This is a genomic window from Oryzifoliimicrobium ureilyticum (genome assembly GCF_037199735.1).
Lineage (GTDB): Bacteria > Pseudomonadota > Alphaproteobacteria > Rhizobiales > Rhizobiaceae > Rhizobium > Rhizobium ureilyticus.
The window spans coordinates 173,014-229,847 of sequence record NZ_JBBBVQ010000003.1 but is presented as its reverse complement, the minus strand read 5'-3'; the positions used below and the strand labels follow the sequence as shown (position 1 = coordinate 229,847).

General features: G+C 55.5%; 55 protein-coding genes (2 of these 55 only partly in view). 34 read left to right on the top strand and 21 right to left on the bottom strand.

The features are described 5' to 3' along the window. From VQ830_RS06775 to VQ830_RS06760, 4 genes are all read right to left on the bottom strand, one after another. On the bottom strand, positions 1-124 hold the start of the coding sequence (locus tag VQ830_RS06775; protein WP_337267322.1) for an SDR family oxidoreductase. 659 nt of this gene lie to the left of the window's left edge; the window shows 124 of its 783 coding nt (coding positions 1-124); its start codon is at positions 122-124; its stop codon lies beyond the left edge, outside the window. A gap of 191 nt (positions 125-315) precedes the next feature. Further along, positions 316-1,230: an ROK family protein gene (locus tag VQ830_RS06770; protein WP_337267321.1), complete on the bottom strand. Its 915-nt coding sequence runs from the start codon at positions 1,228-1,230 to the stop codon at positions 316-318. A gap of 93 nt (positions 1,231-1,323) precedes the next feature. Continuing rightward, the gene (locus VQ830_RS06765) at positions 1,324-2,655 is read right to left on the bottom strand and encodes a sensor histidine kinase (protein WP_337267320.1); all 1,332 of its coding nucleotides are present in this window, start codon (positions 2,653-2,655) and stop codon (positions 1,324-1,326) included. After that, positions 2,652-3,311 (bottom strand): response regulator, encoded by a 660-nt coding sequence (locus tag VQ830_RS06760; RefSeq protein WP_337267319.1) that lies wholly within the window; start codon positions 3,309-3,311, stop codon positions 2,652-2,654. Before VQ830_RS06760 ends, VQ830_RS06765 begins: the two co-directional genes overlap by 4 nt. A gap of 235 nt (positions 3,312-3,546) precedes the next feature. On the opposite strand from VQ830_RS06760, the gene VQ830_RS06755 reads away from it, so the two are divergent. The 8 genes from VQ830_RS06755 to VQ830_RS06720 all read left to right on the top strand — a co-directional run bounded on the left by VQ830_RS06755 (position 3,547) and on the right by VQ830_RS06720 (position 12,771). Further along, positions 3,547-4,503 (top strand): sugar-binding transcriptional regulator, encoded by a 957-nt coding sequence (locus VQ830_RS06755; protein WP_337267318.1) that lies wholly within the window; start codon positions 3,547-3,549, stop codon positions 4,501-4,503. Positions 4,504-4,634: 131 nt separating this feature from the next. Continuing rightward, positions 4,635-5,948, top strand: a complete 1,314-nt coding sequence (locus VQ830_RS06750) for an ABC transporter substrate-binding protein (protein ID WP_337267317.1) — start codon at positions 4,635-4,637, stop codon at positions 5,946-5,948. A 131-nt stretch (positions 5,949-6,079) separates the two neighbouring features. Beyond that, positions 6,080-6,952, top strand: coding sequence for a carbohydrate ABC transporter permease (locus tag VQ830_RS06745; RefSeq protein ID WP_337267316.1), 873 nt, complete (start codon positions 6,080-6,082; stop codon positions 6,950-6,952). Position 6,953: 1 nt separating this feature from the next. After that, positions 6,954-7,784, top strand: a complete 831-nt coding sequence (locus VQ830_RS06740; protein ID WP_337267315.1) for a carbohydrate ABC transporter permease — start codon at positions 6,954-6,956, stop codon at positions 7,782-7,784. 19 nt (positions 7,785-7,803) lie between these two features. Continuing rightward, complete coding sequence (locus VQ830_RS06735) at positions 7,804-8,802, top strand: ABC transporter ATP-binding protein (protein WP_337267314.1); 999 nt, start codon at positions 7,804-7,806, stop codon at positions 8,800-8,802. A 103-nt stretch (positions 8,803-8,905) separates the two neighbouring features. Next, positions 8,906-10,387, top strand: coding sequence for a mannitol dehydrogenase family protein (locus VQ830_RS06730; RefSeq protein WP_337267313.1), 1,482 nt, complete (start codon positions 8,906-8,908; stop codon positions 10,385-10,387). 52 nt (positions 10,388-10,439) lie between these two features. Continuing rightward, complete coding sequence (locus tag VQ830_RS06725; protein WP_337267312.1) at positions 10,440-11,102, top strand: HAD family hydrolase; 663 nt, start codon at positions 10,440-10,442, stop codon at positions 11,100-11,102. A gap of 76 nt (positions 11,103-11,178) precedes the next feature. Next, positions 11,179-12,771 carry an FGGY-family carbohydrate kinase gene (locus tag VQ830_RS06720; RefSeq protein ID WP_337267311.1) on the top strand — a complete coding sequence of 531 codons (1,593 nt, stop codon included), beginning with the start codon at positions 11,179-11,181 and terminating at the stop codon, positions 12,769-12,771. A 48-nt stretch (positions 12,772-12,819) separates the two neighbouring features. Here the strand turns inward: VQ830_RS06720 and VQ830_RS06715 are convergent, their stop codons facing one another. Next, positions 12,820-13,632 (bottom strand): MurR/RpiR family transcriptional regulator, encoded by an 813-nt coding sequence (locus VQ830_RS06715; protein WP_337267310.1) that lies wholly within the window; start codon positions 13,630-13,632, stop codon positions 12,820-12,822. A gap of 181 nt (positions 13,633-13,813) precedes the next feature. Here VQ830_RS06715 and VQ830_RS06710 point away from each other — a divergent pair, with 181 nt between their 5' ends. Then, complete coding sequence (locus VQ830_RS06710; RefSeq protein ID WP_337267309.1) at positions 13,814-14,551, top strand: sulfate transporter family protein; 738 nt, start codon at positions 13,814-13,816, stop codon at positions 14,549-14,551. Between the two features lie 107 nt (positions 14,552-14,658). Here VQ830_RS06710 and nth read toward each other — a convergent pair whose 3' ends face one another. Next, positions 14,659-15,435 carry an endonuclease III gene (gene nth / locus VQ830_RS06705; RefSeq protein WP_337267308.1) on the bottom strand — a complete coding sequence of 259 codons (777 nt, stop codon included), beginning with the start codon at positions 15,433-15,435 and terminating at the stop codon, positions 14,659-14,661. A gap of 22 nt (positions 15,436-15,457) precedes the next feature. Between nth and VQ830_RS06700 the strand changes: the two genes are divergently transcribed. Next, positions 15,458-15,955: a DUF2244 domain-containing protein gene (locus tag VQ830_RS06700; protein ID WP_337267307.1), complete on the top strand. Its 498-nt coding sequence runs from the start codon at positions 15,458-15,460 to the stop codon at positions 15,953-15,955. A gap of 150 nt (positions 15,956-16,105) precedes the next feature. After that, positions 16,106-16,978 (top strand): methylated-DNA--[protein]-cysteine S-methyltransferase, encoded by an 873-nt coding sequence (locus VQ830_RS06695; protein WP_337267306.1) that lies wholly within the window; start codon positions 16,106-16,108, stop codon positions 16,976-16,978. A gap of 56 nt (positions 16,979-17,034) precedes the next feature. Here the strand turns inward: VQ830_RS06695 and VQ830_RS06690 are convergent, their stop codons facing one another. Continuing rightward, positions 17,035-18,051, bottom strand: a complete 1,017-nt coding sequence (locus VQ830_RS06690; RefSeq protein ID WP_337267305.1) for a sugar-binding transcriptional regulator — start codon at positions 18,049-18,051, stop codon at positions 17,035-17,037. Between the two features lie 336 nt (positions 18,052-18,387). On the opposite strand from VQ830_RS06690, the gene tal reads away from it, so the two are divergent. Next, positions 18,388-19,347, top strand: a complete 960-nt coding sequence (gene tal / locus VQ830_RS06685; RefSeq protein WP_337267304.1) for a transaldolase — start codon at positions 18,388-18,390, stop codon at positions 19,345-19,347. A gap of 43 nt (positions 19,348-19,390) precedes the next feature. Here the strand turns inward: tal and VQ830_RS06680 are convergent, their stop codons facing one another. Then, a complete protein-coding gene (locus VQ830_RS06680) occupies positions 19,391-20,167 on the bottom strand; it encodes an IclR family transcriptional regulator (RefSeq protein WP_337267303.1) in 777 nt (258 codons plus the stop codon). A 95-nt stretch (positions 20,168-20,262) separates the two neighbouring features. On the opposite strand from VQ830_RS06680, the gene VQ830_RS06675 reads away from it, so the two are divergent. Both VQ830_RS06675 and VQ830_RS06670 read left to right on the top strand, forming a co-directional pair. Beyond that, positions 20,263-20,994: an SDR family oxidoreductase gene (locus VQ830_RS06675; protein WP_337267302.1), complete on the top strand. Its 732-nt coding sequence runs from the start codon at positions 20,263-20,265 to the stop codon at positions 20,992-20,994. Between the two features lie 73 nt (positions 20,995-21,067). Further along, a complete protein-coding gene (locus VQ830_RS06670) occupies positions 21,068-21,745 on the top strand; it encodes a DUF1345 domain-containing protein (protein ID WP_337267301.1) in 678 nt (225 codons plus the stop codon). 65 nt (positions 21,746-21,810) lie between these two features. Here VQ830_RS06670 and VQ830_RS06665 read toward each other — a convergent pair whose 3' ends face one another. Further along, positions 21,811-21,984, bottom strand: coding sequence for a DUF1328 domain-containing protein (locus VQ830_RS06665; RefSeq protein ID WP_337267300.1), 174 nt, complete (start codon positions 21,982-21,984; stop codon positions 21,811-21,813). A 182-nt stretch (positions 21,985-22,166) separates the two neighbouring features. Here VQ830_RS06665 and VQ830_RS06660 point away from each other — a divergent pair, with 182 nt between their 5' ends. Beyond that, the gene (locus VQ830_RS06660; RefSeq protein ID WP_337267299.1) at positions 22,167-22,943 is read left to right on the top strand and encodes a hypothetical protein; all 777 of its coding nucleotides are present in this window, start codon (positions 22,167-22,169) and stop codon (positions 22,941-22,943) included. Between the two features lie 196 nt (positions 22,944-23,139). Here the strand turns inward: VQ830_RS06660 and lysS are convergent, their stop codons facing one another. The 5 genes from lysS to VQ830_RS06635 all read right to left on the bottom strand — a co-directional run bounded on the left by lysS (position 23,140) and on the right by VQ830_RS06635 (position 29,842). Further along, positions 23,140-24,636 (bottom strand): lysine--tRNA ligase, encoded by a 1,497-nt coding sequence (gene lysS, locus VQ830_RS06655; protein WP_337267298.1) that lies wholly within the window; start codon positions 24,634-24,636, stop codon positions 23,140-23,142. Between the two features lie 48 nt (positions 24,637-24,684). Next, a complete protein-coding gene (gltX, locus tag VQ830_RS06650; RefSeq protein ID WP_337267297.1) occupies positions 24,685-26,139 on the bottom strand; it encodes a glutamate--tRNA ligase in 1,455 nt (484 codons plus the stop codon). A gap of 136 nt (positions 26,140-26,275) precedes the next feature. Beyond that, positions 26,276-28,045 carry an SLC13 family permease gene (locus tag VQ830_RS06645; RefSeq protein ID WP_337267296.1) on the bottom strand — a complete coding sequence of 590 codons (1,770 nt, stop codon included), beginning with the start codon at positions 28,043-28,045 and terminating at the stop codon, positions 26,276-26,278. Positions 28,046-28,314: 269 nt separating this feature from the next. Beyond that, complete coding sequence (locus VQ830_RS06640; RefSeq protein WP_337267295.1) at positions 28,315-29,067, bottom strand: TerC family protein; 753 nt, start codon at positions 29,065-29,067, stop codon at positions 28,315-28,317. A 103-nt stretch (positions 29,068-29,170) separates the two neighbouring features. Further along, entirely contained in the window at positions 29,171-29,842 is a 672-nt protein-coding gene (locus VQ830_RS06635) for a TetR/AcrR family transcriptional regulator (RefSeq protein ID WP_337267294.1), read from the bottom strand. 154 nt (positions 29,843-29,996) lie between these two features. Between VQ830_RS06635 and VQ830_RS06630 the strand changes: the two genes are divergently transcribed. The 10 genes from VQ830_RS06630 to VQ830_RS06585 all read left to right on the top strand — a co-directional run bounded on the left by VQ830_RS06630 (position 29,997) and on the right by VQ830_RS06585 (position 43,189). Beyond that, positions 29,997-31,214 carry an HlyD family secretion protein gene (locus VQ830_RS06630; RefSeq protein WP_337267293.1) on the top strand — a complete coding sequence of 406 codons (1,218 nt, stop codon included), beginning with the start codon at positions 29,997-29,999 and terminating at the stop codon, positions 31,212-31,214. 24 nt (positions 31,215-31,238) lie between these two features. After that, a complete protein-coding gene (locus VQ830_RS06625; RefSeq protein WP_337267292.1) occupies positions 31,239-32,828 on the top strand; it encodes a DHA2 family efflux MFS transporter permease subunit in 1,590 nt (529 codons plus the stop codon). A gap of 178 nt (positions 32,829-33,006) precedes the next feature. Continuing rightward, positions 33,007-34,044 carry a LacI family DNA-binding transcriptional regulator gene (locus VQ830_RS06620; RefSeq protein ID WP_337267291.1) on the top strand — a complete coding sequence of 346 codons (1,038 nt, stop codon included), beginning with the start codon at positions 33,007-33,009 and terminating at the stop codon, positions 34,042-34,044. Positions 34,045-34,065: 21 nt separating this feature from the next. Beyond that, the gene (xylB, locus tag VQ830_RS06615) at positions 34,066-35,520 is read left to right on the top strand and encodes a xylulokinase (protein WP_337267290.1); all 1,455 of its coding nucleotides are present in this window, start codon (positions 34,066-34,068) and stop codon (positions 35,518-35,520) included. Positions 35,521-35,592: 72 nt separating this feature from the next. Beyond that, positions 35,593-36,903, top strand: a complete 1,311-nt coding sequence (gene xylA, locus VQ830_RS06610; protein ID WP_337267289.1) for a xylose isomerase — start codon at positions 35,593-35,595, stop codon at positions 36,901-36,903. 247 nt (positions 36,904-37,150) lie between these two features. Further along, on the top strand, positions 37,151-38,698 hold the full coding sequence (locus VQ830_RS06605) for a sugar ABC transporter ATP-binding protein (protein WP_337267406.1): 1,548 nt from the start codon (positions 37,151-37,153) through the stop codon (positions 38,696-38,698). Beyond that, on the top strand, positions 38,695-39,699 hold the full coding sequence (locus tag VQ830_RS06600) for an ABC transporter permease (RefSeq protein WP_337267288.1): 1,005 nt from the start codon (positions 38,695-38,697) through the stop codon (positions 39,697-39,699). Before VQ830_RS06605 ends, VQ830_RS06600 begins: the two co-directional genes overlap by 4 nt. 68 nt (positions 39,700-39,767) lie before the next feature. Further along, a complete protein-coding gene (locus VQ830_RS06595; protein WP_337267287.1) occupies positions 39,768-40,724 on the top strand; it encodes a substrate-binding domain-containing protein in 957 nt (318 codons plus the stop codon). A 110-nt stretch (positions 40,725-40,834) separates the two neighbouring features. Further along, positions 40,835-41,890 (top strand): sugar phosphate isomerase/epimerase family protein, encoded by a 1,056-nt coding sequence (locus tag VQ830_RS06590; RefSeq protein WP_337267286.1) that lies wholly within the window; start codon positions 40,835-40,837, stop codon positions 41,888-41,890. Positions 41,891-42,001: 111 nt separating this feature from the next. Further along, complete coding sequence (locus VQ830_RS06585) at positions 42,002-43,189, top strand: Gfo/Idh/MocA family protein (RefSeq protein ID WP_337267285.1); 1,188 nt, start codon at positions 42,002-42,004, stop codon at positions 43,187-43,189. Positions 43,190-43,242: 53 nt separating this feature from the next. Here the strand turns inward: VQ830_RS06585 and VQ830_RS06580 are convergent, their stop codons facing one another. After that, positions 43,243-43,962: a class I SAM-dependent methyltransferase gene (locus tag VQ830_RS06580; protein ID WP_337267284.1), complete on the bottom strand. Its 720-nt coding sequence runs from the start codon at positions 43,960-43,962 to the stop codon at positions 43,243-43,245. Positions 43,963-44,112: 150 nt separating this feature from the next. On the opposite strand from VQ830_RS06580, the gene VQ830_RS06575 reads away from it, so the two are divergent. Beyond that, positions 44,113-45,498, top strand: a complete 1,386-nt coding sequence (locus VQ830_RS06575) for a GH1 family beta-glucosidase (protein WP_337267283.1) — start codon at positions 44,113-44,115, stop codon at positions 45,496-45,498. A 103-nt stretch (positions 45,499-45,601) separates the two neighbouring features. Here the strand turns inward: VQ830_RS06575 and trhO are convergent, their stop codons facing one another. The 4 genes from trhO to VQ830_RS06555 all read right to left on the bottom strand — a co-directional run bounded on the left by trhO (position 45,602) and on the right by VQ830_RS06555 (position 48,520). After that, entirely contained in the window at positions 45,602-46,531 is a 930-nt protein-coding gene (gene trhO / locus VQ830_RS06570; RefSeq protein WP_337267282.1) for an oxygen-dependent tRNA uridine(34) hydroxylase TrhO, read from the bottom strand. A gap of 111 nt (positions 46,532-46,642) precedes the next feature. Continuing rightward, positions 46,643-47,113: a VOC family protein gene (locus VQ830_RS06565; protein ID WP_337267281.1), complete on the bottom strand. Its 471-nt coding sequence runs from the start codon at positions 47,111-47,113 to the stop codon at positions 46,643-46,645. A 32-nt stretch (positions 47,114-47,145) separates the two neighbouring features. Beyond that, on the bottom strand, positions 47,146-48,054 hold the full coding sequence (locus VQ830_RS06560) for a CHAD domain-containing protein (RefSeq protein ID WP_337267280.1): 909 nt from the start codon (positions 48,052-48,054) through the stop codon (positions 47,146-47,148). Beyond that, positions 48,032-48,520, bottom strand: coding sequence for a CYTH domain-containing protein (locus VQ830_RS06555; protein WP_337267279.1), 489 nt, complete (start codon positions 48,518-48,520; stop codon positions 48,032-48,034). The genes VQ830_RS06560 and VQ830_RS06555 overlap by 23 nt, the downstream gene beginning before the upstream one ends. 147 nt (positions 48,521-48,667) lie before the next feature. Here VQ830_RS06555 and VQ830_RS06550 point away from each other — a divergent pair, with 147 nt between their 5' ends. From VQ830_RS06550 to VQ830_RS06535, 4 genes are all read left to right on the top strand, one after another. Continuing rightward, positions 48,668-49,303, top strand: a complete 636-nt coding sequence (locus VQ830_RS06550; protein ID WP_337267278.1) for a 2-dehydro-3-deoxy-phosphogluconate aldolase — start codon at positions 48,668-48,670, stop codon at positions 49,301-49,303. A gap of 93 nt (positions 49,304-49,396) precedes the next feature. Then, positions 49,397-50,119 carry a tellurite resistance TerB family protein gene (locus tag VQ830_RS06545; protein ID WP_337267277.1) on the top strand — a complete coding sequence of 241 codons (723 nt, stop codon included), beginning with the start codon at positions 49,397-49,399 and terminating at the stop codon, positions 50,117-50,119. A 60-nt stretch (positions 50,120-50,179) separates the two neighbouring features. Continuing rightward, the gene (locus VQ830_RS06540; RefSeq protein WP_337267276.1) at positions 50,180-50,869 is read left to right on the top strand and encodes a GNAT family N-acetyltransferase; all 690 of its coding nucleotides are present in this window, start codon (positions 50,180-50,182) and stop codon (positions 50,867-50,869) included. Next, positions 50,866-51,072 carry a hypothetical protein gene (locus tag VQ830_RS06535; protein ID WP_337267275.1) on the top strand — a complete coding sequence of 69 codons (207 nt, stop codon included), beginning with the start codon at positions 50,866-50,868 and terminating at the stop codon, positions 51,070-51,072. Before VQ830_RS06540 ends, VQ830_RS06535 begins: the two co-directional genes overlap by 4 nt. A 34-nt stretch (positions 51,073-51,106) precedes the next feature. Here the strand turns inward: VQ830_RS06535 and VQ830_RS06530 are convergent, their stop codons facing one another. Both VQ830_RS06530 and VQ830_RS06525 read right to left on the bottom strand, forming a co-directional pair. Beyond that, complete coding sequence (locus tag VQ830_RS06530; RefSeq protein WP_337267274.1) at positions 51,107-52,177, bottom strand: nickel/cobalt transporter; 1,071 nt, start codon at positions 52,175-52,177, stop codon at positions 51,107-51,109. Then, positions 52,171-52,812, bottom strand: coding sequence for a DUF1007 family protein (locus VQ830_RS06525; RefSeq protein ID WP_337267273.1), 642 nt, complete (start codon positions 52,810-52,812; stop codon positions 52,171-52,173). The genes VQ830_RS06530 and VQ830_RS06525 overlap by 7 nt, the downstream gene beginning before the upstream one ends. Positions 52,813-53,169: 357 nt before the next feature. Between VQ830_RS06525 and VQ830_RS06520 the strand changes: the two genes are divergently transcribed. The 4 genes in view from VQ830_RS06520 to VQ830_RS06505 are tightly spaced (at most 46 nt apart) and all read left to right on the top strand, a layout consistent with a single transcriptional unit that may run on beyond the window. After that, a complete protein-coding gene (locus VQ830_RS06520) occupies positions 53,170-54,312 on the top strand; it encodes an extracellular solute-binding protein (protein WP_337267272.1) in 1,143 nt (380 codons plus the stop codon). Continuing rightward, on the top strand, positions 54,312-55,208 hold the full coding sequence (locus VQ830_RS06515; protein ID WP_337267271.1) for an ABC transporter permease: 897 nt from the start codon (positions 54,312-54,314) through the stop codon (positions 55,206-55,208). The genes VQ830_RS06520 and VQ830_RS06515 overlap by 1 nt, the downstream gene beginning before the upstream one ends. Positions 55,209-55,231: 23 nt before the next feature. Then, the gene (locus VQ830_RS06510; protein WP_438617425.1) at positions 55,232-56,041 is read left to right on the top strand and encodes an ABC transporter permease; all 810 of its coding nucleotides are present in this window, start codon (positions 55,232-55,234) and stop codon (positions 56,039-56,041) included. A 46-nt stretch (positions 56,042-56,087) separates the two neighbouring features. After that, positions 56,088-56,834 carry the 5' portion of an ABC transporter ATP-binding protein gene (locus VQ830_RS06505; RefSeq protein WP_337267269.1) on the top strand. Its footprint extends 333 nt past the window's final position, so only the first 747 of its 1,080 coding nucleotides appear in the window; the start codon lies at positions 56,088-56,090; the stop codon falls past the right edge of the window.

Here is a 56,834-nt window from a genome sequence, read left to right as displayed (position 1 = left end):
GCTCATCTTCGGTGTGACCGAGAACACCAACGGCAGCGCCTTCCTTTGCGAGCATCAAGGCGCACGCCTTCCCGATGCCCGAACCAGCTCCGGTAACGAGAGCGACTTTATTAGCCATTTCCATCGATCCGATCCTTCCGAAATCCGCGGATATTCAGACCCAATGACGGAGCGCGTGGCTTGGTTCCCGGCGTCTCATACAAACGCGATTGCTTGTGGAAGAAAGAGGCTGGCAATCTCAGCCTCGCCTTTCAGCTTCCACGCGAATTCAGCGGTAAAAGTAGCGAGCGATGCGATGGTATCACCCGATCTGCATCACCTTTGCGTTTCTGCTTTCAAGCCCAATAGAGAAGCACCGATGAGGCCAGGTTCGAGGGTACACTGGCTTTGGACAACAAGTGGGCGATCGAATTGACGCAGGATTCTGTTGCGCACCGCGACGTCGAGTTCTGCCATCAGAGCCTTTACGTTCGCAAGTCCGCCGCCGGCGGGCACAATGGTTGCTCCTGTCATGTTAACACAGACCGCCAGGGGAGAGGCGACGAGATCAATATAAACATCGATGGTTCGTACCGCTTCGGGATCGCCGACCTGCCACGCAGCGATGATGTCTTCGCTGGTAAGATCCTGACCATGGAGGGTCATGTGAATCCGTTCGAGACCTCGCGCGCCGCCGACCGTATCAATACAGCCGGATTGACCGCATCCGCATTTGAAGTGCGCAAGCTCGACCGGCGGATGTCCGGCCCGTAACGCGGCGGCAGGCCCATGTCCCCACTCGCCCGCAAAGCCTCCTGCAGCATTGACCAACCGTCCATCGGAGACCAGTCCGCCACCTACGCCGGTACCCAAGATAATCCCGAAGACGATGCGGTGTCCCTTGCCCGCACCAACCTCGGCCTCCGCCATTGCGAAGCAGTCAGCATCATTGGCGATCATCACTGGGACAGAAAACTCTGCTTCCAGATCGGCGATGAGATCGCGCCCGTTGATGCATGGGATATTGGCGCAGATGATGCGGCGTGTGTCCGGATCGACTACGCCAGCCAATGAAAGGGATAGCCGCGTGAAAGGTTCTTCCGCTTGATCTGTGACGGTGCGCAGGGCCGCGATGAATTCGGCGAGGTTGTCCTTGGGGGTAGGGCGACGGTCAAGAGCTCGAATATCACTTTGTGAACGCACAATGCCGCCTTTTATGGCCGAGCCGCCGATATCGAATGATACGATCATGAATGCATCTCTATTTTTTAAGCTCGTGCTACGTCGAGCGGAATTATCTGGTGTGGCGATATCGGTCGACAGCGATTGATGTTCAAGTCGGGATCATGTTGGGAGGATGATGCGTGCTTCGAATCCGTCGCTACGACCTGAGGCCGGTGAAAGGATCTCAAGTCTGCCGCCCATTTGCGTGACCATGCGATCGCTAATTGCAAGGCCCAGACCAGAACCGGCGGCGTTGGTTTTGCCGCGTCGAAAACGCTTCTTCAGGCTTTCTGGATCAATGCCTTCAACGACTTTACAGCTGTTTGAAATGCTGACCACACCTGAAGCGTCGAGACCCACCTCTATTGGCGCTTCCTGATCTCCGTGCACCAATGCGTTTTCAATAAGATTGCGCACCACGATGCCGAAGGCGTCTATATCCACATGCCGCTTCAGTTCCGTCGTGGCGCGGACTTTATAGCGTATCCTGCCGTCTGCGCCACCGTCCCGACGGAAGTCCTCGATCATCAATTCAAGGACTTGTTTGAGATCTTCCGCTTTGTCGCTTTGTCCGATCCCAGCCTCGGCACGGGCCAATTGCAGCAACTTTTCCGCCGTCCTTCCGAGGTTGACAAGCGATGTCTCGATGTTGTGCGCTCTGTCCTTCGCCGCCCCCTCTGGCAGCGTTTCCATCAGCATCTGTGTCTGGGCAAGAGCGCCAGCGATCGGCGTACGCAATTCATGCGCGCTGTTGGCGGTGAATTCCCTTTCTGCTTCGAAAGCCGCCCTCAGCCGCATCAGGAGATGGTTCACGGATACAGCGATCGGCCTCAATTCCTTTGGCAGTGACGTGCTGATCTCGCCCATGTTGCCACCGTCTTTAGTTGCTATATCGCGGCGCAAGGTATCGATCGGTTTCAGGGCTTTCCCAACGATGAACCAAATCGCGAAAATGCTGGCCGGAATTAACACGATCAATGGAATCAAGAGGGTCACTGCTGTTTCCCGAACGGCTTCCCATCGGTTCTTGAAGCGATCAGCCACCTGCATGAAATAGGCGTCGTCAGAGGTCGGCTCGGTGTAGATGCGATGCGTTGGGGTGTTGGCGAATCCCGCTTTTAAGGGTACGTCGAACGGGCTGGAATCGGCATCGTTAGACCGAAGAACGACTTTTCCGCTTCTGTCGCGCAGTTGATATGTTAGATATTCGCGACTTGCCGCTGACTTGAGAATAGCAACGCTCCTCGGGTCGAGAAGCGGCTTATCGTTCATGTCGTCCACGATCAGAGCGAGCAGTCTTTGTGTCGTTTCCTGTTGCGCGCTGTCGAAGATCTCGGAAAACTCGTGCTGCATCACGCGCAGGCTGAGACCGATCGCGAGCAGCCAGAAAACCACCATCGCGCTCGTGAGCCAGGTAATAAGGCGACGCGTTATTCCCGTTTCCTGTCTCATTTTTCCTCGAGCGTGTAACCGAGGCCGCGCGCCGTCTTGATGCGCTCCTTGCCGATCTTTTTTCGCAAGCGGCTGACGTAAACTTCTACCGTATTGCTTTCGATCTCAGAGCCAAAGGCGTAGAGCGCTTCTTCAATGCGCTCCTTTGGAACAACAGCGCCAGGGCGGACAAGAAGCAAATCAAGGACCGCCCATTCACGCCCGGTCAATTCTGCGGGCGCTCCATCGACCAGGACCCGATGCGACGAACGGTCGATCTCAAGCGTGCCCATTTTGACGATCGGCTGCGGAGTAGCGCCCGATCGGCGACTGACGGCGTTGATGCGCGCCTCCAACTCACCGAGATTGAACGGCTTGACCAGATAATCGTCCGCGCCCGCATTCAGCCCGTCGATGCGGTCCGAAATTTGATCGCGCGCAGTCAAAATGATGACCGGCGCTGCATCTTGATTGCTGCGTAACTGCTTCAGGAAATCGATGCCGCTACCGTCCGGCAGCTGCAGATCGAGAAGCACCACCGCGTAATGCACGGATCTTGCTGCGGCCTCGGCATCAGCGAGGTTGCGGACCCAATCGACCGCGTTGCCTCCAGAAATAAGATGCTCGCGAACCGCTTCGCCGATCATCTTATCGTCTTCCACCAAAAGGATGCGCACTCTTTTTATCTCTCGAGTTAGCGAAAAGCCGGCCTTGAACGTCCCTTTGCGGGAATAAGGCCCATCTGCCCTTAGATATTGAAAGGTACGGTTGCTGGCAATGAGAGAACGGCGGGCATATGACCGTATCGGAAAGCGCTCGACATTCCGTTCAATTTTGGTTTGATCATGCGCGATATCGAAGGTCCATCTGCCAGGCCAAGGCGACGGATCCAACATGGTTGGACGAAAAGATATGGCAAAGAAAACCGAGGTACTGACTCGTCTCGACGACGCGGCCCGCGCTGGCTGGCTCTACTATGTCGCAGGGCGAACGCAGGACGAAATCGCATCTGCAATGGGCATCTCGCGCCAATCTGCACAGCGTCTGGTGTCTCTTGCTGTTGCGGAGCGGTTGATCAAGGTACGTCTTGATCATCCAATCGCTGCCTGCATGGAGCTTGCCGAAGCGCTCAAAGAACGTTTCGGTTTGAAACAGGCGGAAGTCATCCCCAGCGATCCCGGCTCAGAATCAACCATAAGCGGCATGGCTGAGGCAGCTGCTGCCGAGGTCGAGCGCTGGCTGAGACGCACGGATCCTATCGTCATGGCGTTGGGAACAGGGCGAACGCTGAAGGCAACAGTCGACCAACTGCCGACGATCGAGTGCCCGCATCACCGCATCGTATCCTTAACCGGTAACATAACGCCGGACGGTTCAGCTGCATACTACAACGTCATTTTCAGCATGGCTGATGCTGTGAAAGCTCGGCATTTCCCAATGCCTTTGCCTGTTCTCGCCAGTACCGCAAAGGAGCGGGAAACATTGCACAGCCAGCAGTTGGTTCAGTCGACTCTCAAAATAAGCGCACAGGCTGACGTTACTTTAGTGGGCATCGGCGAACTTGGGGTCGATGGTCCGCTTTGCGTGGACGGCTTCCTGGAAAAAGATGAGATGATTGATCTCATCGAGGCTGGAGCTGCAGGCGAGATCTGCGGCTGGATCTTCGATTCGAAGGGTCGGCTGCTGGACAACGCGGTCAACAAGCGTGTCGCCTCGGCGCCCGTGCCATCCCGCGAAACCTCATTGGTGATCGGCATTGCGAAGGGAAGACGAAAGCTGAAGGCAATTCATGCGGCGCTTCTTGGCCATCAAGTGAACGCCCTCATTACAGATGAGGACACCGCCGCAGCTATTCTTGGCCACGTTTGACAGTGGAAAACCGCTTAAATTTTGAACGCGATGACTTTCTAATAAGCTGCCTGTTGACAAATTCTGCATCTTGATGAGTAATTGCCCACGAGCAAAGCGAATGCTCACTCAATCTTCTTGGGAGGAAGATCATGACATTGAAAACTATCTTGCTAGGTGCGTGCTCGCTTCTCGTTATGGCCGGTGCGTCCTCGGCAGAGACTTTGACGATTGCAACCGTCAACAACGGCGACATGGTGCGCATGCAAAAGCTCACCGACGATTTCAAGGCGAAGAACCCAGGCATCGATCTTGAATGGGTTACGCTCGAAGAAAACGTCTTGCGCCAGAAGGTCACGACCGACATTGCCACAAAGGGCGGCCAATACGATATTTTGACGATCGGTAACTACGAAGTGCCGATCTGGGCAAAGCAGAACTGGTTGCTGCCACTCGACAATCTCGGCGCCAGCTATGATGCAAAAGACCTGCTGCCGGCAATCAGCGCGTCCCTTACGCAAAATGGCAAGCTCTACGCGGTTCCGTTCTACGGCGAAAGCGCCATGCTGATGTACCGGACGGACCTTCTCGAAAAGGCGGGGCTCAAGATGCCCGACTCGCCGACCTGGGACTTCATTGCCGACGCGGCAAAGAAGATGACGGACAAGAAGGATGGTGTCTATGGCATCTGCCTGCGCGGCAAGGCAGGCTGGGGCGAGAACATGGCGTTCCTCACCGCGCTTGACAATTCCTTTGGCGGGCGCTGGTTCGATGAAAAGTGGAAGCCGCAGTTCGACTCTCCGGAGTGGAAGGAAGCTCTCAGCTATTACGTGAATCTGATGAAGGAAGCCGGCCCTCCGGGCGCTTCGTCCAACGGGTTCAATGAAAACCTCGCTCTGTTTCAGACCGGAAAGTGCGGCATGTGGATCGATGCAACGGTCGCAGCCTCGTTCGTGACGGATCCGAAGGAATCGAAGGTTGCCGATAAGGTCGGTTACGCTCTGTTCCCGACCAAGGGCGATCTAAAGAACCATGGCAACTGGCTGTGGTCTTGGAACCTCGCTATTCCTGCAACCTCCAAAAAGCAGGAAGCCGCGCAGAAGTTCGTGGCTTGGGCGACAAGCAAAGAATATGCGCAGCTCGTCGCCTCCAAGGAGGGTTGGGCCGCGGTTCCTCCGGGAACGCGTACCTCGTTGTACGAGAACGCCGATTACCAGAAAGCTGCACCCTTCGCAGCCAAGACTTTGGAAGCCATGAAGGCAGCTGACACGCAGAAGCCGACGGTCAAGCCTGTCCCTTATACCGGAGGCCAGTTCGTAGCGATCCCGGAATTCCAGGGAATTGGTACGGCTGTCGGTCAACAGTTCTCTGCGGCGCTTGCAGGGCAGTCAACTGTTGATCAGGCGTTGAAGAGTGCACAGCAACTCACGACGCGTGAAATGACCAAGGCTGGCTACATCAAGTAATAGCGACACCTTCGCTTGGGGCGGCTGAGCTGTTATGCTTCCGCCGTCCCAGATGCCGCCGAGGCTTCGGCGGCAACTTCCCCTGTGGAAGGTTTTTTGCCAGTTACTCCAGCTACATAGACGGGTAGACCATGGCCACTTTACATACTCGTTCTGCCGCACGTTTCATGATGGCGCCATCTGTCCTGCTGCTTTTCGCCTGGATGATCGTGCCCTTGCTCATGACGATCTATTTCTCCTTCATCGACTACAATTTGTTGATGCCGGGCGAGAACAATTTCACGGGATTCCTGAACTACGAGTTCTTCCTTACCGATCCTGCCTTCTTCGATGCACTGATCAACACGCTTCTGCTCGTCGTCAGTGTTTTGGCGATTACAATCGTCGGCGGAATGGCTCTGGCGCTGCTCCTGGATCAACCGATGTTCGGGCAGGGGATCGTGCGCATTCTCGTCATCGCGCCCTTCTTCATTATGCCGACCGTTGCCGCGCTCGTCTGGAAAAACATGTTCATGAATCCGGTGAACGGCCTATTCGGATACTTGGCGCGAGTTGTCGGTGCTCAGCCCATCGACTGGCTTTCAGAGCTGCCGCTTTTTTCCATCATTCTGATCGTCGCCTGGCAGTGGCTGCCCTTCGCGACCCTTATTCTCTTAACTGCGCTGCAGTCCTTGTCGGAAGAGCAGAAGGAAGCTGCAGAGATGGACGGCGCGGGCTTCTTCGCAAGGCTTTACTACATCGTCCTTCCGCACATGGCGCGGGCGATCACCGTCGTTATTCTGATTGAAACGATCTTCCTCCTATCCGTCTTCGCCGAAATTCTTGTGACGACCAACGGCGGACCGGGCACGAGCAGCACCAACCTGACCTATCTGGTTTACAACCGTGCACTCTTGCAATTCGATATCGGAGGTGCATCGGCCGGTGGTATAATTGCTGTCATCCTCGCCAATATCGTTGCCATCTTCCTGGTGCGCATCGTCGGCAAGAATTTGGAGGCCTGAGATGGCGAGAGCTATTACAACGAAGCGCAAGATTGCCATCTCCGTCGTCGCCTGGATTATCGGCATCCTCATTTTCTTTCCGATCCTCTGGACGTTCCTCACCAGCTTCAAGACGGAGGGGGATGCGATAGCCTCTCCTCCGCAATTCCTATTTTTCCATTGGACGCTGGAAAACTACGTTGAGGTCCAGGCACGCTCCAACTACTTCAGTCACTTCCTGAACTCTGTCGTTATTTCCTTTGGTTCGACCCTCTTGGGACTGATCATTGCAGTCCCTGCGGCCTGGGCAATGGCATTTTCACCGACAAAACGGACGAAGGACGTTTTGATGTGGATGCTGTCGACCAAGATGATGCCGCCAGTGGGTGCGCTGATCCCGATCTATCTAATGTTCCGCAACACGGGTTTGTTGGATAGTCGCCTCGGTCTTGTCGGCATCCTCATGCTGATCAACCTGCCGATCATCGTCTGGATGCTTTACACCTACTTTAAGGAAATTCCCGGCGAAATCCTGGAGGCGGCCCGTATGGATGGGGCATCCCTGATGAAAGAAATCATCTACGTCCTGACGCCCATGGCCGTCCCCGGCATCGCATCGACGCTGCTTTTGAATATCATTCTCTCGTGGAACGAGGCGTTCTGGACGCTTAATCTTTCGACATCAAATGCCGCGCCATTGACCACCTTTATTGCCTCTTATTCCAGTCCGGAAGGGCTGTTCTACGCCAAGCTTTCCGCCGCATCGACCATGGCTATTGCGCCAATTCTCGTTCTCGGCTGGTTCTCGCAAAAACAACTTGTCCGTGGCCTCACCTTCGGTGCGGTAAAGTAAAAGATATAGGGAGACGAAAATGGGCAGCATCACCCTGGAGAAGGTGTCGAAGTCTTTCGGCGAGGCGGCGGTCATTCCTTCTATCGATCTTGAGATCAAGGACGGCGAATTCGTCGTCTTCGTCGGCCCGTCCGGCTGTGGAAAGTCGACTTTGCTTCGCCTCATCGCGGGGCTGGAAGACGTGACATCGGGAAAAATTATCATCGACGGCAAGGATGCGACCGACCGGGCACCTGCCGAACGTGGCTTGGCGATGGTCTTTCAATCCTATGCGCTGTATCCGCATATGAGCGTGCGCAACAATATTGCGTTCCCGTTGAAGATGGCAGGCGTCGACAAGGCAGAGATCGACCGTAAGATCGCCGATGCAGCGCGGGTTCTCAATCTTACCGATTACCTGGACCGCAAGCCGCGGCAGCTTTCGGGAGGGCAGCGTCAGCGCGTGGCGATTGGCCGTGCCATCGTTCGTCAGCCGTCGGCCTTTCTCTTTGACGAACCGCTGTCCAACCTCGACGCGGCATTGCGCGTTAACATGCGCCTGGAAATCAGCGAGTTGCACCAGCAGCTGAAGACCACGATGATCTATGTCACTCACGATCAGGTCGAGGCCATGACCATGGCCGATAAAATCGTTGTCCTCAACCGAGGCAATATCGAGCAGGTCGGTTCGCCGCTCGAACTCTACCGCAACCCGCGCAATCTATTCGTCGCAGGTTTCATCGGCTCGCCTAAAATGAATTTGCTGACGGGTTCGGCCGCCAAGGCCTTCGGCGCGCATACTATCGGCGTGCGGCCAGAACATATGATCCTGTCGATGGACAGCGGTGAGTGGAAAGGCCAAGTCCTTGTGGCCGAGCATCTAGGGGCCGACACATACCTGCATGTTGATGTCGATGGTATCGGCTCGGTGACTGCGCGCGGCGGTGGTGATTTTCCTGCCAAAGCCGGGGACATGGTTTACCTCTCTGTCGACAAAAACAGAGTTCATAAGTTCAACGAAGGCGGTCTAGCCGTTTGAACGAACAGTCGCGTGAAAAGCATGTTGAGCATTTTCTGCTGTAACGGCGATGATGCGTGCCTCCAGGCGACTTTCCGTGCGCCCTTCAAGAAGGATGATGAAGATGACCTGCAAACTTTCGCTGGCAACGCTTTCCGAGGCGGCTAAGACGGCGGCAATTCCTCACTATGATCGGCAAGGACTGAAAGCCGGTATTGTGCATTTCGGCGTCGGAAACTTCCATCGCGCACACCAAGCCATTTATCTGGATGATCTTTTCAACTTCGGCAAAGACCATGATTGGGCCATCATCGGTGCAGGGGTTCTTCCCTCTGATGCGGCCATGCGCGACAAACTCGCTGCACAAGACTATTTGACCACTGTCGTAGAGCAGGACAACAACAAGACAGCTGCGCGCGTCACGGCGCCGATGATCGACATGTTGCCTGTCGGTGATCCAGCGGCGATTATTGCGCGCCTCGCAGAGCCGGACATCAAAATCGTCTCGATGACGATCACCGAAGGCGGCTACTTCATCGATGCGTCCGGCAAGTTCAACCCTGCACACCCTTCTATTGCCGCAGATGGACAAAATCCTGATGCGCCGAGCACCGTCTTTGGCCTCATTGTCGCAGGTCTGAAGGCTCGCAAGGCGAAGGGCCTGATACCGTTTACGGTTATGTCCTGCGACAATATTCCTCATAATGGCGTGGTGACCAAGAACGCAGTTGTTGGCACCGCGCAGCTTTCAGATCCCGCCTTTGCGGATTGGATCGCCGCCAATGTCGCGTTCCCCAACGGGATGGTCGACCGCATTACGCCAGCGACAGGCCAGCGCGAAATCGAAATTTTGAGAGAAACTTTCGGGATCGAAGACAACTGGCCTGTTTATTGCGAAGAATTCAAGCAGTGGGTGCTCGAGGACAAGTTTACTGCAGGTCGCCCTGCACTTCAGGATGTCGGCGTCACCTTTGTGGACGATGTAACACCTTACGAGCATATGAAGATCCGCATCTTGAATGGTGGCCATGCGGCGATTGCCTATCCGGCAGCGCTTCTCGACATTCATTTTGTGCACGATGCGATGGAGGATCCGACGATCCGCGCCTTTTTGGCAAAGCTCGAAAAGGAAGAAATTATCCCCATCGTGCCTCCCGTTCCCGATACCTCGCTCCAGGATTATTTCGCTCTAATCGAACGCCGGTTCCTTAATCCCAAGATCGCAGACACGATCCCGCGTCTTGCTCAAGATGGGTCGAACCGGCAGCCGAAATTCATTCTGCCCTCGACGCTGGATAATCTGCGCCAGGGTAGAGACGTCGTTGGACTTGCCTTGGTATCAGCGCTTTGGTGCCGGTACTTCGCCGGCAAAACCGACAGCGGCAAGGATATTGTCTTCAACGATCCAAGCGCAGAGCGGCTACATGAGGCGGCATTGAAGGCAAAGGACGATCCGATGATATTCCTGGCGTTCAAGGATATTTTTGGTGAGGTCGCAAGTTCCGACGTTTTCCAGAAAAGATTCGCAAACGCGCTGAAAACTCTTTGGGACAAGGGCACCCGCGAAACGCTTCAAATGTATCTGGATGGCAAGTTGGCGGCCTGACCGCTTGCGTAATGCAAATTGGTTCAGACCGAAGCTTTTTAGGAGGTGCGCTTTGACTGACGCCAATTTACGGCTCGTCATTTTCGATTGTGACGGGGTCTTGGTCGACAGTGAGCCAATCTCGGTGGCCGTACTCGTCAGCGCAATGCGTGGGCTCGGTATCGATATTGCCGAGCCGGAAGCCTATCGTCGCTTTCTTGGTCGCAGTTTGGCGACAGTCCTTTCGGTGATGGAGGAGGAATATGCAGTCGTTGGAGGGGATGATTTCCTCGAAACGATGCGCGTTGATCTGTATCGCCGGTTTCGCGAGGAATTACAGCCGATTGCCGGCGTTGCAGAAGCGATCGATGCGCTTCCTGTTCCATGCTGTGTGGCCTCTTCGAGCCAGTTGGAGCGAATTCGGCTTTCGCTGACAGTCACCGGTCTCATCCAACGCCTGCCGCACATATTCAGCGCCTCAATGGTCAAGAACGGTAAGCCTGCTCCGGATCTATTCCTCTATGCAGCAGAACAGATGGGCGTTGCGCCGCAGCATTGTCTTGTCATTGAGGATAGTCCTGCTGGCATTCTCGCCGCTAAGGCGGCGGGGATGCGTGTTTTTGCCTTTTCGGGCGGCGCTCACGCCAAGTCAGAAGGCTATGTCAAAGAAATCAGACAGCTTGCGCCAGATGTCATATTTGACGACATGGCCGATTTAAGACACCTTGCAAGCTAGCGCACCATGCGTCAGGACGGATGTGCGCGGAACGTATTATTGTTGATTCTGCGCATCGGACGGGACCTGGAAATCAATGCCTGATCATGTGGTGGCGGTTGATGTCGGAACCAGCAGTGCGCGGGCCGGCGTCTTTGATCTTTCTGGGAACTTGCTTGCGAGAGCGGAAACGCGGATCGAAATGAACCGCCCGCAGCTGAACTATGCCGAACACGATTCAGAAGATATTTGGAACGCGGTATGCCAATCGGTGCGGCAAGCGCGTCTCTTGGCCGCGATCGATCCAGCATCCGTCGCCGCGATCGGCTTTGATGCAACATGTTCGCTGGTTGTTCGTGATACCGGCGGAAGGCAGATCAGCGTCTCGCCATCAGGCCAGGAACGGTTCGATACGCTTGTATGGCTTGATCATCGCGCTATGCAGGAAGCCGATTTCTGTACGGCGACAAAGCACGAGGTGCTCGACCATTCAGGCGGCTTCATGTCGCCAGAAATGCAGATGCCAAAGCTGATGTGGTTGAAGAAGTACCTACCGGAAACGTGGAAGAACGCTGGCTACTTCTTTGATCTTGCTGATTTCCTTACGTGGAAGGCCACGGGTCTAACCGCAAGATCGCTTTGCACCCTCACTGCCAAATGGAATTATTTGTCCCATCAGACGAAAGGCTGGCAGGCCGATTTTCTGCAGCAGATCGGCCTTGATGATATGCTTGAGAAAGGCTCCTTACCGGATCGAGCAGTGCCTGTTGGCGTTGCGATCGGCGGACTGACGGCCGATGCTGCGACCGAATTGGGGCTGACTTCGCGTTGCTGCGTCGCCTCCGGCCTAATTGATGCCTATGCCGGGGCTTTGGGTCTTCTCGCCCGTTACGGCGGTGAAGGCGACGACGTCGGTCGCCGACACGCGTTGATCGCGGGGACATCGAGTTGCATCGTCGCGTTTTCAAAGGAAAAGCGGCCGAGCAGGACCCTGTGGGGCCCTTATTACTCTGCTGTTTTTCCTGATTTATGGCTGGTAGAAGCCGGACAGTCGGCCGCAGGTGCGCTGCTCGATCATGTCGTTCGTATGCACGCCGCCGGTGGAGAGCCTACAACAGAGCTGCATCGCAAGATCGTCGAAAGAATTGACGAGTTGCGTGCCGCGCAAGGACCAGCTTTTGGGGCACGGCTGTTCGTATTGCCAGATTTTCACGGCAACCGCTCTCCCTTGGCCGATCCGCATGCGGTGGGCGTCATCAGTGGTCTGACGCTGGATACATCTTTTGACGGCTTATGTGCCTTGTATTGGCGCACGGGCGTCTCAATTGCTTTGGGATTGCGGCATATTCTCGAAGCGATGGCGAAGCTTGGCTATCGATGCGATACGCTTCACCTTGCCGGAGGTCATGTCAAAAACGCTATGCTTATCGAACTCTACGCCGATGTCACCGGCTGCAAGATCCTCGTCCCCGCCATGAGCGAAACGGTTCTGCTGGGAACGGGCATGAGTGCCGCTGTTGCCTGCGGAGCCTATCCTGACCTGCAAACTGCAGGAATCTCTATGTCATCGGTGACTGTCGAACTATATCCCAATCCTCACTTGCGTGAGGTCTATCAACGAGATTACGAGTGCATGCTCGCCATGTATCGTCATCGGGCTGAGTTGGAGATGATCAGCGCAGGGGTTTGATGATAATCTGCCGATCGATCCCAAACCAGTTGCCTGCGCTGCGTCGTTTTAAGCTTCTTCGCTGACCGACGCCGAAGAGTGTTCGTCAGGGACGTCTTTTACGGCGGCGCTCAGACACTCCAAAAGCCCCATGAGTGTTAGAACACTCCCGCTTCCGGTGCTCGAAGGGGGTAGACCAAGCAGCAAGCCTTGCTGTTCGCCGCGCCAAACGTTCGGTCGTCCTGTTATGACGATCGGCTCATAGCCATGCTCCCGCGCCGACTTTGCAAGCTGACGCAGATCTCCCGTGCCGTCGAGGTCGATGATCAAAAGAACGATATCCTCGACAGCCGCTGTCAGGAAAAGTTCTTGATAAGATGATGCAACGCCATCCAGCAATTGAATGACCTTGGAGCCTTGAAGCAATTGTTCACGAAACGTTGTGCCAATACCCGTAAACTTCGGGTGGATGACGATGTACATGCGCTGCGCATCGCGAATTCTCGTGGAAATGTCCTTCCAACGGCGTTGTTGCGTTAGAAGATAGACCTGTTGAAAGGCCTTGATGTGATCGTTGATCATTAGCGCGAGTGCATCGGTCTGTGAGATCGCAGGTTCGGCACCGGCTTCTTTCGTCGCAAGTCTTGCGCTGCGTTTTCTGGTGCCTTGCGCTCTCGGCGCGATCTGCTCCAGCGAGTCGTAGCCCAGCTTGCGAAGAAACCGACCCACAGTCATTGGGCTGAGATGAAGACGGCCCGCAATCGAGGCCGGGCTTTCCAGATCCAGTTCATAGAAATGATCAAGGAAATACCGGGCTATCCTCCGCTCCGCGGGCGTCCCAGCTTTTAGATATGCTTCAATCTTCTCGATGAATTTGTCCATTGCGTTTACAGTTTTGGCGGGCCTAATCGCAGCCTTAGTGTTCACGAATATTAGCAAATAGTGAAGGGCAATTTTTGGGTGGATTAAAAGCCCATCGAGGATGGCAACGAGTAGAGCGCGCTGCTTGTTCCCGCTCTTCTGATTTCCTACATCACGACAGCTTGGTGGAGTTTTGATCCTGATGATATTGAACTGCGCGCGCCTGTCGCTGGCCAATCTTCTAGCACCGGAAACGAGGACGACCTTCTGGAAAATCCTTGCATTGACCTTTTTGGCGTTGATCGTCCTTTGGTTCGGAGTGCGGGGTCTTTTCGACGCCTATCTTCTGCCCTGGCTTGCATCCGATCTTCCTGCAATGCCGGATTGGACAAGCTGGCTTGGTCTTATCGCTGCAATTGCGGCCGGGATCGGGCTCGCCCTCGGGCTGGCATTTTTAATTTCTCCGGTTACCGCGTTGATTGCCGGGTTTTTCCTGGACGGCGTTGCATCCATTATCGAGAAGCGCGACTATCCACATGAGCCGCAAGGCAAGGAAATGCCGCTAGCATCTGCATTATGGGGTTCCGTGCAGTTTCTAGGTGTGGTTATTCTCGCGAATATCGTCGCTCTATTGATGCTATTTATTCCAGGCGTAAACCTGATCGCCTTCTTCCTCGTCAACGGATATCTCCTAGGCCGAGAATTCTTTGAATTCGCTGCTATGCGTTACCGCTCGCCGCAAGAGGCAAAAGCTTTCCGGGCGAAGCATTCTTCAAAGGTCTTCAGCGCCGGGCTGCTGATTGCTGCTTTTCTTGCGGTTCCGCTGCTCAACCTCTTAACGCCGCTGTTTGCGGCCGGTTTGATGGTGCACTTGCACAAGGCTCTCTCGCAGAAAGATCGCCATTTCGGCACTGAGGAGCTGGCAAAATCTTTGCGCTGAGCCCTGTCAATCTCGGAGCTTTTGATGTGCTGGATCGAAGTCGCAGTGGATATGTCGATAAGAATGCACCGTCGCTCGCCGTCGCCCATCATCACAAAGCCAGGCGATCAATCGATGGCTTCCCCGATAACCTGCGCCGGCAATTCGACGAGAGACGCCGGAATATCCCATGTCTTTTCGGGTGATTTGCAAATGTCGGCAATCACGCAGCGTTCGCACTCGGGTTTTCTAGCTTTGCAGACATAGCGACCGTGGAGGATCAGCCAATGATGCGCGTGGTAGAGGTAGTGTTTTGGGATGACCCGCAATAGGTTCATTTCGACATCGTCGGGAGTTTTCCCAGGAGCGAGCTTGATCCGATTGGCAATGCGAAAAATATGCGTGTCGACCGCCATGGTCGCCTGTCCAAAAGCCATGGACAGGACAACATTTGCGGTCTTGCGTCCGACGCCTGGCAGCGTCACGAGTTCTTCCCTGGTTCGCGGTACTTCGCCGTCGAATTCCTGTATAAGCTTGTGAGATAGTGCCATAACGTTTTTGGCTTTATTTCTATAAAGGCCGATCGTCTTGATGTAGTCGCGAAGCCTGTCTTCGCCGAGCGCGATCATTTTCGACGGCGTATCCGCAACATCGAAAAGTGTGCGTGTGGCCTTGTTAACCCCGGCATCGGTTGCCTGTGCCGAGAGTGCCACAGCCACAAGAAGCGTAAAAGCGTTCGTGTGCGCAAGCTCGCCCTTAGGCTCTGGGCGCTGCACCGAAAAGCGACGGAAGATTTCCTCGCGCTCCGAGAGCGAATAGGCGGAGCGCGAAGGCGGGCTCTTTCGCCGCACGACGACTTTCGGCTTTTTCTGCGGAGATGGCGATTTCAGTTTGGGTTCATCCATTGTTCTTCTATAATAGTGGCCCATGAGGAAAGGCAACGACGATCCGGCCATTGCAAAAGCGGTTTTTTCGGCCGAACTTTATTCGCATCGCTCGCTCGGTCGGCGCGGGTTTCGGATCCTGCTTGCCTTGACTGGCCTTGTGTGCGCGCTCCAAGTCTTGTTCTTCTTTATCACAGGCGCTTGGCCGATCGGCTTTTTCTGCGGGCTCGACTTTCTGCTGCTGTATATCGCATTTCGCGCCAATTACCGCTCGGCCCGCATGCGCGAGGAGGTCACCATCTCCACAACAGATGTGGCAATCCGCAAAATCGCACCGTCCGGCCGCATCAGCGAACACCATTACAACCCTTTCTGGACACGATTCCAGGTGAGACGGCATCAAGAGCTCGGCATACTCTCCATGCATGTTTCAGGCGAAGGTCGCCGCACCGAGATCGGCGCGTTCCTCAACCCGGAAGACCGCGAGAGTTTCGCAAATGCGTTTCAGGGGGCTTTAGCCACTGTAAAGAGAGGCATCTGATCCGATCTCGAACGATGCATGCGCAAGAAACGGGTGGCTTGCCGTAAAATCGCGCAGTAGTCCTGGTGTGGAAGGCTAGAGGGCGATGGAACGGAGACCTTACCTGCTGAACTAGCTTGCTTTAGGCAAACTGCGCGATCGGAGAAAGTCATGAATATCAGCGTTGATCTTGCGGTGGATATAACGCCAGATGGCGGCGATTATGACATCGTGCGCCAGGTCATCGAGATCCTCTCTGAGGATTATCGGGAGCAGCCATCCTTGGAGATAATCGCAAGCAGGCTCAACCAGTCGCCGACGCAACTGCAGAAAGTCTTCACGCGTTGGGCGGGTCTTTCGCCAAAAGCCTTTCTACAAGCCGTCACGCTTGATCATGCAAAGCGCTTGCTGCGCGTCGAGGGCCTGCCGCTTCTCGAAGCAGCGATTGAAGTGGGTTTGTCCGGCCCAGGCCGCCTTCACGATCTCTTTGTCACCCATGAGGCGATGTCGCCGGGAGAGTGGAGGGCGATGGGCGCGGGCTTGACCATCCGCTACGGCTTCCACCCGTCGCCGTTCGGCCACGCTCTTGTCATGGCGACGGACCGGGGTCTTGCCGGCCTTGCCTTTTCAGATGAGGGTTGTGAGGCGGAATGCCTTGAAGATATGACGCGCCGCTGGCCTCAGGCAATCTATGTCGAGGATCGCGAAGCAACCTCGACTTACGTCGATCGTGTTTTCAGGCAGGATCGCTGGTCAGCAGATCAGCCATTGAGGGTCGTGCTCATCGGTACGGATTTTCAAATTCGCGTCTGGCAGAGCCTGTTGCGTATCCCGCTCGGCCGGGCAGTCACCTATGCCGACATCGCGCGAGACATCGGCCAACCGACGGCTTCACGCGCGGTGGGGGCCGCGGTCGGGCGAAATCCGCTCTCCTTCGTCGTGCCGTGTCACCGTGCGGTCGGCAAAGACGGGGCTTTGACAGGTTACCACTGGGGACTGACGCGCAAGCGCGCAATGCTGGGCTGGGAGGCGGGTCACGCTTGATCACGCGGTCTTGCGAACATTTCCCCGTCCCGAACCTCATGTTCGTGAATATGACGTCAGCTTTTCGCTTCCATAGGTAGCTCGGAAGGTTCATCTCGCGCAACGAGTTCGAGGAGCGCATGGGCAGCGCTTTCATCGGTGATCAGCGTGTTGCAGCCGATGCGCCGTATCGTCGCGCGGATGGCGATGGCTCTGTGTGCGCCTCCGGAGGCAAGAACGATATGCTTTGCTTGCCTTAGCGTATCGAGATCGACCGCCATCACCCGGCTGTTTATGGAATGATCCACATTGTTGCCTTGTTCATCCAGAAAGTTGAACATGGTATCGCAGACACACCCAGCGTTTATCAGCTGCTTCAGCTCTTCCTTCGAGATCCATCCTTCTGAAAGCGATGTCGAATGGGGGCCGATATCGCCACAACTGACGATAGCAAGGTCGAGTTTTTCGGCGAGCCGGTAGATCGCGTCGAGACCGCATTTTTCAATCAAATTCTGCTTCGTCGCAACGGAATCGACGAGGAGCGGCGCTAGAAACATGTAACATTCCGCGCCAAGCTGGCTGGCCAGTCGCCAGCTATAGTCAATCGGGTTCGTCTGGTGGACGGCAACGATGCCGCCGAGAAGCGAAACGACCTTGCAGTTGTTGCGCCGGGGAGGGCGGAAACTGGCAAGTGACGCGGTCATCGTACGGCCCCAGCCGACGCCGATCGTATAATCGTCCGGAATGGCCTCAGAGAGAAATTGTCCGAGCGCAAGTCCGACGCTTTTGGCAAGAGCTTCCGCATGGCCGGACACAGGAGCGGGCACGACAATAGCTTCGTCGAGCCCAAAGGCTCGTTCAAGTTTCACGGCAAGTTCGACGCAGACATCAACGGAATCATTGATCCAAATTTGGACCTCGCTTCTCTTCATCGCCTCATCAAGCAGGCGAATGACGGTGGTGCGACTAATTCCCAGCTGCTCGGCTACATCTTTTTGTGTCAGGCCCTGATTGTAATAGAGCCATGCAGCCCGAAGCCGAAGCGATGCCGCTTCCGCATAAGCTGTGTGCGTGCCGCGTCTCAGCTTTGCCACGTCTCCTCCATTGCTTGTGCTGGCGACTGTTTTCGATCAGACTTTAATTTTCAATCGGAATAATGGTGCGCTGCGCACTTATGTCAACTTAAATGCACAAATGTCCTTGATTTTCGCGAGCGCATTGGCGATAGTCTACATGGTTTTTTCATCTAGAAATCCAAGGACGGGCACCGACCATGGAGCAATTCTGCGGCCAGGACTTTAAGAATGGGAACGAAGGCTTGTCCTGTAACGTTTCTGTTCGGATAAGCCCAAGGTAGTGGTTGTACTATGCGGAAACATTGATCTGCGCTGACCTTCAGGCGCGCCTCCAATCGAAACAAGGATTACGTCATGACATCCAAGCTCGACCAACTTCGCGAAATGACGACCGTTGTCGCCGACACCGGTGATATCGAAGCCGTTGCGCGGCTGAAGCCGGTGGATTGCACCACCAATCCGTCAATCGTGTTGAAGGCGCTCGGCACAGACATGTTCGCCGACGATATGAAGGAGGCGATCGGCTGGGGTCGCAAGCTGGGCGGCGATGTCGACAAGGCGACCATTGCCGTAGCCGATCGTCTTGCAATTTCAGTCGGTGCAGCGCTGGTCAAGCTCGTGCCAGGCCGTGTCTCGACGGAAGTGGATGCCGATCTATCCTTCGACACCGAAGGCTCGGTCAAGAAGGCTCACGGCATCATCGCAGCGTACAAAGAGCGCGGCATCGAGAAAGATCGCATCCTCATCAAGCTCGCTTCGACTTGGGAAGGTATCCGCGCAGCCGAGATCCTTCAGAAGGAAGGCATCGATTGTAATTTGACGCTGCTCTTCGCGAAGGCTCAAGCAATTGCAGCAGCTGACGCGAAGGCTTTCCTGATTTCACCCTTCGTCGGACGTATCCTTGATTGGTACAAGAAGTCCACCGGCAAGGATTACACGCCGGACGAAGATCCGGGCGTCGTGTCCGTTCGCGATATTTACCACTATTACAAAGCAAACGGGATCAAGACCGTCGTGATGGGTGCCTCGTTCCGGTCTGCCGGAGAAATTGAAGCCCTGGCCGGCTGCGATCGTCTGACGATCAGCCCATCGCTTCTCGATGAACTTGCAAAGGATGAAGGAAAGCTTGAACGTAAGCTTTCTCCTGACACCAGCGCCAAGATCGAGCCAATGAAGATCGACGAAAAGACCTTCCGTTGGATGCTGAACGAAGATCAGATGGCGACCGAAAAGCTGTCCGAAGGCATCAGAACGTTCGCCAAGGATCTCGAAACTCTTCGCAGCCAGGTGCGCAAGGAACTGCAGCAGGCCTGATCAAGATATCGCAAATTCGCTGATTAAATCGAACGCCCGGCTATCAGTCGGGCGTTTTTCCTTGGACGACCCTGCTTATCCGAGAAGCTGCCTGCTTGAGATAGTCGATAATTTGATCGACGTTAGTCTCTATAGGTCCAACAGGCGCAATGTACGGGCAAGTGAGAGCGGCGATCGCCGATCCGTCGGCGCTTAAGATTGGCGCCGATAGATTCAGAACTCCTCGTGTCTGAGCGCTTTCCATCGCCTCGAAGCCCCGCTCGACCACGCCGGTCAACTTTTGCTGGAGATCAGCGGGAACGATGACGTCCTCTTGAATTCTCTGACGCTCCTCGATCATCATTTGACGCTCCTCATTGCTCCTGAACGCCAGTAAAACATGGCCCGAACCTGTATTGAACAAGCTCATCTGGGCTCCAGTTCGGATCGATAGCCCCCAATACGTAGGAGAGTCCTGCTGACTGATGACAACGACAGCGCCACGATCAAACACCGCGAGATGACATGCCTGGCGAGCAAGATTGGCAAAATCCCGCATAATGGGCGTGGCAAACGACGTGAGGCGCCGCAAGGGTGCATGATAGTGGGACAGGGCAAAGAGTTTAAGCGTGAGGCAGAAGCGGTCTCCCTCCTGCCTTGCCACGTAACCACGGCGCACGAGGCGGTCCAGCATTCGGTAAAACTCGTTCGGACTTTTGCCGAGACCACGCGCGATGTCTGCTTGCGTCAAACCGCCATCGACACTGGCCAGTAATTCGAGAATATCCAGCCCTTTGTCGAGGGCCGGCGCCCGATAGCGGTCGTTTTCTTCGTCCGTCAAATTGCTTTGCCCCCGCGGATGGCCGTTGACTGAACCATAAATATAATGTTTGCATATGAATAATGATGCTGCAAGCAGCCAAGGGAGGACATTCAGTGGATCATGGGCTAGCAGGTAAGAAAGTCTTTATTACCGCTGCGGGGCAGGGGATCGGACGTGCGAGCGCAGAACGTTTCATCGCCCTCGGTGCAAACGTCATCGCCACAGACATCAACGAAGCTGCGCTGTCATCTTTGTCGGGTGCTCAAACCCATGTTCTCGACGTCTTGGACAGCAAGGCTGTCGCGGATCTTGCTGCGAAGATTGGCCCTGTTGACGTGCTCTTCAATTGTGCAGGTTTCGTCCATGCCGGCACGATCTTGGAATGCGAAGAGAAGGATTGGGATTTCTCGTTCAACCTGAACGCCAAGGCGATGTACACCACTTGCCGTCTGTTCCTGCCCGGAATGCTCGAAAAGAAGAAGGGCTCGATCGTCAACATGGCGTCGGTCGCGTCCAGTGTGAAGGGTGTTCCGAACCGCTTTGCCTATAGTGCGTCGAAAGCAGCCGTGATCGGCCTTACAAAGGCAATCGCCGCCGACTTCGTCAGCAAAGGCATTCGTGCGAACGCCATTTGTCCGGGGACGGTGGATAGTCCTTCTCTGCACGAGCGGTTGAGGGCTACTGGCGATTACGAAAAGGCGATGAAGGATTTCATTGCCCGCCAACCCATGGGACGCATTGCGACACCCGAGGAGATTGCTGCTCTAGTCACCTATCTGGCCGGCGACGAGGCGGGCTTTACGACGGGTCAAATCCATGTCGTGGACGGCGGTTGGACAGGCTGATATCAGCAACAGGCTTTGCATTGAGAAGCTGAAGTGCTACGAATTCAGCAATATTGTTATGAGGTTTTGAGTAATGCGCATTGCGGAGGCTCAGCCTCGTAAGAATTCGTTTTCCAGGCTAATTCGAAAACATCTCGCCTTTTCCCTCGCAGTGCTTGCGGGGGTCGTAATCTTTCTCCTTCTGACCAGCCGAACCATAAACGCTCGGAACCTGCTGTTAGGTTGGAACGGCGGTGCTTTGGTGTTCATCGCCTTCATCTGGCGCAGAATGCTCTATGCAACGGTCGATCGGATAAAGCAGCGCGCCGACAATTTCGATTTCTCGGACCGCGTCCTTTTGGGGCTTTCGATTTTGGCTGCTATCGCAAGTGTCGGCGGCATCATCATAGAGCTGAATTCAGTGAAGGATGCTTCACCCGATGTCGCCATTGCTAGGGCTGGCGTTGCGATCCTGACGATCATTATTTCGTGGGTTTTCCTGCACACGCTGTTCACTGTACATTACGCCCACCGCTATTACCGGGCTTCTGATCGAGGCGCGGGGCTGAAATTTCCTGATGATATCGAAAGTCCGCTTTATTGGGACTTTCTCTATTTTTCCTTTACCATCGGCGTGGCCGCGCAAACTGCCGACATCGGCATAACGTCCACCGAAATGAGGCGGCTTGCCCTTCTCCACGCCGTCCTTTCTTTCTTGTTCAATACGACGATCTTGGCTTTGGCTGTCAATGTAGGTGCCAGCCTCATATGAAGAAGGGCGGCCATTGTAGCCGCCCAACAAAAACATCGAAAACTGGAAGAAACATCGCCCGGCTACTACAGGATCGCCTGGCCCGCCATCAGCGCAAGAACCAAGAAAATCAGGAAGATAATCAGTGCAATCCCGAAGAGGACACGCGCGATTGTTGCCGTTGCTGCGGAGACGCCGGAAAAGCCGAGAAAGCCGGTTATCAGCGAAATCACGAAGAAAATCAGAGCCCATTTAAGCATTGGCTGTATCCTTTCAGGTCAATAATCACATAGACTCCGCAGAAGGAATTTTGTTCCGTCGCTTCCTGCCTGTTGCCTCCAGAAGTTCTGCCTGCATACCAACTTAAGCATTCCGAAACATGGTTGCGGTATACAAAAGGATCAGTTGAAGCATCGGGGTAACCAATGGCGGGACTTTCGGCGTGAAGGGCTTGTTGCGCATCTTCCGGCCCTCCAAGAAATTATTGATCATCTTGGTTGCCGTTCTCATTTTGAACGCAGCTGCCGGAGGCGCCGCCTATTACTTTGGTTTCATCGGTGGTCACGCAGAAACCGGTGTCGCCGAGAAGCCCAATGGTCTGGCTTGCACTGACGTAAACCTTGTGACGATCAAGCACGCTGATCGTTTATGGGTGCGGAAATTCATTCGAACGGAAAGTACAGACGGTTTGACACGGGTCAAGACGGCATTGCGGGTTGCGCGCGCTGTTTATCAAGCCCAGAAAGATCATCCCGACCTGGTTCAGGTGGTCGTGCTTGACCAGAACGGCCCGACTTTACGCTCCGACATGCGGGGACGGGCGATCGCTGCCGACATAATCTATGCGCCTCACCCGGATGACATCCTGAAAAACCTGGGCCAAAAGACTTTCACGGCGCGTTATTTCGATAGCGGACCTGCTCTGAACGGCGAGTTTTTTGGAGACCGGGTCGAGCTTCCCGAAGACAAGATTGAAGCGATGAATGCTGCGCTGACGGAATCGACCGACTGTGTGGACCCCACCGTTGTTGCGGCGACCGATAAAAAGGGCGCGGAAGCACATGGCGGCGAGAAGGGCGGCAAAGGCAAGGAAGCCGGCGCTCATGGCGAAGCTTCCGCAGAGAGCCACGCAGAAGGCGAAAGCAGCGATCACGGCGGCAGAGAGAAACCGGCAGATGGTCACGAAGAGCCGGTAAAGGAAGTCAAAGCCGAACACTGAGTGATCATGCTATTGTGTGAAGCCTGGCCTGTGTAAGTTCAAAACTCTACTCGCAACCGCGCGCGATCCGCGCCGAAGATTGACCGCAAACTGCGGCGGACGCGGCAGTTTGCGGTCAATCCATATCGCCCTCATATGGCTCTGCCCTCCTGCCAAATAGCTGAATAGAGCCGAGAGCGAAGCACAGCTATGAGACTTAATCGGCTTTGCTGCGCCGAGCCGGGAACAGAATAACGTCGCGAATGGACGGTGCGTTGGTCAGCAGCATGATCAAACGATCGATGCCGATGCCGAGCCCGCCAGCAGGAGGCATGCCTTGATCGATGGCATCAAGGAACTCGTCATCGAGTTGCTTTTCCTTTTCGCCGCGCGCATGCGCCTGTTCCAACTGTTCCACCATACGCTTGCGCTGCTCTTCAGGGTCGTTCAGCTCCGAGAATGCGTTGCCGATTTCCCAGGCATTGCAGTAGGTCTCGAAGCGTTCCACCAAACGTGGTTCGCCCGGCACCTCCTTGGCAAAGGGTGAGATGTCCTTCGGGAAGTGCGTCACATGCGAGGGCTGGATCAAGGTGCCTTCGACCTTTTCCTCGAAGATGAAGGCAAGGCATTCACCCCACGTCCAGTCCTTCTCGACCTCAAAGCCGGCCGTCTTAGCAGCGGCACGTGCTTCCTCATCCGATTTAATGGACAGGAAGTCGATACCGGTTACGTCCTTGACGGCCTGGGGCATTGGAACGCGCTTGAACGGACCCTTGAAAGAGATTTCGGTCTCGCCAAACATAAATTCCGTTTTGCCATGGATGGTCATTGCAAGCGATGCGAATAGCCGCTCGACCAGGTCCATGATGTCTTCGTAATCGGCATAGGCCCAGTAGCACTCCATCATCGTGAATTCGGGGTTATGCCGGGTCGATACGCCTTCGTTCCGGAAGTTGCGATTGATTTCGAAGACCTTGTCGGAGAGCCCCGATACGAGAGTCCGCTTCAGGAACAATTCGGGCGCAATCCTCAGATACATATCGAGCTTCAGCGTGTTGTGGTGCGTTTTGAACGGCTCTGCCGTTGCACCTCCATAGACCGAATGCAGCATCGGCGTTTCGACTTCCATGAAGCCGTCATTCTCCATAAAGCGGCGGACGCCTGAGACGATCCGGCTGCGCTGCTGAAAGCGTAACTTCGACTCTTCGTTTGTCATGATATCGAGGTGCCGCTTGCGATAGCGCAACTCGATGTCGGAGACCCCGTGCCACTTCTCCGGCATTGGAAGAAGTGTCTTGGTCAGCATGGTGATTTCGTGCGCGTTGATTGTCAGCTCGCCCCGCTTTGTGCGGCGTACCAGACCCTTGACGCCGATAATGTCGCCGATGTCAATCATTGGCAGCAACGCGCGCGCCTCTTCGGGCGTGGTGTCTTTGTGGCTGAAGATCTGGATTTTGCCAGACGCGTCGTGAAGATCGATGAACATGCCGGAATTGCGCGACGAATAAACGCGGCCCGCCACCGTTACCAGGTCCTCGGTCTCCGTATCGGGTTCAAGACCCGCATACTTATCCGCAAGCTCGGCATTCGTCATGCTGCGGTGGAAATGTGCAGGATAAACATCGCCAATCTTTGCGCGTAGCATCGCCAGTTTCTGACGACGTACTTCGGCTGCATCGGAGGAGAGGGCGGTTTCGGTTTTTGTGTCGGACATCTTCGTCGCCTTTTCGGCAGTGAGTTCTAAGGTCTTGCTGATGAAAAGTCAGGCGCTACCGACTGCCGCGGCAACGACAGTTGCAGCTGTTTTCAATCTCTGGCGTACAACAGATCGCCCAAGTAGAGCCATGGAATCGAACAACGGCAGCGAGCGGGACGAGCCCGACATGGCCACAAACAGCGGCGGAGTGACGACGCGCAGCTTCTTGCCCAACCGATCGGAGATGGCACGCAGCTCTTCCTCGATGGAAGCGACCGTCCACTCGTGTATCTTTTCAAGATCAGTCTGTACGGTCGTCAGGATTTCCAACGTTTCGGCTGCACTTGTCTTTAATCCAGCAAAGGATGCGCTGCTGAGTGCGACATCGCTCGACAGAAGAAAGCCGCCAAGTGATGGGAGTTCGCCAAGCTTCGAAATTCGGCTCTGCGCCAGCTTGAGGCCCTCTGTGAGACGCTCGTTCTCAGAGGCCCAGTTCAGGACGCGCGCCATGAATTCTTCCTGCGAAAGCTTCTCGCGGATCCAGCGCCCGTTCAGCCAATCGAGCTTCTGAATGTCGAAGATAGCACCTGCCTTTGAAAGATTTTCCGGGTCGAACTTTTCTGCCAGTTCGTCCATGCTCAAAAGCTCTTCGCCCTCGGCAATCTGCACAAAAAAGAGGCCGAGGAAGTTCATCAAGGCTTCCGGCAGGTAACCAAGAGCCGAGTAGTAGGAAATCGATGTCGGGTTTTTCCGCTTCGAAAGCTTCGACTTGTCGGCATTGCGCATCAAGGACAAGTGCATGAAGACCGGTGGTTCCAGCCCGAGATAGCGATAAATCAGAATATGCTTTGGAACCGAGGCCAGCCACTCCTCGCCGCGTGCGACATGCGTGATCTTCATCAAGTGGTCGTCGACAACATTTGCCATATGATATGTCGGCATGCCGTCGGCCTTCAGCAGAACCTGCATATCCACTGCTTCCCACGGAATTTCCACGTCGCCATAAACGCCGTCATGGAATTTGCAGCTACCTTCCGTCGGCACCTTCATGCGCACGACATGTGGCTCGCCAGCTGCAATTCGTGACGTGACTTCTTCTGCAGCCAGGTTGAGGCAGTGTCCGTCATATTTAGGCGCCTTGCCTGCCGCACGCTGTTCTTCGCGCATGCGCTCAAGCCGCTCCGGCGTGCAGAAGCAGTTGAAGCCGTGGCCTGCTTCGAGGATCTTATCGACGAACGGACGATAGATGTCCTTTCGGTCCGACTGGCGATAAGGACCATAAGGCCCACCAATATCCGGACCTTCCGCCCATTCAAGCCCGCACCATTTCAGTGCGTCTAGCACCTTCTGCTCAAATTCGCGCGTCGAGCGCGTTTGATCGGTATCTTCGATGCGCAGGATAAATGTCCCGCCGTTCTTCTTGGCAAAAAGATAGTTGAAAAGAGCGATATAGGCGGTGCCGACATGAGGCTCGCCAGTCGGAGAAGGGGCGATGCGGACGCGGATGTCGGAATTGCTCATGGTTTCGCTCGAATTTATGGCGCGGACAGGCAGCGCGAGGTTGTCTCATGGATCGGCTGGCCTTAACACATATTCGCCGTATCCCGTCAAGATTTTTGGTTTTGACACACACGCTCGCAGACCGCGAAAGCCACGCTTATCTGATCGGCCACACGTAAAGAAGCAGCGGCACGCTGACGATCAGGATCAGGAGTGAGAGCGGAAGCCCCAATCTCGGATAATCAGAGAACCGATAGCCACCAGGGCCGAAGACCAATGTATTGCACTGGTGACCTATCGGGGTCAGGAAGTCGCAACCCGCGCCGATGGCAACAGCCATCAAAAACGCCTCCGGCCGATCGCCAAGCTTTTGCGCAAAGCTGGCGGCGATGGGCGCCATGACGAGAACCGTTGCCGCATTGTTGAGAAAAGGCGTGACCGCCATGGCCGTGACGAGGATCAGGGCTATCGCGCCCCATGGCGGCAGATGTTCTCCGATCATTCCGAGCCAGCCGGCAATAAGGTCGCTACCGCCTGTTGTCCTCAGCGTATCGGAGACGGGGATGAGAGCTGCCAGCATGATAAGGATCGGGCCGTCCAACGCGTTATAGACTTCCCTCAAGGGGATCACGCGAAATACCACCATGGCGAGCGCAGCACAGAAGAAGGAAACGCCCACTGGGGCAATGCCGGCTGCCGTTGCCCCCATTGCAGCCACCAAGATAATGAGCGGAAGCCAAGCTTTTCGCTTGGTGCCAAGAAGGATCTCGCGCTGGGCCAGGGGCAGACAGGCAAATTCCTGCAGGAAGCCTGGAAGATTTTTGCGACTGCCTTGCAGGACGAGAACGTCGCCAACCCGCAAGGTCACGTCACCGACCCGTTTAGCAAGGCGCTGGCCTTCGCGGCTGACTGCCAGGAGATTGATACGGCGTCGGTTCGACAGAGATAGCTGGCGGGCTGACCAGCCGATTAAACGGGATTCGGCGCTGACGATCGCTTCTATGGCCACCGTTTCGGCATCATCAGTGACATCTGGAGACGATTTACCAGAAAGTTTGAGTTTGCCGGCCGTTACCAATTTGTCCAGAGCCTTTGGGCTGCCTTCCAGAAGAACGGTATCGCCGACCCGCAGTTCGGCGTCGGGCAAGGGTGACATGCGCCTCGGTCCGCGCAGTATAGCGGTGGCGACGGCATCGCCTTCGCCCAAGCTCAAAAGCTCATGCAGCTTTTTGCCGATCACGAGTGAGACGTCGGTTACCGTTGCCTCTGAAAAATAGGTTTTGACATCAAGCGCTTCCTCAAGGGAAGGGTTTTCGTTCTTTCGTTCAGGCACCAGCCAATAAAAGAAGATGAGAAAGACAACGCCAACCAGAGCGAGGCTCGCCCCCACCGGCGTAAAATCGAACATCGTGAAGGATGTGCCGGTGAGTTCTGCACGAACACGGGAAACCACAATATTCGGCGAGGTTCCGATCTGCGTCATAAGGCCACCAAGCAGGGCGGCAAAACTCATGGGCATCAAATAAAGAGACGGCGACTTGCCTGACTTGCGGGCAAACTGAAAGGCAACCGGAATCATGATTGCCAGTGCGCCAATGTTCTTGATGAAAGCTGAAAGAACGGCGACCACAATCAAAAGAAGCGCGAGTTGTCCATGAACCGTGGTCAGATTTGGAAAAAATCGCTTGATGGCGAGATCGACAATGCCTGATCTTGCCACGCCTGCGCTGACGATCAAGGCGCTTCCCACAATAATGACGATGTCATCGCTGAAGCCGGAAAAGGCTTTATCGAACGGAACCAACCCGAGCGAGACCGCCAGCACAAGCGAACAACAGGCAACGAGGTCGTAGCGAAAGCGATCCCAAATGAAGACGGCCATCATCAACCCGATGACGGTGAAGGCAAGAATCTGCGGTGTTGTCATTGTGCTCCCGGCAGAGGCATGTCGAGCGCCCCAATTACTATGTGTAAGAGCGTGGCCTTTCTTCAATAGGCTTTCTAAGACGCAGTATGTGATCGGGTGTGTTTAAGAGCGGCCGCCGGGCGAATATAAAGTGGCGGTCGAGGGGCTGCCTCGAGGATGGCGCTAGCAATTAATGGACGGCCTTTTCCCCTTGCAGAGGTCCTCTCCACCAAGAAAAAGACCGGCCGCAATGCAGCCGGTCCTTGTGATTTGGATCAATTGCAGCCTTATCAGCCTTTGCGTTTCAGATTTTTACGCTGCCTTGCATTACGGGCAATGATATTGAGAACCTCCACCAGCGCCGAGAAGGCCATGGCGGCATAGACGTAACCCTTCGGGACGTGGAAGCCCATACCCTCGGCGATGAGCGTCGTTCCGATCATCAGCAAAAACGCAAGCGCCAGCATAACGATGGTCGGATTTCGCTCGATGAAATTCGCAAGTGGCGTCGCTGCGACCAGCATAACGGTCACTGCAGCGACGACAGCGATCACCATGATCGGGACATGAGGCGTCATGCCAACTGCGGTGATGATGCTATCGACGGAGAAGACGAGGTCAAGCAGCAGGATTTGCGCAATGGCCCCGGCAAAACTCGTTTGTGTAGAGCTCGCAAATGCGTCCTCAGCATGATCGGCGGGATCGACGTTGTGATGAATTTCCTTCGTGGCCTTCCACACCAGAAACAGACCGCCGGCGATCAGGATCAGGTCTTTCCATGAAAACCCGTGACCGAAAGCCTCGAAAACGGGGGTTGTCAGTTTGACAATCCAGGCAACGGTCCCCAGGAGCGCAAGCCGCATCACCAGCGCAAGTCCGATGCCTATACGGCGCGCTTTCTCTCGATATTCAGGCGGAAGCTTATTGGTGAGGATTGAAATGAAAATAAGGTTGTCGATGCCGAGGACTACTTCCATCACAACAAGCGTAATGAGAGCTATCCAAGCCGCCGGGTCCTGCAAAAGCGCAATAATATCGGTCATTCAAATCCCTTCGAGCAATTAAGCGCCGACAGCGCTGAGCGGCATATCGCGCGTGCGGTATACGTAAGCTCGACGGATTTTATTCCAGGGTCGTTAAATAAATTTAGACAGCCTTCGGTTTTGCGTAAGCCGCCATGAAAACACGCACTGCGCCACGAACAATCCGATCCGCTTCCTCTTGAGAAGGAGGACTAGCCAAAGTGCCGAACAAACGAAACTTGAACAGGCTTCCGCTAGCAAGCTCCAGAAATTGCACCGCGGCAAGGTCCATATCCTCGATGACCAGCTGACCCATCTCGACATGTTTTGTCAGATGACTGCGCAGAACGGCGCGGAGGTTTTCCGGACTGTTGAAAAACCGCTGGCATAGAGCTGGCATGCGCGGGCGAACGCCGATTAGCGTACGCATCACCTTGATCACGTCTTCATTGGTAATGTGGAAGATAAACTTCATTCCGAAATAATAGAGACTGCTTTCAAGGTCGACCTCTTCTGCCAGCGCCGTCTTCAGAGCCGCCACGAAAGCAGCTCGCTCGGCTTCTATCATGGCAGTGAACAGGTCTTCTTTATTGCCGAAGTAAACGTATAACGTGCCTTTTGAGACGCCTGCCTCGCGCGTAACGTCGTTCATGCTGGCGGCATCGAAGCCCATTCTCATGAAAACGCGTTTTGCGCCGTCCAGTATCTGACGACGCTTTGCCGGATCCTCTCCAGCCGCAAATCGACCCGAGGCAGTCACCGCATCGGCTTCGCTTTTTTTCGAAATACCCGACATTTTTCCTTAACCACATCCGCAATCACGGACGCCTTATTAATAAAATCGAACCGGGCGGTTCGATAGCTCTTGATATGGACGTAAAAAGCCTTTATGTCAACTGAACCGAACCGTTCAGTTCGATTGATTTCGCTCTTTCTGGTAGTGCTCAGCCATGTCGTCAAATTCCAAGTCAAAGATTGCTCGCATCGTGCCTGAGGACGCTCAGCCAGTAACGGATACTGGCGCTCCCGCAGCCGACCCCACTGCGGAAGCGCGCAATGCACCGCAGGCGCCAAACCCCCCGGCGCCTGCGGTCGCACCGCCCCAGGCCGAGAAGAAGAAGCGTCGGAGTTTGGTCCTGCCGATTATCGGATTGGCAGTTTTGGCAGGCGCTGCATGGTATGGATATGACTGGTGGACTGTCGGTCGCTTTATGGTATCGACCGACGATGCCTACGTAGAAGGCGACATCGCAACCATTTCGCCCAAGGTCACCGGCTATGTGGCCAGCGTCGCGGTGGACGCAAACAAGCGCGTCAAGGCCGGCGATGTCCTTTTGACCTTGGATGACGGTGATTACAAGAACGCGCTCGATCAGGCGGAAGCGCAGGTCGCAACTCAGCGGCTCGCTCTTTCGAGGATCGATGCCCAGATTGATGGCGCGAAGGCTTCCTTGACCCAAGCCGAAGCGCAAAAGACGGCATTGGATGCAACCGTCCGAGGCGCGGAAATCACATTCAAGCGTCAGACCGATCTCAATCAGCGCAATGTTGGCACAGCGGCCGAGCTGGATAACTCCCGCATCGCGCTTGATCAGGCGCGCGCCAATCTCGCTGCCGGCGATGCCAACATTATAGCCGCGCGCGCAAACATCGAAATCCTGCAGGCGCAGCGCCAAGAGGCCGAAGGTGCCGTTCGTTCGGCCGAAATTTCGCGTGACAAAGCCGCGCGTGATCTGTCCTTCACGATTGTGAAGGCGCCTTATGATGGCGTGATTGGCAACCGCTCGGTTCAGGTCGGTGACCTTGTTTCTCCGGGTCAGAGGCTGATGGCGGTTGTCCCGGAAAAGCAGCTCTACATCGATGCGAACTTCAAGGAAACCCAGATCCAGCACCTCGTGCCTGGCTCCAAGGTCAATGTTCACGTCGATGCCTATAGCGATCATTCGGTGGTCGGTACGGTCGAATCCATCGCTCCTGCCTCCGGCGCCGTCTTCTCCTTGTTGCCGCCGGAAAACGCGACGGGCAACTTTACAAAGATCATCCAGCGTGTCCCCGTTCGTATTTCACTTCCGCAGGATGCTCTTGCGACAGGCCGCCTGAGAGCGGGTCTGTCCGTGGTGGTGGATGTCGATACGCGCACGGCGCCCGACGCTGGGCAGGCCAATTAGCGCCAGCTTAAAGAGGTAGGCCCGATGGCCGCGACAGCAACAATGCAAGGAGCCGCGTCGGCGGCTCAGGCGGATCAAATGGATCCGCGCCGGCTTATCGCGTTCTTCGCGATGGTGCTTGGCATGTTCATGTCGATCCTCGACATTCAGATCGTGTCGGCTTCGCTTTCTGAGATACAGGCGGGCCTGTCAGCCGGTTCGGATGAGATCGGCTGGGTGCAAACCTCTTATCTTATAGCCGAAGTCATCATGATCCCGCTGTCGGGAACATTGGCGCGTATTGTCTCAACGCGCTATCTCTTTGCGTTTTCCGCTGCTGGGTTCACGGCTGCGAGCGCTCTTGCCGCAACGGCTTCGAACATTGATCAAATGATCATATACCGGGCGATCCAAGGCTTCATCGGGGGCGGCATGATTCCCTCGGTTTTCGCCGCCGCCTTCACGATCTTTCCGCCGTCAAAGCGCAGTATCGTCTCGCCGATCATTGGCCTGATCGCAACTTTGGCGCCGACGATCGGTCCGACGGTTGGTGGGTATCTGAGCCATGCTTTTTCCTGGCACTGGCTGTTTCTCGTCAATATCCTGCCTGGCATCGTTGTCACGCTCGTCACCTGGAACTTCATCGATTTCGACAAGCCGGAGCTCTCGCTGTTCCGCAAGTTCGATTGGTGGGGTCTATTCTTCATGGCCGTGTTCCTGGGCGGCTTGGAATATGTGCTGGAAGAGGGCAATTCGAACGACTGGTTCAATGATAGCTATATCCTGATCGGAGCAATCGCATCGGCTGCCGGCTGCGTGCTATTCTTCTACCGGGCTTTCACGGCATCATTTCCGGTGGTCGATCTCACCGCCTTTACAAACCGGAATTTCGCTTTCGGCTCGACATTCTCTTTCGTCATGGGGATTGGCCTTTACGGGCTGACCTACATTTATCCGCTCTATCTCGGACGGGTCCGTGGGTATGACTCGCTGATGATCGGCGAGACCATGTTTGTGTCCGGGCTGGCGATGTTCATGACTGCGCCATTGGCAGGCCGCCTATCAACCAAGCTCGACCTCCGCTTGATGATGGTCATCGGCTTTACGAGTTTTGCGGCCGGCACGTACATCATGACAGGCATTACGGCCGACTGGGACTTCTATGAGCTCCTGGTACCGCAAATTTTGCGCGGTTTCGGGCTTATGATGTGCATGGTGCCCATCAACAATATTGCGCTGGGCACATTATCGCCGGCCCGTATTCGCGGCGCGTCGGGTCTTTTCAATCTGACCAGAAACCTCGGCGGCGCCGTTGGGCTTGCAATCATCAATACCGTTCTGACCAACCGTCAAGACGTGCATTATGAGAGACTGCGCGAACATCTCGATTGGGGCAATCCAAAGGCAATCGAGCAGTTGAATGAAATGGCAGCCAATCTCACAAGCCATGGACTTGAGGCGGCCCAAGGCTCTATTCGTCAGATGGTCAATCTCGCGACGAAGCAGGCTGTCGTTATGTCATTCAGCGATATCTTTTTGATGCTGACAGTGCTCTTCACTCTCATGATTCTTGGTGTCGCCATGATCGAAAAGCCTGCTCCGCAAGGCGGTGGCGGTGGTGGCGGAGGCCACTAGCACTGTAAAGATCTAACGCCCGTTTTCTTGCCCCCTCGGCCGCCCTGCGTCCGGGGGGCAAGCCGTTTACCCGCTGCTCATCAATCTCCATCGACTGCTCGAACAATTTTTGATGCACGTACATCAAAAAGATTTACGCGGCAGTTTTCTCGCGCTATGGGTTTTGCCCGGAGGAGCGATGAAGCCTACTGTGCACGATATAGCCGCAGCTGCGGGCGTCAGTCTTGCCACGGTTGACCGCGTGCTCAATCGCCGATCCGGCGTTCGCGAGGTAACCCGTGAGAGGGTGGAAAGTGTGATCCGCGACCTTGGCTACGTCCGCGATGTGGCTGCCGCAAACCTCGCAAAAAGACGTGTTTACCCTCTTGTTTTCATTATCCCGGACAGCGCTAGCTCGTTCATGCGAAGGATAAATCGCGAGGTGCGTGAAGCGGCTTCACGCGCAGCGATTGAGCGCACCGATATCAGCTGGATTGAAGTGCCTGCATTCGAGGTCGCGCCGTTGGTGCGAACTTTGCAGAGGTTGGCTGAAGAGCGGCCTGCGGGGGTTGCTCTCGTCGCTGTCGATGCGCCTGAAGTTCGTGATGCCGTCGACAAACTTGTGGCAAGGGGCATCCCGGTCGTCACGCTTGTCTCCGATCTGCCGGGATCAAAGCGGAATCATTACGCCGGAATCGATAATTTGGCCGCAGGTCGCACGGCTGCGCATCTGCTTGGGCGATTTCTTCAACCAAGGACTTTGGAGGAAGGGCAGTCGATTGCCGTTCTAGCGGGTTCAATGTTGGTGCGCGACCACCGTGAGCGGCTCGAAGGCTTTCGATCGCTGCTCGCGTCGGATTTTCCTTCTCTCGAAGTCTTGCCCGTGCTCGAGGGACGAGACGATCCCGCTCAAGTGCATCAGATTCTGCTTGAGTTGTTCCAAAGGCGCGCCGACATCGCCGGCCTATACAGCGTCGGTGCCGGCAATCGCGGTCTGATCCGAGCGTTGAAAGAGCAGCGCGGTGCGGCGCTTCGGGCCGTCATTGCCCACGAACTGACCGAACATACACGCGATGCACTGCTCGACGGAACGATCGACGTCATCCTCAATCAGGATGCCGGTCATGAAGTGCGCAGTGCGATCCGTGTACTGAAGGCGCGCGCCGACGAACTGGCCGTCATCGACGCACAAGAGCGCATTCGTCTGGATATCTTCATCAAGGAAAATCTGCCGTGACGGCAAAGGAGATAAAATAAGATGTATCTTGGTCTCGACCTTGGCACTTCAGGCGTCAAAGCGATGCTGATCGACGGTGATCAGCGAATAATCGGTTCCGCAAATGGCGCGCTTGATGTTTCCCGTCCGCATCCAGGCTGGTCGGAACAAGATCCGCACGAATGGATCAGGGCGACGGAAGAGGCTGTTTCTGGTCTCAAGGCTCAGCATCCAAAAGAGCTGGCGGCCGTCAAGGGTATCGGGCTTTCCGGACAGATGCACGGGGCAACCCTGATTGGCGCTTCTGATGAGGTGCTTCGGCCTTGCATTTTATGGAATGACACGCGCAGCCACGCTGAGGCCGCCGCTTTGGATGCCGATCCTCGTTTTCGCGCCCTGACGGGCAATATCGTCTTCCCAGGCTTTACGGCCCCTAAGCTCGCCTGGGTTGCCAAACATGAGCCCGAGATCTTTGCCAAGATCCGGCGCGTTCTTTTGCCAAAAGATTATCTGCGGCTTTGGCTAACAGGCGAATATATCTCGGAAATGTCGGACTCCGCTGGTACCTCATGGCTCGATACCGGTGCACGCAAATGGTCATCCGAACTGCTGGCAGCCACAGGGCTCGATGAAAGTCAGATGCCGTCTCTCGTCGAGGGAACTCAGCAGGCAGGACATCTGCGTGCCGACTTGCGCAATCAGTGGGGCATTCAAGATGATGTCGTCGTCGCGGGAGGCGCTGGCGATAACGCGGCATCGGCCTGCGGCATGGGAACCGTCAGCGACGGCGCCGCCTTTGTGTCGCTCGGCACATCCGGCGTGCTTTTCGCTGCGAACGGAGCCTATCTGCCTAAGCCGGAGAGCGCGGTGCACGCATTTTGCCATGCTCTGCCGAATACCTGGCACCAGATGGGCGTCATTCTGTCCGCTACCGACTCTTTGAACTGGCACTCTCACGTCACCGGGAAATCGGCCGCAGATCTGACGAGCGAACTTGGGGATGAGCTAAAAGCACCATCGTCTGTGACTTTCCTGCCGTATCTGTCGGGGGAGCGGACCCCGCATAACGACGCTGCGATCAGAGGCGTTTTCGTCGGCCTTGGTCATGAAAGCAGCCGCGCCGTTCTGACCCAGGCCGTATTGGAAGGTGTGGCTTTCGCCATTCGCGACAATCTGGAGGCTCTGCGCTCGGCTGGGACCGAAATTTCGCGAGTAACAGCAATCGGCGGCGGCTCGCGGTCGCGCTATTGGCTTTCTTCCATCGCAACGACGCTCGGCCTTCCCGTCGATTTGCCTGCAGATGGAGATTTCGGTGCTGCCTTCGGCGCGGCTCGGCTCGGTCTGATTGCCGCGACAGGCGCGGATCCGGTCAGCGTCTGCACGCCTCCAAAAACAGCAGGAACTATCGAGCCGAACGCCAGCCTGCACGAGGCTTATGACGCGGCTTATCGCCGTTACCGGGCCATCTACCCGGCTATCAAGACGCTCACCCACTAACCACTTCACGCTCTGCCGCTCGCGTCATGAGGTCAGGCAGAGCTTTTCACGATTGACATCAGGAGGACTATGATGAGCACCGGCTTTTTTGGCGATATTCAAAAGATCAAATATGAAGGTCCCGAGAGCGACAATCCGTTGGCCTTCCGGCACTATAACCCGGACGAAGTTGTTGCCGGCAAACGGATGGAAGACCATCTTCGCTTTGCTGTGGCCTATTGGCATACCTTTGCTTGGGAAGGTGGCGATCCCTTTGGCGGTCGCACCTTTGCAAGACCTTGGTTCGATGGCGAGATGGACGCAGCAAAACTCAAAGCCGACGTTGCCTTTGAGTTCTTCTCCTTGCTTGGTGCACCTTTTTACTGCTTCCACGATGCCGACGTGCGCCCTGAAGGGAAAAATTTCGCTGAAAGCACACGCAACCTGAACGAGATTGTCGATTATTTTGCTGAAAAGCAGTCCCAGACTGGCACGCGGCTTTTGTGGGGAACGGCAAATCTCTTCTCGAACCGCCGCTTCATGTCGGGTGCCGCAACAAATCCCGATCCGGAAGTTTTTGCCTATTCGGCCGCCACTGTCAAAACCTGCATGGACGCTACCATGAAGCTTGGCGGTGACAATTACGTGCTGTGGGGTGGCCGCGAAGGTTACGAGACCCTGTTGAACACCGATCTCAAGCGCGAGCTCGACCAACTCGGTCGCTTCCTCAACCTCGTCATCGAGTACAAGCACAAGATCGGTTACAAGGGCACGATCCTGATCGAGCCGAAGCCGCAAGAGCCGACCAAGCATCAGTATGACTATGATGTCGCTACCGTCTATGGCTTCCTGAAAAAGTATGGTCTTGAAAACGAAGTCAAACTCAACATCGAGCAGGGGCACGCGATTCTTGCCGGTCACTCCTTCGAGCACGAGCTGGCACTTGCGGGCGCCCTCGGCATCTTCGGTTCGATCGATATGAACCGCAATGACTACCAGTCTGGATGGGATACGGACCAGTTCCCGAACAACGTTCCGGAGATGGCGCTGGCCTACTACCAGGTTCTCAAGAACGGTGGCTTTACGACAGGTGGTACGAATTTCGATTCGAAGCTGCGCCGTCAGTCGCTTGATCCCGAGGATCTGCTGATCGGCCATATCGGCGGTATGGATTGCTGCGCCCGCGGCCTGAAGGCTGCTGCGAAGATGGTGGAAGAGAAAGCTTTGTCGGCTCCTCTGGCAGCCCGTTACGCAGGATGGGAATCGGCTGACGGACAAAAGCTGCTGCGCGGCGAAATGTCCTTGGAGCAGATTGCTGCCTGGGTCGAAGAAAAGGATATCAATCCGCAGCCTCGCTCCGGAAAACAGGAGCATCTGGAAAACGTCGTCAACCGCTACGTGTGATGTGATGACCAGAAGATCAGCCGTGTAAAATTCACGGCTGATCCCTTTTCTATCAAAGTTCATTTACCGATGGAATTTGGTTTACGTACCTCATCTGCTGGGCTAGCTTCGTTTTGGAGGAATTCGGGGTGGGATGGTTCGTGAAGAGGCTCGCAGGGATACCACGCGGCGATAGCTGTGCGGGATGGACGTCGTTTGCCGGTCGCTGCAGGCATGAACCGCGTCATGGGGGCTTTCCTCTATGATCATGGGGCGTACGGCCACGCGCGTGAAGGATCAAGACGCACCTCTGCTTGAAGTCGCTGGATTGTCGAAATCATTCGGTCCGGTTGAAGTGCTTCATGAGGTCGCGCTGCGCGTTGAAGCGGGGGAAGTTCATGCGATCATCGGTGAGAATGGCGCTGGCAAGTCCACCTTGATGAAGGTGCTCGCCGGCAACCATATGCCGACGCGCGGCGAAATTCTGATCGATGGAATGGCGACAAGGTTTACTGGGCCGTCCGATGCCGAGGGACAAGGTGTCGTGCTTGTCCATCAGGAGATTCTGCTGGCACCGGATTTGACGGTAGCGGAGAATATCTTTCTAGGACGCGAACTTGGGCCGGCTCTTTTCATCGACCGCAAGACGATGAAGGAACAGGCGCGCCAGGCAATCAAGGAACTGGGCGCCGACATTCATCCGCGCGCCATCGTCGGGACCCTTTCGATCGCGCAGCGCCAGCTGGTGCAGATTGCTCGGGTATTGCTGGTCCCCCATCGCCTCGTGATTTTTGACGAGCCGACGGCATCTTTGACACCCGTAGAAACGGCGGCATTGCTGGAGGTTATCAAAGCCATCCGAGAGCGCGGCGTTGCGGTTCTTTACATCTCGCATCGTTTGCCGGAGGTGAAGGAAATTGCCGATCGCGTCACTGTTTTACGCGACGGCAGAGTGGTCGGAAGCTACATGGCAGAAGATCTCCAGGCAGCTGACATGGCCCGCTTGATGGTTGGGCGTGATGTCGCGAAACTTTATCCCGACCGGGCTGATTTCATCGCGGATGAAGTGGTTCTGCAGGTCAAAGACTTTTCCGTTCCAGGTTACGTCCAGAACGCGTCTTTCTTGCTGAAGAAGGGGGAGATCCTGGGCTTTGCCGGCTTGATCGGGGCAGGGCGCACCGAATTGATGGAGGGCGTGGTTGGACTGCGCCCGTCACATGGATCTGTTGCCTTCAACGGTCATCCCGTCTCTTTCCCTGATGTGAAAGCCAGTATGCGCGCCGGAATTGCCTATCTCAGCGAGGATCGAAAAGGCAAGGGACTGCTTTTGACCAAAGACATGAGTATCAACCTCACTTTGGCCTCGCTGCGTCAATTTACCCGCTTCTTTCAGATTGATCGTCATCGCGAAAGCAAAGCGTTGGATGACGCCGTTAAGGAGTTCGACATTCGCGCTGGCAGTCGGGATCTGCTTGCTGGGCAGCTATCTGGTGGAAACCAGCAGAAGCTGCTCATCGCCAAGATGATGATGCTCGACCCGAAGATCGTGATCATCGACGAACCAACCCGCGGCATCGATATCGGAACCAAAGAACAGATTTACAAATTCATCGCCCGTTTGGCAGCCGAAGGCCGGTCGGTGATCGTCGTTTCCTCGGAAATGCCGGAACTCATCGGGCTTTGCGATCGCATCCTGGTGATGCGTGGCGGCCAGATAGCAGGCGAAGTCTCAGGTGAGGATATGACCGAGAACAAGATCGTCGTCCTGGCCACGGGGGTAACATCGGGGGAGGCCGCCTTGGCGGAAACAATATGACGAATGTGGCGACGCAAAGCCGAATGTCTAGAAGTGCAGGAAAGAAGATCGACCTTGGGGCCGTTGCACCTTTTATGGCGCTGGCACTTCTTCTGCTTTTAGGTGCATTCGTAAACCCCAACTTTATCGGGATAGACAATCTTTTGAATGTGCTGACGCGCAGCGCCTTCGTCGCGATCATTGCCATCGGCGCGACCTTCGTCATTTCTGCCGGAGGCCTTGATTTGTCTGTTGGCGCGATGCTCGCATTTGTTGCGAGCCTCATGATCCTCTTCATGAATAGTGGCGCAGTGCAGGGAAGCGGCATGCTTCTTGCGGCTGCCATGATCCTTGCCTTGCTGATCGGCGCCGCATGCGGCGCTGCCAATGGCCTGATCACCACGGTCGGCCGCATTGAGCCGTTCATTGCAACGCTCGGTACAATGGGCATATATCGCGGGTTGACGACTTGGCTATCCCAAGGTGGCGCAATCACCCTTCGCAATTCCGAAGTGATGTCGCTTTATCGACCCTTCTACTTTGGATCGCTTGCGGGAATTCCAGTGCCTGTCATCGTCATTTTCGTTGTTGCCGCCATTGCTGCGTTCATTCTTTACCGAACCCGCTTCGGACGTCATGTTCTAGCAGTGGGCTCCAACGAAGAGGTTGCGCGCTATTCCGGCATATCGGTCAGAAAGGTACGAACCGCGACCTACGTCATTCAAGGTCTTTGCGTGGCTGTTGCTGTTTTGGTTTATGTCCCTCGACTGGGTTCTACTTCTGCGACGACGGGAATCTTATGGGAGCTGCAGGCCATTACCGCCGTCGTTGTTGGCGGCACTGCGCTTCGCGGCGGTGTCGGCCGCGTGTGGGGAACGATCTGCGGCGCCTTCATCTTGGAAATTGTCGGTAACATTATGCTGCTCTCCAATTTCGTGAGCGAGTATCTGCTTGGCGCGATCCAGGGTGCGATCATCATTATCGCGATGCTCGTGCAGCGCTCATTGATGCGAAGACAATAGAAATACCGGCAGAAGCCGCCGGTTTGATCGGCTTCGAAATCCATACGTTCTTTGGGAGGAGAATGACTTTGAAAAACAAACTGCTATCGCTAGCTTTCGCCACTGTCGCCTTTGCCGGACTAACGACATTCGCGCATGCAGCAGATCAGAAGATGACGATCGGCGTGTCCATTCCAGCCGCTGACCATGGATGGACGGCCGGCGTGGTGTTCCACGCCCAGCGCGTCGCCAAGCTGTTGATGAGCGAGCATCCGGGCCTTAACGTGATCGTCAAGACCTCGCCGGATCCTGCAAGTCAGGCCAATGCTGTTCAGGATCTGGAGACGCAGGGCATTGACGCTCTGGTCATCCTGCCGACCGATCCAGATCCGCTGGTCAATGCCATCAAGGAGGTCAAGGATAAGGGCAAGTTCGTTGCCCTCGTCGACCGTGCGCCAAGCGCCAACGATAACTCGATCCGTGACCTTTACGTCGCCGGTAACAATCCGGCACTTGGAGAAGTCGCTGGAAAGTATATCGCCGAGAAGAGCCCAAATGCTCAGGTTGTGATCATCCGGGGTCTTCCGATCCCGATCGATCAGCAGCGTCAGGATGGGTTCGACAAGGGTATTGCCGGATCGGGCGTAAAGGTTCTTGATCGCCAGTACGGCAACTGGAACCGTGACGATGCCTTCCGTGTCATGCAGGATTTTCTGACCAAATATCAGAAAATCGATGTGGTGTGGTGCCAAGATGACGACATGGCTGTCGGCGTTCTGCAGGCGATTGAACAGGCAAAGCGTACTGACATTCAGTATGTCGTTGCCGGCGCTGGATCCAAGGACATGATCAAGAAGGTCATGGATGGCGACAAAATGGTACCGGTCGACGTACTTTATCCGCCGGCAATGGTTGCGACGGCCATGCAACTGACTGCAGCACGCCTCTATGACCAGATCCCTGTCAGCGGCAGCTATATCCTCGATGCCACGCTGGTGACGAAGGACAATGCGAAGAACTTCTACTTCCCCGACTCGCCGTTCTGATGGCTGTCGGCACGCTGCCGCAGTCGGCGGTTGGCGTCAATGATCTTGCAGGGACGCGCCTTCTAGCAGGTGCGTCCCTTTAGTTGAAATCGTTAAGAAGGATTTGCGCCATGAAGACGATCAAAGGACCAGGTCTGTTCCTCGGCCAGTTCGCAGGCGATGCGGCACCGTTCAATTCCTGGGATTCCATTACCAAATGGGCAGCGGACAAGGGTTACCTCGGCGTCCAGGTTCCGACTTGGGCGGGGCAGTTGATCGATCTGCAAAAAGCAGCCACATCAAAGGATTATTGCGACGAATTTGCAGGCGTTGCTCGCCAGAATGGCGTCGAAGTAACGGAGTTGTCCACGCATCTTCAAGGTCAGCTGGTGGCGGTTCATCCTGCTTATGACGAAGCTTTCGACGGCTTTGCGGCTCCAGAGGTGCGCGGCAATCCAAAGGCGCGGCAGGCCTGGGCCGTCGATCAGGTGAAGATGGCCTTGAAGGCCTCGCAGCATCTTGGCCTTAATGCACATGCGACCTTCTCCGGCGCTCTGGCCTGGCCCTTTATTTATCCTTGGCCTCAGCGCCCGGCTGGCCTTGTCGAGGCAGCATTTGACGAGCTGGCACGCAGATGGTTGCCTATCCTCGATTATGCGGACGAGCAGGGCGTTGATGTTTGCTATGAGATCCATCCCGGCGAGGACCTGCATGACGGCGTAACCTATGAGATGTTCCTGGAGCGCGTCAAAAACCATCCTCGCGCCAACATGCTCTACGATCCGTCTCACTACGTGCTGCAATGCCTCGATTACCTCGATAACATCGATATCTACAAAGATCGCATCAAGATGTTCCACGTCAAAGATGCCGAGTTCAACCCAACGGGACGTCAGGGCGTTTACGGCGGTTACCAGAGCTGGGTCAATCGCGCCGGTCGGTTCCGTTCCCCGGGAGACGGTCAGGTGGATTTCGGTGCAATCTTTTCGAAGATGACCGCCAACGATTTCTCCGGCTGGGCGGTTGTCGAGTGGGAATGCGCTCTGAAGCATCCCGAGGATGGAGCGCGTGAAGGCGCCGAATTCGTGAAGGCTCACATCATTCGTGTCACCGAACATGCCTTTGACGACTTTGCTGCAAGCGGCACGGACGACGCGGCCAACCGACGGATGCTCGGTCTTTCCTGAAACTGAGAAATCATCACGTCGCCATTGCTCTCCCAAGCAAAGCAGTGGCGATGTTTGGATAAGCGTGCGCCCGCAAGGGGCCGAACGATTTGTATGACCAAGGAGAAGATTATGGCCATTGAGGCAAGCAAAACGGAAGAACGTTCGCCACGTATTCGGCTTGGTATGGTCGGTGGCGGTGCGGGGGCCTTCATCGGTGCGGTTCATCGCATTGCGGCGCGGCTGGATGATCATTATGAGCTCGTTGCCGGCGCTTTGTCCTCCACGCCGGAAAAAGCGATCGCTTCGGGCCGCGACCTTGGTCTCGATCCGTCAAGAACCTATTCCAGCTATAAGGAGATGGCGATCCGCGAAGCTCGGCTGAAGGATGGTATCGAGGCCGTCTCGATCGTCACGCCAAACCACGTTCACTTTGAAGCGGCGCGCGAGTTCCTGAAGCGCGGTATCCATGTCATTTGCGACAAGCCATTGACGTCAAATATTCAAGATGCGCGCAAGCTGAAGAAGCTGGCGGATGAGAGCAAGGCGCTCTTTATCTTGACGCATAACTATACCGGCTACCCGATGGTAAGGCAGGCCCGCGAAATGGTAGCCAGCGGTCAACTTGGCGATATTCGCGTTGTTCAGGTGGAGTATCCCCAAGACTGGCTCACCGAAGCTGTCGAGCAGACAGGGGCCAAGCAGGCCGTATGGCGGACAGATCCGGCCCAGTCTGGAGCGGGCGGCTCGACCGGAGATATCGGGACTCACGCCTATAATCTGGCGTCCTTTGTCACTGGCCTGGAACTGGATAGCCTTGCGGCCGACCTCGACAGTTTCGTGCCAGGCCGGCGGCTCGACGATAATGCGCATGTGATGCTGCGCTTCAAGGCAAGGGCAAACGAAAAGCCGGCAAAGGGCATGCTCTGGTGCAGCCAGGTGGCGCCCGGCAACGAAAACGGTCTGATGTTGCGCGTTTACGGCAGCAAGGGCGGTATTGAATGGGTCCAGAAGGATCCGAACTATCTCTGGTACACCCCTTTCGGAGAACCAAAGCGGCTGCTCACACGGGCAGGCGCGGGGGCGGGGCCTGCCAGCACGCGCGTCTCGCGCATTCCCTCTGGCCACCCCGAAGGTTACCTTGAGGCCTTCGCCACGATCTACAGCGAAGCGGCGCTAGCAATCAATGCTGCGCGGAATAACAAGAAAGTCGATAAGGATGTCGTCTATCCGACCGTCGACGACGGGTTGAAAGGCATGCTGTTTGTTGAAGCCTGCGTTCAATCTTCCAAGCGCAACGGCGCCTGGGTTAAAGTTTGATTTTCTCAAGGCGGTGGCATTGCTGACCGCTCCACTGCCTCCCGCCGCGCCAGTCACGCGGCGGGTTTGCGCCATTCCATGACGTGGAAATAGGGCACGCGGCTATAGCGAGCGTTTTTCTCCGCATCCTCGCTGACCGGCGCTGGTTCCTCGAAATGCACCAGTTGCAGCCCAGTCCCCAGAAGGAGCTGCATGTAGCGGCCTAAAGGCCGATGCCAATTGCGAACCGAAATGCCGCGCCAGCTCACCCATGCGGGGCGATCCTCAAGATAATTGTCGATGACGAAGATCGAAGAACCGTCCGTCGTTTTCGTCCATGTACCTGCGGTATTATAACTGTTCAGGTTTGCGATCAGCAGGGACCCATTCGGCTTCAGGACGCGCGCCATCTCTGTGATGGCTTGCTCGATATCGTCGATATCGATCAATGTTAGATAGCTGACCACCAGATCGAAGCTATCGTTTTCGAACGGGAGCGTTTCCGCCACTGCATCAAGGTAGCGTCCTGCCGGGTCTCTCTGTCGGGCCATTGCAAGCAGCGATGGTGCAGGATCGATGCCGGTCGTCTCAATGCCAAGAGATGCCAACATTCGGCAAAATCGGCCTTCGCCGCAGCCAACGTCCAGCGCATTGGTGAAATGCGCTCCTCGTAATCTTGCGAGCATAGGTGTGTCGAGAACATGCTGACGGCCGAAATCGCCTGCCTCGCCGATCTCCGCTATCCATGCGCCTGCAGAGGCTTCCCATCCGTTATAAGCTGTGTCGATGGTCATTCATCAGCTCCTGTTTTGGATTGTAGTTCTAGGAATGACACGTCACTGAGACCCTCCGGCGCGCTGTCGTCGCGCCGACATGTCACGACTGTACAACCTTTAACGAGGCCTCTAAACGTGCTCGTGACGAAAGACAGAATTGGAAGAAAGATGATCGATCCACAGTCACTTGCCGCTCGGTTTCCTCGCAATTTCACCTTTGGCGTCGCCACGGCCGCGTTTCAAATAGAAGGTGCGGCGCGTGCAGACGGGCGCAAGGCTTCGATTTGGGATGCATTCTGCAACATGCCGGGACGCGTGCATAACCGGGATAATGGTGATGTAGCGTGCGATCATTATAACAGGCTCGACGAAGACCTTGACCTCATCAAGGAACTTGGCGTGGAAGCCTATCGCTTCTCAATTGCCTGGCCGCGGATCGTGCCCGATGGAACAGGTCCCATCAACGAAGCGGGCCTCGACTTTTATGATAGACTCGTTGATGGCTGCAAGGCGCGCGGCATCAAGACATTCGCGACACTCTATCACTGGGATCTGCCTCTGGCGCTGATGGGCGACGGCGGGTGGACATCGCGATCAACTGCAATTGCATTTCAGCGCTATGCGCGAACTGTGATGGCGCGGCTGGGCGATCGCCTTGACAGTGTTGCCACCTTGAACGAGCCATGGTGCATTATCTGGCTTAGCCATCTTTACGGCATTCACGCGCCAGGCGAGAAAAATATGGAGGCGGCGCTGCACGCCTTGCACCACCTCAATCTTGCCCATGGTCTTGCCGTCGAAGCCATTCGCTCCGAAGCTCCTCACGTTCCTGTTGGATTGGTGCTCAACGCTGCATCCGTCATCCCGGAGACGCAGAGCAGCGCCGACAAAGCGGCAGCGGAACGCGCGCACGAGTTCCATAATGGTGCGTTCTTCGATCCTGTCTTCAAGGGAGAGTACCCCGAGCACTTTCTTGCGGCTTTAGGCCCGCGCATGCCGGTCATCGAAGATGGCGACCTTGCGATCATCAACGCCAAACTCGATTGGTGGGGCTTGAACTACTATACGCCGATGCGTGTGGCAGACGATGCAGAAAAGCCAGGTGATTTTCCCTGGACCAAGGCTGCGCCTCCGGTCAGCGAGGTTAAAACCGATATCGGCTGGGAGGTTTTCCCAGGTGGCCTCTCGCACGTCATCGAAGATCTTTATCGACGCTACGAACTACCGCCATGCTACATCACCGAAAACGGTGCCTGCTATAATATGGAGGTGGTTGACGGTGCAGTGGATGATACGCCGAGGCTTGCCTATTACGCCGATCACTTGTCTGTCGTCGCAGACCTGATTGGGAAGAACTATCCGATCAAGGGATATTTCGCCTGGAGCCTGATGGATAATTTCGAGTGGGCGGAAGGCTATCGTATGCGCTTCGGCCTTGTCCACGTCGATTATGCAACGCAAAAGCGAACCGTGAAAAAGAGCGGACTGTGGTATGCTGAGCTCGCCTCCGCGCGGGATCAACCGACAGTGCGACCGGCTGTTTCCGCTAGTTGAGCCTCGGCAGAGAACGACGAGCCACCTGACGCGTGGGATAAAGTGACATACGCGTCAGGCACGATGCAAAGTACTTTCTTAAGTACGGTGCAGCCGTTAAGCTCTAGGTTCCCATATGCCGCTGGCCACGCTTCTTTGCGAGCGCGATCTGCTTTTGGCGCTGGCGATAACGATCGCGGTCGGCCTCGGTGCGTGTCGGATAGCAATGGCTGCAGGAAACGCCCTCCTCATAATACGGCGAGGATAGTTCTTCTGCCGTCAGGGGCGAGCGACAGGCGCGGCAAAGCTTGTGCTCCCCTTCCTTCAGCCCGTGTTCCACAGACACACGCTCGTCAAACACGAAGCAGGCGCCTTCCCAGAGGCTTTCTTCCGGTGGAACTTCTTCAAGATATTTTAGGATGCCGCCTTTGAGGTGATACACCTCATCAAAGCCCTGTTCCTTCATGTAGGCCGTCGCCTTTTCGCATCTGATACCGCCTGTGCAGTACATCGCGATCTTCGGCTTGTTGTGCAGGCCCTCATTGTTTCGGACCCATTCGGGAAATTCGCGAAACGTCTTCGTTTTTGGATCGACCGCACCTCTGAAAACGCCAATGGCTGTTTCATAATCATTTCTGGTGTCGATTACGATGGTGTCTGGGTCGGCGATCAAGCTGTTCCAGTCCTTCGGATCGACATAGGTGCCGACGATCTTGTTGGGATCGATGTTCTCGACGCCCATCGTGACGATTTCCTTTTTAAGCTTTACCTTCATGCGAAGGAACGGCATACGGGATGCGCGGCTTTCCTTGTGCTCTAAAGCCTTGAATTCAGGCTGTGCCCTCAGATAATCGAGAACCTTTCGAACCCCTGCATCAGGCCCGGCAATGGTGCCATTGATCCCTTCATGCGCTAGTAGCAAGGTCCCTTTCACGCCATTGTCTTCACACAGCGCAAACAGCGGCTCGCGCAGGCTTTCGAACCGCTTTAGCGAAACGAAATGGTAAAGTGCCGCAACAAGAAACGGCATGGTGTGGTCAGATGTGTCGGTCATTCTGGCCAAATACAGTCTGGCGCTACCGCGCGCAACGAAAATCAGATGTCATCGGATTGGTTTTGAGATCGTTGCGAGGCCGCGATAGATCGGCATCGGATGGTTCGTGGATTATGGGCGTGAAACCCAGCTCGAATAGGGCGCGATGCCGAAATCGCTGTCAGGTTGCTCGTTCAGCACGCTGATGAATTCGATGGAGTGACCATCCGGATCTCTCATGTAGAGCGACAGAGCTGGCATCCATCCGATCACAACGGGTTCTTCGACTGGCTCACCGTTGAAACCGCGTGGGACGATTCCCCGTTTCCTGAGATACTCGGGCGCATCCAGCACTTGCTGGCTCGACAGCCTGAAGGCAATGTGAAGATGCATTCTTAACGGCGATGATCCGGTCTCCCACAAGCCGAGCATCGCGTTCGATTTCCCGTTTACCCAGAAGAAGGCGACCTTTCTGTCCGGAATGACGCTTCCAAATTCCAGCCCGATCACATCGCGGTAGAAATCCATGGACTTGCCAAGATCTGCAACGGGCAGATGTGTTTCGTAAAGGCCGTCAATGAGGAGTTTGGTCGCCTGGTCCATTGATCTATCCTCGGTGCGATGCGGTTAACCGCCTAAGTCTCGGCAGCGAGCCGCCACAGAAGCTCTATTCGCTCTGCCTCTTCGTCAGCATCATCCGAAAACAGGCGATCCGCATCTTTTAAAGCGGTCTGCCGGTTCTCTTGGCGGGCGGTTATGATGGCATCCAAGAGGAATGATACGTCGCCATTGCTCGAAACGAGATGCGGCTCCTCATCGAGCAGGGTGGAAAGGACGGCAAGGTCGTTGACAAAACCAAGCCGCTCCACAAGCCCTTTGGCGACATCGTACTTGGCTTTCATCGCGCTCGGCCAGACATCGCGCAGCAGCAGATGGAATAGCCTGTAATCATAGGTCCGTTTGCGCAAGCGATGGAAGTCATCGTCAGAGGAGAGTTGGTGGCAGCCCAGAAGCGCTTTCTGAGCCTTCTTCGTCGTCCGGCGCCAGCTTTTCGCCAGCATGCGTGCGTTTTTTCGAGACGATGAAGGAAAGTTCAAGCAAGCGAGCGTGTCGCGTCCCTGCTGCAGTTGAGTGATCGTGCGGGACAGACTGTCGACGTCTGAAACAGTTTGAGCAAGGTGATCGCGTCGCTTAATTAGCTGGTCCTTCACCCGGCTCAACGCGGCCTGCGCATCTTCCATCTTAGCTTGCTCTTGAAGCTTCTCAACGGTCCCGATCAGCGCCGTCGCATCGCGCACGAGCGACAAAGACTTTGCAAGATCCCGAAACCGCGCATTCTCGTTGCTCGCAGCGTCAGGAGCGACTTTTTCCGTCAGCCGGATCAGCGAGCGCACACGTTTCAAGCGCTTGCGCATATTGTGAACGGCCGCATGAAGACCATCCGGTTTCCTCTGAAGCTGTTCTATCGCTGCATCCAGTTGCTCGCAGGCGACGCCTTTGAATTCTTCTGTGAAGTCTTTGTCAGGCCGAATGCGAAAAGACATGAAGGTTCTGGCCAGCTTCTGTTGCAAGTGACTGATTGGAATAGCGAAAGTCACCGGTAACCTCTCGCCCGATCCAGGATGGCAATTCCGGCCGGTCGTTTCCGCATTGCATCTCGACTTCCGCCATAACAAGGCCGGCATGCATCCCTGCGAAAACGTCGACTTCCCAGACATATCCACCAAACGGCACGCGAAACCGAGTTTTCTCAATGATATTACCCACAGCAGCCCGCATCAGCTCTTCTGCATCTTCGAGGGGAATGTCATATTCGAATTCATCGCGGATCAGGGCGGTACGACCGATTTTGATTGTCAGCTTTGCGCTGGCTTCATCGCGAATTCGCACACGAAGCGACCGGTCGTCCAAAGCGGCCAAGTAGGCCTGGCGGAAATTGCTTTTGCTTTCGACGTCGCGCTTCCAGCCGTCGCTTTTGACCAAAAATTTTCGCTCTATTTCTTTCGCCATAAAAGTTAACCTCTTAAGCAATAAGAGCAAGCTAGCCCAGTTGCAGCGCTTTTGATACCCCAAACGTCAATCAGTACCTTCGTCTCGACAAAGCCAGTAGCAGCGTTTATTGCCATACCTAAATCTTCTTTTGTGAAAGCGGCGATCATGGGCGAAAAAACAAGTAAGCTCCTCTCTATTCTGAAGCTCCAGCCAGTGGTTCCCGTTCTGATCGTCGAGGACGTGGCTTCGGCAGTGGGTCTGGCAAGGGCGCTTGTCGCAGGCGGTTTAAAGGCAATCGAGATCACCATGCGCACCCCTGCCGCTCTTGATGCGATCCGCGCGGTTGCGACAGAAGTGGAGGGCGCCGAAGTCGGTGCCGGTACGATCCTTAATACGGCTCATTGGGACGCTGCAGTCGCTGCAGGTTCAAAGTTCATCGTCAGCCCAGGTGCTACGCAGGAACTCATTGATGCGGCCGCAGGGTCTGACGTTCCGCTTCTGCCCGGAGCAGCAACGGTCAGCGAGGTTATGGCTTTGCGCGAAGAAGGCTATGAGGTTCTGAAGTTCTTTCCGGCCGAACAGGCTGGTGGCGCTGCCTATCTGAAGGCTCTCTCTTCACCCTTGGCTGGCATGCTGTTTTGCCCGACGGGCGGCGTTTCCTTGAAAAACGCACCTGACTACCTCGCCCTTCCGAATGTTGTTTGCGTCGGCGGTTCGTGGGTTGCGCCGAAAGATCTGGTCGCGGCAGGTGACTGGGCTGGCATTACCAAGCTTGCGGCTGAAGCGGCTGCTCTCAAATAGCCCTTTGCGCCATGGAGGCTCCTTGGCTGACGTGCTGTTTATTTGTAATTGATCGAACAATCCCTATGTCTTGGTCGAGATAGGGAGAAAAGAATGTTCGACGCTAAGAAGCTTTTAGATCAGTTTCTCGGGGCAAGTTCTGGCAAGGGAGGCGACGGTTTACGGCAAAAGGCTGGTGAAGCTCTCGCATATGCCCAGAATAATCCTATGAAGACAGGAGCGCTCGCCGCGGCTCTTTTGGGCACGAAAACAGGTCGGAAACTTGCTGGTAGCGCCGTCAAGATCGGCAGCGTTGCTGCGGTCGCAGGACTTGGTTATCTTGCTTATCGCAACTGGCAAAGCGGGAAAACGCCGCAGGAAACTGCAGGCGCAGCGCGTTCCGTTGATCCTGCGACGCTGCCCGTTCCCGAGCAGTCGGGTTTTGGACCCTCTTCGCCGGATGGCAGCAACGAATTTGTCCTTGTCTTGGTGAGGGCAATGATCGCGGCCGCGAAAGCGGATGGCCATATTGATGCGGCAGAACGCTCGGCGATTGCCGAGAAAATGCGGAGCGAGGAAATCGACGGCGAGGCGGCCGCATTTATCGAGCGCGAACTCTCGGCGCCGACCGATTTGGACTCGATGCTGGCTGCAGCCGTCACGGAAGAACAGCGTGTCGAACTCTACACCGTGTCGCGATTAACCATCGAGCCCGACACCAGAGCTGAGCGTGGGTATCTTGATTTGCTTGCTGGACGTCTTGGTTTGGACGACAAACTCGTCGACCACATCGACGCATCGGTCACCGCGCATAAAGCACAGATCGCCTCTTCGTAAGACGCGCCGTTGCCATCCGCATGTCGCTGCCTTATGGCTTGACACCAACGGAGGGCAACCATGGTCGATCTCAAGAATTATAAAGCTCCGGCGCCGTCACCCGTGACCCTGAAAGGTCGTTACGTGAGGATCGAGCCCTATCGGCGCGATCTTCACCTGCAGCTTCTGTGGGAGGGGCTTGGCGGCATAGAAACCAATTCGCTGCTTCGTTATTTCCCGAATGATGACTTCCAAGACGTCAACGACTTCGGCGACTGGCTCGAGCGCATGGGCAAGAACGGGTGGCTGACCCATGTCTTCCGTGATCGCCGCACTGGCGCGGTCGTCGGAATGGCAAGTTATATGCGCGCCGATCCTGCCAATGGCGTGGTTGAGATCGGCGGCGTTGCCCACGGCAACGGCATGCGCCGCAGCCCCTTGTCGACAGAAGCGCATTATTTGATGGCTAAGCATGTCTTCGAGGGCCTCGGCTACCGGCGTTATGAGTGGAAGTGCCACAACGACAACGAGGCCAGCAAGGCGACCGCTGCACGCTACGGCTTCACCTTTGAAGGGGTTTTCCGCCAGCACGTGATTTCGAAGGGCGAAAACCGAGATACAGCATGGTTTTCCATCATCGACAGCGAGTGGCCGCAGCGACGCCAAGTCTTCGAGCTTTGGCTTGATCCTGCCAATTTTGCTGGCGATGGTACCCAGATACGCCGTCTTGACGATATTCGTGCCGATGTGACCAAGGAGGCTGGGCAATGACGCCTGAGAACAGATCCTCGGCTATTGCGGCGGCTATTATTCTGTTGGTGGCAGGTCTGGTCATCTACTTTTTGCCGGCGATTGTTTTGTCGATCGGCAAATTCTCGCCGACGCTTGCTTTTCTGGTCGGCGGTCTTCTGCTTCTGGGTTTTTTCGCAATCTTCTGGTTTCGAGCGCGCTATCAGCGTCGCAAGATGGACTAGTTCAGCTCTTCCGGCCCATGCGGCCTTCGCCCGCTCAAGCCTGAAGCGATGCGCCGAGCAGCAGGATTCCCATCAAAATGACCATAATGGCGCCAAGGATTTCGAAGGTATTGGCTATCCACGCGGCCTTTCTCGACTCCGGGCGCGACAGCCATATGGCGACATCTTTGGCGCTAACGGCAATTATCGCCAGGATGGCGACTGTGATCGCCGTTCCTACAGACATCGCGGCGACGGAGAGAATGCCGCCGAAGTAAAGCCCGTTCAGCAATGAGAAAGTCATTACGAGGATGGCCCCAGAACAAGGCCGCAACCCTACGGCAATGATAGCCGACCACGCGTCGCGAAGGCTGAAGGTTTTGGCGCCCAATGTGGTGGGATCTGGCATGTGAGACTTGCCGCATGTTTCACAGGCCATACCTGAAATGAAGCGATGGCCGGCATCGCGCGCTTGTCGTTCGCCGAAGCTGTAAGCTCCGGCATCCTCGCGCAACGCATTGTCCTGCCAGTCCAGCATCATGCTGACTGGCCCAGTGGTCGCGGCCGCAGCCCGTTGTGGCATTCTCAGCCAAAGTGCGCGGAGCTTTTTGAACAGCAGCCAAGCACCGAACATAATGACGAGAATGAAGCTCGCGATCTCCAACATGTGCGTCGCGGCCGTCAGCGTAATTCCCGTACCGCGCAGGAGCAGCCAGCAAACCCCGACGAGAACGACCGCCATAATCCCTTGCAGGAACGCAGACACGAATGAGATCACGATGCCGCGCTTCAGCTCGATTTCATTGGCGAGCATATATGAGGAGATCACAGCTTTTCCATGACCGGGGCCTGCCGCATGGAAGATCCCGTAGGCGAAGGAGAGGCCAATTAGCGTCTTCAGTTGCCATGGATCTTGACGCATGGCGCGCAACGCCCCTGTCAGGGCCCTATAAAATGCCTGCTGTTCCTGATTCACGTAAAGGAAGAGGGGAGCCAGTGGCCCGCCCATCGGCTGAAAACTGGGTTCGGCGGAACCGATCCCGAGGGGCGATTGCGCTGCAGCGAGGCCTGCTGTGACAAGAAGCAGGGCGATTGCGCAAAAAGGAAGGCGGGCACCCTTTAGCATGTTACCTCCAGCCGGGTTGCAAACAGCTTCGACATGTTTGTGCCCGTCGGATCGTTATAAAAAGCGTCGGTGAGCGACTGCTTGTTTTCGGAAATCACCTCATCCGGATCGGGGCGAACGACCTGATGTTTGCAGGACTTAAATCCGTCTCCAAGCAGAACCATTTCATTATCGGTCGGAAAATCGATCGACGTGTAAAGTGTCGGATCATAGACGCCGAATGTCAGCTTACCGTGGAGAGGCATTTTCTGGCTTGGCTTAATGGCAAAGAACATCAAAAGCTGGCCGTTGCGGTAATCGACATTGATGACGTCTGGCGGCTGCACGGTCACCTGTTTGCCGTCCATCGTCAGATTCATATAGTAGCCGTAGTCGGCAAGCGAGGTTTTGACTGTTTTTCCAACCTCTGCCAGCTCATCCGGCTCCAATTTAAGATCCCCGTTCTTATCGAAATCCATAACAACGGATGACGAAAAAACTTCGTCGAAGCGCCAGACATTGCGAAGCTCGGAAATGCTGCCATCGGGGCCGGCAACAACCTCTAACCTTGCCTCGACGAAAATATGAGGATGGGCAGATGCGACTGCGGGCGCGCATAAGAGCAGCGCCCCCAGCCAAAACGTCAGCTTTATCATTCGCGCCCTGCCAAACCGATTCATACCGGGCGGATAATGAGGCAAATTGAGACAGAATTGGGGACACGGCTCCTATGATACAAAATCGTGACAAGAAGCGGGTTGCGATCAGTCATTTTTGCGCAAGATATCTGGTTTCCAGCGAGAGATTTCGACAGCGAACGATCTATTTTCGAGCTTGCAACAGATTTCATGTCCTTCTTGAAAACTCTGCTCGTAGGCCGCCTCTCCCCAACAGCACGGGCCATCCCCGTGTTGCGCAGCTGTGCAATCGGGTGCGGCGTCATCGCTCTGTCATCGAGCGGCTGTAGCACAGCGAAGACGACAGCGCTGGCGCGCCTCAACCCGGAGAGCCCCATGAACCGACGCCAATTCCTCATCACATCTTCAGCAATCGCTGCAGGCATGGCCTTGCCCGGCATTGCTCGTTCCGCGGAGGCAATCGATCTCTATAGTGGATCGGACCAGAACATCATCGATTTTTGGACGAACATCGCCTTGCCTGCCTTTCAGAAGGCGCATCCAGAGCTTACCGTCAAAGTGACCGACGCCGGTGATAACAATGGGCTGCGGGCGATTGGCGACCGTGCTCTCGCGGCGCTGAAGAGCAAGAGTGATCCGCAGGCTGACATTTTCGAAGCGTTCAATCCCCGACTTCCTGCAGGCGGCATCGATGCTGGTCTTTGGGTGAAGCTCACTGGCGACAATATCGAAGGCTTTGAACGTATTAATCCGCTTGCTCTCGATAACGGATATTCACTGCCCTATCGCGGTTCCCAGGTGCTGCTCGCTTATGACACCACCAAACTCGATCCGAAGACTGCGCCAAAAACATGGGATCAGCTGGTCTCCTGGATCAAGGCCAACCCAGGCCAGTTCATTTATAATCGTCCCGATAAAGGCGGCTCCGGCGGCAATTTTGTACGTCGCGCGATCCACGAAGCGAATGGTCGTGATCCAGCGAAATTCCAGGTCGATAACTACAGCGCCGAAGCCGCTGACAAGATGCTGGCACCGGCCTGGAAAATCCTGAACGATCTTGCTCCGGCTCTCTATGAGAAGGGTGCCTACACAGCCGGGAATACGCAGTCCATTCAGCTTCTTGGACAGGGCGTCGTCGCTATGGTGCCGGTTTGGTCCGATCAGGTCTTGCAGGCTGTTTCCCAGGGTGTCTTGCCGGAAACGACCGGGCTCGTTCAGTTGACCGATCTTGCTCTGTGTGGGGACTTCGCCCGCATGACAGTCTTCTCAAACGGAGCCCATAAAGAGGGTGCATTGAAGCTTGCCGCCTTCATGCTGACAAAGGAGATGCAGGAGGCCGTTATCACGCAGCTTGGCGGTTTCCCAAGCATATCATGGCAGCACCTTTCCGATGATCTTCGGAAAAAATATGCAGACGTCATCCCGACAAGCATTCCAGTCTTTCCAGCGGGGGACTGGGAGAAGGCTGTCAATGATGGCTGGTATCGAAACGTGGCGCCGAGCATCAGCCGAACCTGATGACCGAGATCAGTAACAGCTTTAGATCGGCGCATCGTGTTGCGCCGATCGCTAAAGGCAATAAGCCGGTCGGTCTGCTGCTTGTCGTGACCCCGGTTCTGCTCGTCTTTTGGCTTATTATTTATCCGATTATTTCGGCGGTCATTTCGACGATCTTCATCGGCGATCCGGATGGGAACGTCGGCATATCGTTTGCCTCATACCGCTTCTTTTTCAGTGACGGCTACAGCCTTGCCAACCTGTGGCTCACATTGTGGACGACGATCGTTTGTGGTGCGCTGCTTTTGCTGATCGGTCTGCCGATCGCGCTTTATCTGCGGTTTTCACATGGGCGGTTGGCGGGCTATGTCCAGGCGCTGGCGATCTTCCCCATGTTCGTGCCTTCTGTCATTCTTGCCTATGCATTGATTAGAACGATTGGCCCGAACGGCGCGGTCGATCTTGTCCTCAATGCATTGGGCTTGCCGAAGCTGCCGTCTCCTTACCTGACGCCTTGGGGTCCGGTCATCGGTCTCGTGTGGGACAACCTGCCGCTGACGGTTCTGATGCTGACGGCCGGCTTGTCTTCCATATCGAACAGCTCCGTCGAAGCTGCACGTGATGTTGGGGCGTCCCCCTTGAGGGTTTTTGTCTCGATCATTCTACCGCGCATGGGCAATTCCATGCTGGTCACCGGGTCATTCGCCATTCTCGGCATTTTTTCGGCCTTTACGCTGCCGTATATGCTGGGCCGGGCATCCCCCGAAACCATGGGTCCTTTCATGCAACGAACCTTTTCTGATCTGAACGATCCGAGGGCGGCGCTGACACAGGCTGTCATTAGTTTCGGCTTTTGTCTTTTATTCGGTCTCTTTTACGTCCGCTCGATCGCGAAAAACCGGGAGACGCGGCGGTGAGCATTTCAGTCAATTTATCTGCGTTGCGATCACGAGATCCGGATTGGATCGGTTTGATTTTTTCCGCCATTCTGACACTTTTCATTGCCCTGCCTCTCATCGTCGTGGCCGTCTGGGCTTTCAGCGAAGTTTGGCGATACCCCTCGCTGATACCGCAACAGTTTGGTCTGCGTTTCTGGCATCAGACCTTGGCGCGTCAGGACGTCTGGGATAGCCTATCGCTCAGCCTGCGCCTGACAGCGACCGTCACATTCATTTCAGCAATCATTTGCCTTCCTGCAGCTTACGCCTTTGCAAGGCTGCGATTTCCCGCGAAAAATTTGCTGTTTCTTTCATTCCTGGCTTCGCACGCCTTTCCGAAATTTGGGCTTCTAGTCACGATTGCAGGAATCTTTTTGCATTTGGGTCTCATCAGCACGTTCTGGGGCGTGGTCCTCATCCAGCTCGTCGGCACTCTCATGCTGATGATCTGGATCCCTGTCGCGGCATTTCAAAACGTTGACCGGCGCATGGAAGAGGCCGCGCGTGACGCAGGCGCGGCTCCGTTGCGGGTCTTCTGGTCAATCACGCTACCGCAGGCCGCGCCGACCATTGCCGCGGCGATTCTCTTGACCTTTGTCTCGACCTTCTACGAGACGGAGGGGGCATGGCTAATCGGTGCGCCGCAACTCCGCACGATGCCTGTCCTGATGATCAGCTTCATCAATAACCAGATCGTCGTCCAATACGGGGCAGTGCTTTCTATCATGCTGTGGGTACCCTCTCTCATCGCGTTGCTCTTTGTGCGCCGCGTTGTCGGTACCGGCTCATTTGCTAAAGGCTTTGGCGCCTAGCGCCGACGACCGAAAGCAAAACCCGAGGGTTCAGGAAAACTTTCATATGGCACGTCTAACGATCAGTAATGTCTGCAAAATGTTCGGTTCTACCTATGCCGTCGAGGACTTTTCCCTTGATGTCGAAGATGGTGAGCTTGTCTGTTTGCTGGGACCGTCAGGCTCAGGAAAATCGACTTTGCTGCGGATGATTGGCGGCTTCGAGCGGCCAAGCGGTGGGGCTATTTTGATTGACGCAAAGGATGTGACGCATTTGCCGCCGGAAAAACGTCCGACAGGCATGGTTTTTCAAAGTCACGCCCTTTGGACACATATGAATGTCTTCGACAACATTGCCTTTGGGCTGAAGTTGCGTCGTTTGCCTCGCGCGGAAATCCGAGAAAAAGTAGAGGGGGCGCTTGCCCTTGTCGGTCTTGCTGGCTTCGGCAAGAGAATGACCCAGCAGTTGTCTGGAGGACAACAGCAGCGCGTGGCTCTCGCCCGATCTCTGGTCCTCGAACCCAAAATTCTCTTGTTGGATGAGCCCTTTGCGAGCTTGGATCAACATCTGCGTGAACGTCTTCGCGAAGAGGTTAAAGACATACAGCAACGGCTGGGGATCACCACCCTCTTCGTCACGCACGGCCAGGATGAGGCTCTCGCTCTGGCCGACAGGATCGTCGTGATGCGTGATGGAAAATCGGAACAGGTGGCACCACCCGCCGAGGTCTATCGTAACCCGCAGACGCAGTTTGTTGCGGGCTTTATCGGCTTGATGAATTTTGTGAAGACGAAGGTGGTGTCCGGTTCGACT

Coding starts and splice junctions, on each gene's coding strand:
- VQ830_RS06620 (WP_337267291.1), top strand. CDS start 33,007: ATGAAGCCTACTGTGCACGATATAGCCGCAGCTGCGGGCGTCAGTCTT.
- VQ830_RS06600 (WP_337267288.1), top strand. CDS start 38,695: ATGACGAATGTGGCGACGCAAAGCCGAATGTCTAGAAGTGCAGGAAAG.
- VQ830_RS06535 (WP_337267275.1), top strand. CDS start 50,866: ATGACGCCTGAGAACAGATCCTCGGCTATTGCGGCGGCTATTATTCTG.
- VQ830_RS06630 (WP_337267293.1), top strand. CDS start 29,997: ATGTCGTCAAATTCCAAGTCAAAGATTGCTCGCATCGTGCCTGAGGAC.
- VQ830_RS06730 (WP_337267313.1), top strand. CDS start 8,906: ATGACCTGCAAACTTTCGCTGGCAACGCTTTCCGAGGCGGCTAAGACG.
- xylB (WP_337267290.1), top strand. CDS start 34,066: ATGTATCTTGGTCTCGACCTTGGCACTTCAGGCGTCAAAGCGATGCTG.
- VQ830_RS06735 (WP_337267314.1), top strand. CDS start 7,804: ATGGGCAGCATCACCCTGGAGAAGGTGTCGAAGTCTTTCGGCGAGGCG.
- VQ830_RS06555 (WP_337267279.1), bottom strand. CDS start 48,520: ATGGCGAAAGAAATAGAGCGAAAATTTTTGGTCAAAAGCGACGGCTGG.
- VQ830_RS06635 (WP_337267294.1), bottom strand. CDS start 29,842: ATGTCGGGTATTTCGAAAAAAAGCGAAGCCGATGCGGTGACTGCCTCG.
- VQ830_RS06745 (WP_337267316.1), top strand. CDS start 6,080: ATGGCCACTTTACATACTCGTTCTGCCGCACGTTTCATGATGGCGCCA.
- VQ830_RS06625 (WP_337267292.1), top strand. CDS start 31,239: ATGGCCGCGACAGCAACAATGCAAGGAGCCGCGTCGGCGGCTCAGGCG.
- VQ830_RS06695 (WP_337267306.1), top strand. CDS start 16,106: ATGAATATCAGCGTTGATCTTGCGGTGGATATAACGCCAGATGGCGGC.
- VQ830_RS06720 (WP_337267311.1), top strand. CDS start 11,179: ATGCCTGATCATGTGGTGGCGGTTGATGTCGGAACCAGCAGTGCGCGG.
- VQ830_RS06550 (WP_337267278.1), top strand. CDS start 48,668: ATGGGCGAAAAAACAAGTAAGCTCCTCTCTATTCTGAAGCTCCAGCCA.
- VQ830_RS06520 (WP_337267272.1), top strand. CDS start 53,170: ATGAACCGACGCCAATTCCTCATCACATCTTCAGCAATCGCTGCAGGC.
- lysS (WP_337267298.1), bottom strand. CDS start 24,636: ATGTCCGACACAAAAACCGAAACCGCCCTCTCCTCCGATGCAGCCGAA.
- trhO (WP_337267282.1), bottom strand. CDS start 46,531: ATGACCGACACATCTGACCACACCATGCCGTTTCTTGTTGCGGCACTT.
- VQ830_RS06545 (WP_337267277.1), top strand. CDS start 49,397: ATGTTCGACGCTAAGAAGCTTTTAGATCAGTTTCTCGGGGCAAGTTCT.
- VQ830_RS06645 (WP_337267296.1), bottom strand. CDS start 28,045: ATGACAACACCGCAGATTCTTGCCTTCACCGTCATCGGGTTGATGATG.
- VQ830_RS06560 (WP_337267280.1), bottom strand. CDS start 48,054: ATGTCTTTTCGCATTCGGCCTGACAAAGACTTCACAGAAGAATTCAAA.
- VQ830_RS06740 (WP_337267315.1), top strand. CDS start 6,954: ATGGCGAGAGCTATTACAACGAAGCGCAAGATTGCCATCTCCGTCGTC.
- VQ830_RS06670 (WP_337267301.1), top strand. CDS start 21,068: ATGCGCATTGCGGAGGCTCAGCCTCGTAAGAATTCGTTTTCCAGGCTA.
- tal (WP_337267304.1), top strand. CDS start 18,388: ATGACATCCAAGCTCGACCAACTTCGCGAAATGACGACCGTTGTCGCC.
- VQ830_RS06565 (WP_337267281.1), bottom strand. CDS start 47,113: ATGGACCAGGCGACCAAACTCCTCATTGACGGCCTTTACGAAACACAT.
- VQ830_RS06755 (WP_337267318.1), top strand. CDS start 3,547: ATGGCAAAGAAAACCGAGGTACTGACTCGTCTCGACGACGCGGCCCGC.
- VQ830_RS06640 (WP_337267295.1), bottom strand. CDS start 29,067: ATGACCGATATTATTGCGCTTTTGCAGGACCCGGCGGCTTGGATAGCT.
- VQ830_RS06700 (WP_337267307.1), top strand. CDS start 15,458: ATGAGGAAAGGCAACGACGATCCGGCCATTGCAAAAGCGGTTTTTTCG.
- VQ830_RS06765 (WP_337267320.1), bottom strand. CDS start 2,655: ATGAGACAGGAAACGGGAATAACGCGTCGCCTTATTACCTGGCTCACG.
- VQ830_RS06580 (WP_337267284.1), bottom strand. CDS start 43,962: ATGACCATCGACACAGCTTATAACGGATGGGAAGCCTCTGCAGGCGCA.
- gltX (WP_337267297.1), bottom strand. CDS start 26,139: ATGAGCAATTCCGACATCCGCGTCCGCATCGCCCCTTCTCCGACTGGC.
- nth (WP_337267308.1), bottom strand. CDS start 15,435: ATGGATGAACCCAAACTGAAATCGCCATCTCCGCAGAAAAAGCCGAAA.
- VQ830_RS06575 (WP_337267283.1), top strand. CDS start 44,113: ATGATCGATCCACAGTCACTTGCCGCTCGGTTTCCTCGCAATTTCACC.
- xylA (WP_337267289.1), top strand. CDS start 35,593: ATGAGCACCGGCTTTTTTGGCGATATTCAAAAGATCAAATATGAAGGT.
- VQ830_RS06525 (WP_337267273.1), bottom strand. CDS start 52,812: ATGATAAAGCTGACGTTTTGGCTGGGGGCGCTGCTCTTATGCGCGCCC.
- VQ830_RS06515 (WP_337267271.1), top strand. CDS start 54,312: ATGACCGAGATCAGTAACAGCTTTAGATCGGCGCATCGTGTTGCGCCG.
- VQ830_RS06710 (WP_337267309.1), top strand. CDS start 13,814: ATGATATTGAACTGCGCGCGCCTGTCGCTGGCCAATCTTCTAGCACCG.
- VQ830_RS06590 (WP_337267286.1), top strand. CDS start 40,835: ATGAAGACGATCAAAGGACCAGGTCTGTTCCTCGGCCAGTTCGCAGGC.
- VQ830_RS06665 (WP_337267300.1), bottom strand. CDS start 21,984: ATGCTTAAATGGGCTCTGATTTTCTTCGTGATTTCGCTGATAACCGGC.
- VQ830_RS06770 (WP_337267321.1), bottom strand. CDS start 1,230: ATGATCGTATCATTCGATATCGGCGGCTCGGCCATAAAAGGCGGCATT.
- VQ830_RS06605 (WP_337267406.1), top strand. CDS start 37,151: ATGGGGCGTACGGCCACGCGCGTGAAGGATCAAGACGCACCTCTGCTT.
- VQ830_RS06540 (WP_337267276.1), top strand. CDS start 50,180: ATGGTCGATCTCAAGAATTATAAAGCTCCGGCGCCGTCACCCGTGACC.
- VQ830_RS06715 (WP_337267310.1), bottom strand. CDS start 13,632: ATGGACAAATTCATCGAGAAGATTGAAGCATATCTAAAAGCTGGGACG.
- VQ830_RS06750 (WP_337267317.1), top strand. CDS start 4,635: ATGACATTGAAAACTATCTTGCTAGGTGCGTGCTCGCTTCTCGTTATG.
- VQ830_RS06530 (WP_337267274.1), bottom strand. CDS start 52,177: ATGCTAAAGGGTGCCCGCCTTCCTTTTTGCGCAATCGCCCTGCTTCTT.
- VQ830_RS06585 (WP_337267285.1), top strand. CDS start 42,002: ATGGCCATTGAGGCAAGCAAAACGGAAGAACGTTCGCCACGTATTCGG.